The sequence below is a fragment of the Microbacterium sp. KR10-403 genome (assembly GCF_040196215.1).
Taxonomy (GTDB): Bacteria; Actinomycetota; Actinomycetes; order Actinomycetales; family Microbacteriaceae; genus Microbacterium.
Map to the genome: position 1 here is coordinate 55,329 of NZ_JBEGDC010000005.1, position 54,803 is coordinate 110,131.

Sequence of the window (54,803 nt, forward strand, 5' to 3'; positions counted from 1 at the left end):
TCGTGATGCACGGAGAGCATGAGCCGCGTGGCGACCTCGCGCGGGTAGCCGAAGTACTGCTCGAGAACGCGCACAACGTAGCTCATGAGGTTGACCGGGTCGTTCCAGACCACGGTCTGCCAGGGGCGGTCGGGGTCGACGGTCTGATTCAGGTCGACGTCTTCGCGGGTGTCGGGGGCCGCCAGCAGACTCATGCCCATCCCAACTCGTGCAGACGGTCATCGTCGATGCCGTAGAAGTGGGCGATCTCGTGCACCAGAGTCGTGTGCACCTCATCGCGCAGCTCGGTCTCGTCGGCGCAGACGTCGAGGTGCGGCTCACGGTAGACGATGATCCGGTCGGGCAGCTCACCGACGCCGTAGCGGTCGCGCTCGGTCAGGGCCCAGCCGTCGTAAAGGCCGAGCAGATCGAGGCTGCCGTCTTCGGGGCGATCCTCGACGACGAACACGACGTTGTCGAGACCGTCGATCATGTCGTCGGGCAGCCGGTCGAGCTCGTCGACGACGAGGGCCTCGAACGCCGTGGCATCCATCTCCAGCATCCGCCGATCCCGCTCCTGTCATCGTTCTGGGCTCTCTCCATCATCGCAGGAAGGAAAGGGTGCCGCGGGCCGCATCGACCGGCCGGTGACAGCGGAGAAAAGGTGAGGTCCACACCCGATTCCGGGTCCGGACCTCGCTGCGTGGGGTCCCTGCGTGGACTGTTCACAAACCTTACCCCCGGTGCAGACGATTACCCGATTCGCGACGTTCCGGGGCCAGCCGTGGAGGCGATTGCAACTCCTCAAACCTTTCTGAGCGCCGCAGAGATCGACGGTCTCGTCGACGATTATCTGGCTGGAGGGACGGTCGCCGAGCTCGCCGCCAGGTACAAGGTGCACCGCTCGACCGTGTCGAAACACCTCACCGGCAACGGCGTCGCGCGGCGCTCGGCTGGGCTCCACAGATGGGAGGCTGCCGAGGCCGTTCGACTGTTTCGGCAGGGCGAATCGCTTCGAGGGATCTCCCGCTCGATCGGAGCCAGCCGCGACTCGGTGCGGAAGACGTTGGAGCGTTACCGGGAGCTCCCGCAGCTCGCCTGCCGCCAGTCCAGCACGATTGAGCAGTCCTTGCCGTGGCAACGTGTAGGCGTTAGTTGAACTGGAATGTCCGATAGGAACTGCGCACGTTGAAGCGCTTGCCCTCCTTGCGCTTGTGGAGGAGGCCCGCGACCGCGTCGACATCGTTTGGGCGCATCCCGAAGGATCGGCGCTTGGACCGCACCTGCTCCCTGATCACATCCCGCCAGCGATCAGGGCGGTTCATCGTGTCAGCCCGAAGCTTGTCTTCCTCATTCCATTGCCGTGTGCAGTGTGCCTGACGGGGTCTTCGTCCACCCAGCCGGTAGCGTCCTATGCGGAGAGGCGCCCCGCGACAGACCCTCTGCATCGTGTGCGGCAAGCGCTCCGAGCGCGACGAGATGGCCGGTGATCACGTCGTACGATGGAGCAAGGGCAGCAAGACAGTGCTCGAGAACTGCCAAATGCTTTGCGCGTTCGGCAACGGAAGCAAGAGCGATCGGGAGCCGCAGGGCGCCTGAGCCAGGAAGAGTGAGCAATGACGCCCGCCAGTGAGCAGACCGCTTCAACTGAAGTCAGGTCCGACTACAAGATCACGATCCGTGACTGCAACAGCATCACTGAAGCATCCATCGTGCTGCGCCCCAACGCGCTCAACATCAAGTATGGTCCCAACGGCATTGGCAAGAGCACAATCGCGAGGGCCCTTCGCTACCGCGCGGAAGGGGAGGCGAAGCTCGAGCAGCTCACACCCTTCATACACAGGGCAGACAAGAACGGGCCGCGTCCGTCCATCACGGGTGCAGACGAAATCATCCATGTCATGACGTTCGATGACCAGTACGTGTCCGGCTTCGTTTTCAAGCGGGACGAAGTGCTTGAGAACAGCTTCGAGGTCTTCATCAACACCGAAGACTTCCAGGACGGCATCGCCCAGATCGAGTCCCTGTTCGAGGCACTCAAGCAGACGTTCGATGAGGAAGTGGAGTTCAACGAAGCGCTGACAGGCTTTAAGGACCTGAAGGACGCCTTCAACGTCACCAAGAACGGTGCTATGGCCAAGACGAGCAAGGGCTATAAGGCCCTCGCCGTTGGCGGCAAGCTCGACAACGTGCCGGAGCACTTTCACGGCTACAAGAGCTTCATTCAGAGCGGTAACCCAGCGGGGTGGATCACCTGGCAAGCCAAAGGCAAGGAGTACCTAGAGCTCTCGGACAACTGCCCCTTCTGCTCAGTAGAGAGCGTGGACAAAGAAACTGCCACAAAGGTCTCGCAAGAGTATGAGACCACAGCGGTGCGCAACATGACCCAGCTCCGTGACGTGATCGAGCGCCTAGGCGACTACTTCGAGAAGACCGAACTGCAGAATTTGAAAGCAGCCACAGGTTCCCTCTCGGGCGTCAGCCCGGAGCAGGAGAACTTCCTGGTCAACTTGCGTGGACAAATCGAGACGCTCCTCAACAAGCTTTCAGACATTAAGACCCTGTCGTTCCATGCTCTTCGGGAAGAGGAGAACCTTGCGGCATTCCTCAGCGATCTGAAGATCCATGTGCAGTTCCTGCCCGCGTTACGCTCCGAGAAGACAACTTCAGTGGCCACTCTCATCAACGAGAAGCTGGACGAGGTGGCGGCCAAGATCGGTGAGGTTCAAGGGCGCATCAACATGCAGAAGGCCCGGGTGGCCAAGCTCATCAAGAAGAACCAGGAGGAGGTCAACGCGTTCCTTCGCTCAGCCGGCTATCGCTACACGGTGCGTATCGTTCCCACCGATGACACGTATCGCATGCTCCTCGATCACGTAGACGCACCCGGCCAGCACATCCAGGATGCGGGAAGCCACCTGAGCTACGGCGAGAAGAACGCCTTCGCTATGGTGCTCTTCATGCATGATGTGCAGCACCAGAAGCCTGACCTCGTGGTGCTTGACGACCCGGTGTCGAGCTTCGACAAGACCAAGAAGTTTGCCATCATCAACGAGCTGTTCCGAGGCAAGAACACGCTTCGGGACACGACGACCTTGCTGCTCACCCACGACATTGAACCGGCCATCGACATGGTCCGCGTCGGAACTAAGGGATTGTTCACGGCGGCTGAGCCCGTGGTGCACTTCCTCAACAGTCGCGGAGGCACTGTGACCGAAAAGCCCATCGAGCCCAACGACCTTCTGACCTTCACCAAAGTCTGCGAAGAGAACATCGCCTCGGCGTCTTCTTCGATCATCAAGTGCATCTACTTGCGGCGCTTGTACGAAGTGCACGGTACCGTCGATGAATGCTATGAACTCTTGTCTAATCTCTTCCACGGCCGTGACGTTCCTATCTTCAAGCCCTCCGATGTGCCCATGTCACCAGCCGAAGTCGCCAAGGCCACCACAGAGATTCAGAAACACATCCCTGACTTCGACTACACCGCTCTAGTGGCCGAGATGAAGACAGAAGGTTTTCTCAAAGCGCGCTTCGAAGAAACCGCTGTGGGCTACGAGAAGGTGCAGCTGTTCCGCATTATGACGGATCTCGATCCAGACCTTCCCCAGGGCGATGCGGTGTTCACAAAGTTTGTCAACACGACGTATCACATTGAAAACGAGTACGTGCTCCAGCTCAACCCGCGTGAGTTCGACGCGGTGCCGGAGTTCATCATCAACCGATGCGCGGAACTTCTTGCCAACGCGGCGTAGCTCCTCTTGGCACCGACTGATACGGGACACCATGGACGACCTCGAACGGAAAGGGGAGCTCTCGGGCTGTCGATCTCTTCCGAAGTAATCTCCGGGTCGCTCGTCGAGCTTGGGTGCGGAAAGATTCCAGTGATCCTTCGCTCGGCATACGACCCCGCGGTCGCCGCGAGCCTCGAACGCCACGGCGAACTGGCCCAATCGTTCGCGACCGCGGGACCTGCCGCGGTCGTCGAGTCATGGTCACGCCTGCGGACCGACTCGGCGCATCACGCAGTGTTGTGGATCAGCGAGTGGCCGCGCGCGATGGTCTACCCGGGGTTCCTCGCTCCGGTGCTGCTGTCGTCCGGTGTTCAGCGGTCGTTCTCGTTGCTGTGCACACCGATGCGTTACGATCAGGCCGCGCGAGACATCCGCAAGAAGAAGACCGAATACATCTCAGACGCCGCGCAACGGCAGCGGATCGGGCAGATCGAGGACGCCTCCCAGACCGCCGAGTTCCACGACGTGCTCCAGCAGGAAGCCGACCTCACTGCGGGCCATGGGGTCCTCCGCTACACCGGCCTCGTAAGCGTCTCCGCACTGACTACCGAAGAGCTCGACGTAACCGTCGCCGCGATCGAGCAAGCTGCAATCCAGGCGTCGTGTGGGACCCGGCTCATCGTCGGGCAGCAGGCACAAGCATTCACGGCGGCGGCGTTGCCTCTTTGTCGAAAGGTCTAAGCGTTAGCCGACGTGGAACTCCTGCTCCTTCTGTTCGCCGTTCTCGAACCACCGAATCAGGATGATGTCGGGGTCACCGCCACCCATGTGATGGAAGACCACCAGCTTTCGCTTCTGTCCGGCGTGGATCGTGGTCGGCTTCTCGTGGCCGGTGAGCATCATGCTCGAGCGCTCGCCAACCGCCGAGAAAGTGACCTCCTCTGCATCCGTATCACCTACATTGACGATCTCAATCCAGTGCCGAGTCGTGTACTTGGCACGCCCCTTGGAGTCATACTCCTTGAGTTCTCGCTCCGAGAACGGTTGCGCGCTGAAGCGGACACCACGGTCAGAGGAGGCGAGTGTTGGTGCTCCGAGCTCCATCTTCGCGATGTCGAACTCAATAGCCTTCCACACTTCATGTTCGAGCTGGCCTGCGTTCGCGAACTCTCCGAGGAGCCCGCGTTGGCTGACTTCCTGCCGGAACTGGCGGAGACCGTCAAGCTGCGCGGTATCGACGTCATTCGGCAACGGAGCCGTTGAGAAGTAGAGGTGCACGTGCTTGCCGGAGGCGACGGAGCGTTCGATCTCTTCGACCGTTCCTGAGACCGCTGCGGGTGTGGGAGAGCCGAGTCGGCTGCCGAAAAGTGCGATGACGATATCTGCGTGGTCGACGCCTTGTTCATTGATCTGCGCCTGCGGGTGTCCGCCGAGCAGTGGCACGGACGATGTCTCCCAGCGCCATGGCAGCAGCATGACTTGCTTGCCGACTGCGTTTGCGTCGTTCCATCCGTGGAGCGCTTTCTCGACGGCATCGCGGGCATCGGGGATATCAGAGGGTGACGCGATCGCGACGCGAAGAACTGTGGCAGCAAAACTCATGGTCCAAGGCTATTCGGCACCCCTGACATTCACGGTGGTGGGTGCTGCTCACCCTCGCAGTAGACCCCGCAGATGATCTGACACAGGGAGAGCCCCATGCGCACGTTCCACGATCCCGGCGCTGACGCCGGTGAAGCATCCGAAGCGCTCCGTGGACTCGCGCACGCGACCCGCGCCTTCGAGCATCCCGGTGACCTGTATGGCGTGCTCGGCGAGTTGCTCTACGGTGTGCGGTCGATGCGTCAGGTGCTAGACCAGCTCGCCCGCGCGCACGCTGACCACCGCCCACTCGCGTTCGATGACGATGGAGACCACGACATCGGATCCAATGCGGCCCTTACCGCCGCCGACGAGTTGCACCAAGCCGCCACTTTGATGGACCAGGTCGAGGAGCGTCTCGCCGCAGCTCACGCGGCATCCGGCCGTGTGGCGTGGCGCGACGAGCCCGCAGAGCATGTGGTCCCGGTGCAGCGATGGATCAGCGCGTGCTTCCTTCAAGAAGAAGAGGCTGACGAAGTACTCAGCCTGATCGACGAGGACGGTGTCGACTCCGCGCTGAACTTCCTCAAGAACTGGGACTACGGCGACGAGACCACCAACGCCGCGCTCGAGAATGGCTACGTCTACAACCTGCCGCCAACCGGACCGCTGGAGCAGGAAGTGCGCAACGGCAACTACGACATGACCTACAGCAATTCATTCGGCTACGTCGGGCTCTACCGCCTCCACGAGATCACCCACGACGCCGTCGATAACGGCGAAGTTATACAGCGCTCTGCGTCGTCGTGACTCTCGGCGCATGACGACGAGTACCCCGCCGCGCGGGCGAACTTCGACGATTGCTTGGCGTTTCTGGCGAACGTGGCGTTGATCTATCGGCGGTGTGACAACCAGAACCGCCGCCTGTGCAACCAGACATTCTTCCGCAAGATCTTCATCGACGAAGACAGGACGGTGCGGGTCGACTACCAAGCGCCGTATGACGCACTGTGCAATGTCCGCGCGCAGGGCAACGCTCTGAACTGGGCTGCCGAGGCGACAAAAAACGGCGAGGCCCAAACCTCAACAAGAGTGGTTTCTCTTGTCGAAGGTTTGAACCTCGCGACTATGGGGTGGCTGACGGGGCTTGAACCCGCGACCCCCGCGACCACAACGCGGTGCTCTACCAGCTGAGCTACAGCCACCATGTTCCCGCTCTCGCGGGCAACCAGAAGATTCTCTCACACCTGGGGCGCAAACGACGAAACGGCGGCGGCGGCGGCCGCCTTCGCATCGTCGCTGCTCGGTCCCGGCTGCGTGACGAACACGGCGTCGCGGTAGTAGGCGAGCTCGCGGATCGACTCGCGGATGTCGGCGAGGGCCCGGTGGCCGCCGTCTTTCGCCGGCGCGTGGAAGTACGCGCGCGGGTACCAGCGGCGCGAGAGCTCCTTGATGCTCGACACATCGACGTTGCGGTAGTGCAGCCAGTTGTCGACCTTCGGCATGTACTTCGCCAGGAACATGCGGTCGGTGCCGATCGTGTTGCCCGCCAGCGGTGCCTTGCCCGCCAACGGAACGAAACGCTTGATGTAGGCGAGGGTCTGTTCTTCGGCCTCTTCGAGACTCACGCCCTGCGGGATCTCGTCGATCAGGCCCGAGGTCGTGTGCATCTTCGTGACGAAATCGCCCATGTGCTCGAGCGCGGCCGGTGTGGGCCGGATCACGATCTGAAGTCCCGGATCGAGCACATTCAACTCGAAATCCGTCACCACGACGGCGATCTCGACGAGCTCGTCGACACTGAGGTCGAGGCCTGTCATCTCGCAGTCGATCCATACGAGCCGGTCGTTCTCGGATGCTCCCGCCATGCGATCATCCTACTGACCGGTGCGGACACCGCGTCCGCGAAAGCCCCTCCGGGAGGATTCGAACCCCCGACCTGGCGGGTAGAAACCGCTCGCTCTGTCCCCTGAGCTACGGAGGGATGGGTGCTCACAGGATACCGAACCCTGCTCGCTTCCGGGAACAGGCCTGGTGCGGCGCAGAGCCGTGGCGTACGGTCGGCAGTGCGGGATGGAGGTCATGCGATGAATGAGCAGACGGCGGGGAGCGAGACACGCCACGCGGTGTGGGTGGCCTACGGAACGGGCGGCGTGGTCGGCAGCATCCGCGAGGGTGATGACGGGTGGACGGTCACCATGGCGGGGGCCGATGCGTCCGCGGGTACCTATCCCTCGATGGAGGTCGCCAAGGCGGCGCTGCACTCGGCGATGACACCGGGCAGCGACTGGCCGAGGTTCGAGCAGCACTGACACCGGTCAGCGCGCGTAGCGCAGGCAGTCGACGGCGTCGTCGAGGGACCAGAACGCGCCCAGTTCGCGGAACATGCGCGTCGCCGGGTGATAGCGCAGCGCGCGATAGCGGATGCCGCGCGCTTCGGTGAAGGTGTCGACATGGCCGACGATCAGGCCGGCCGCGTCGACGAGACGCCAGCGGTTCTCGCCGATGGCGATCAGGTGCAGCCCGAGTCCGGCACGAAGTCGCGGCGGCTGGGCTGCCGGCGTTGTCGTGAGCATGGTGACCTCCCTCCCTCGAAGATAGATACGACCTCCGACATCGACGCGGGCTGACAGGCCTGCCCCGCTGTGCGTGCTCGGTTCCTCCCCAGGTGGCCGAGAAGCGGGCGAATCGCCTGGTCATCCACAGATGTGCGAACGCGGGCGTCGTCCGCTGCTCGATCGCGCCACAGTGGGATCAGCTCCGGTGCCCTCGGGCACGGGGCACCGGAGCAGCCGGGCGGCTGCCCGGCAGTGTCGGAAAGGACAGTGAGATGAACGACACGATCACGATCATGGGGAACCTGGCCGCCGACCCCGAGAGGCGGATGATCGGCGACGGCATGACGGTCACGAGCTTCCGCGTGGCCAGCACGCAGCGTCGCTTCGATCGGAAGGAGGGCAAGTGGGTCGACCGGGAGACGAACTGGTACGACGTGTCGGTGTTCCGCGACCTCGGCGACCACGCCTACGAGTCCCTGCGCAAGGGCGAGCGGGTCATCGTCAACGGGCGGCTGAAGATCCGTCCCTGGCAGACCGAGAAGAGCAAGGGCACGAGCGTGGAGATCGAGGCCGACGCTGTCGGTCATGACCTGTTGTGGGGCACGACGAAGTACACGCGGATCCGTCGCGGCGACGAGTGGAACGTGCCGGGGACGGATGCCGCGACCGCCGGCGACGCGGATCGCGCAGGCGAAGGGGAGGCCGACGCGGGCAGCGTGCAGCACTGGGTGACCGCACCGCTCGGGCAGGAGTCGGTCGCCCCGGCCGACACCGAGGAACATGCAGAGGGGCGCGTGCTCGAGGAGGCGCCGTTCTGACCAGGCGGTGGGTGCGTGCGTGAGTTCTGCGCACGTGCCCACCCCATAGACTCAGGGCGTGCGCACACGTCTCCGGGGTCCTGGTCGCGTGCGCGCCGCGCTCTCCCTCTCCGCGGTGCTGCTCGTCGTCGGCGCGGTCACCGCGTGCACCGGCAGTCCGGCGCCGACCCCGTCGCCGACGGTGTCCACGGCACATCCGGTCGCGACGCCGACGGCCACCCCGACGGCCACCGCCGAGCCGGCGGTGCTGGTGCCCGACGGATCAGCGCACGACAACCTGCCGCTGTTCCGGAAGGTCGTCGAAAGGGTGTGGAAGAGCGACCAGAAGGTCCACGGTCGCGCTTACGTCGACGCGCTCGTCGACGCAGGGTTCTCCAAGAAGGCGATGCAGGTCACCGAAGACCTCTCCACGGTCGGCAATGCGTCGGAGAGCATCCAGTTCTCCGTCCTCTGGCACGACGAGCAGTGCCTCATCGGCCAGGTCGGTCCGGAGACCGGCAAGCCCGTCGTCGCGGTCATGCCCGAGTTGGGCGACGGAAAGTGCCTTCTGGGCAAGACCCGCTCGATCGACTGGTGAGCGCATCGGCCCTGCCCGGACACCCAGGTGCGAACCGGTAGGCTGGGAGGCTGACGTGACCACCCAGGGAGTGCGCTTTTCGAATGGCTGAATATATCTATCAGATGGTCCGTGCCCGCAAGGCGGTCGGCGAGAAGGTCATCCTCGATGACGTCACCATGGCCTTCCTGCCCGGTGCGAAGATCGGCATGGTCGGTCCGAACGGCGCGGGCAAGTCGACGATCCTGAAGATCATGGCCGGGCTCGACCACCCCTCCAACGGTGAGGCGCTGCTGTCGCCGGGCTACACGGTGGGCATCCTCATGCAGGAGCCCGAGCTCGACGAGACGAAGACGGTGCTGGAGAACGTGCAGGAGGGCGTGGCGATCAAGGCCAAGCTCGACCGCTTCAACGAGATCTCCGGCCTCATGAGCGACCCCGACGCCGACTTCGACGCCTTGCTGGCCGAGATGGGCACGCTGCAGGAGGAGATCGACGCCGCCGACGCGTGGGACCTCGACTCGCAGCTGGAGCAGGCGATGGACGCCCTGCGCACCCCGCCGGGCGACGCGCTGGTCTCCAACCTGTCGGGCGGCGAGCGCCGTCGCGTGGCACTGGCGCAGCTTCTGCTGCAGAAGCCCGACCTGCTGCTGCTCGACGAGCCCACCAACCACCTCGACGCCGAGAGCGTGCAGTGGCTGGAGCAGCACCTGCAGAAGTACGCCGGCGCGGTCATCGTGATCACGCACGACCGCTACTTCCTCGACAACGTCGTGGAGTGGATCGCCGAGGTCGACCGCGGCCGGCTGATCGGCTACGAGGGCAACTACTCGACCTACCTGGAGAAGAAGGCGGAGCGCCTCGAGGTCCAGGGCAAGAAGGACGCGAAGCTCGCCAAGCGCCTCGCCGACGAGCTCGACTGGGTCCGCTCGAACACCAAGGGGCGCCAGGCCAAGTCGAAGGCGCGTCTGGCCCGCTACGAGGAGATGGCAGCCGAGGCCGAGCGCACCCGCAAGCTCGACTTCGAAGAGATCCAGATCCCGCCGGGGCCGCGCCTGGGCAGCGTCGTCATCGACGCCAGGAAGCTGCAGAAGGGCTTCGACGGGCGTTCGCTGATCGACGGTCTCAGCTTCACGCTGCCGCCGAACGGCATCGTCGGCGTGATCGGTCCGAACGGCGTCGGCAAGACGACCCTCTTCAAGACCATCGTGGGGCTCGAAGAGCTCGACGGCGGACAGCTGAAGGTCGGCGAGACCGTGAAGATCAGCTATGTCGACCAGTCACGCGCCGGCATCGACGCCGAGAAGACACTCTGGGAGGTCGTCTCCGACGGTCTCGACATCATCACCGTGGGCAAGACCGAGATCCCCTCGCGCGCGTACGTGTCGAAGTTCGGATTCAAGGGACCCGACCAGCAGAAGAAGGCGGGCGTGCTCTCCGGCGGTGAGCGCAACAGGCTCAACCTGGCCCTCACCCTCAAGCAGGGCGGCAACCTGCTGCTGCTCGACGAGCCCACCAACGACCTCGACGTCGAGACGCTGCAGTCGCTGGAGAATGCGCTCCTCGAGTTCCCCGGGTGTGCGGTGGTCATCACCCACGACCGGTGGTTCCTCGACCGCATCGCCACGCACATCCTGGCGTACGAGGGCACCGACGAGAAGCCCGACCAGTGGTACTGGTTCGAGGGCAACTTCGAGGCGTACGAGAAGAACAAGATCGAGCGGCTCGGACCCGACGCGGCCACACCGCACCGCTCCACGTACCGGAAGCTCACGCGTGACTGAGACGGCTCATCGCCGACTGCACATGCCCGTCCCGCTGCGGTGGGGCGATCTCGACGCGTACAACCACGTCAACAACACGTCGATGCTGAAGATCCTCGAAGAGGCGCGCGTGCGCGCCTTCTGGCGGCCGGGGGCGGGGGAGGAAGCCCCGTCCACGGCCGTGCTCGACTCGGCCGTGCCGAGCGACGTGCTCACTCTCATCGCCCGGCAGGAGATCGAGTACCTCGCGCCGGTCCCGTACCAGCGGCATCCCCTCGACGTCCAGATGTGGTTCGGAAAGGTCGCCGGCAGCAGCATCGAGGTCTGCTACGAGGTGTGCGCGCCGCGTGAGACCACGCCGGCCGGCGAGCCGCAGCAGATCTATGCCCGGGCCACCACCATCGTGGTGAAGGTGGATGCCGCGACCGGACGTCCGCTGCGGTTGACGCCCGAAGAGCGCGCCGCCTGGGAACCCTACGCGGGCCCGTCGATCAACTACGCGCACCGTCGCTGACGCGGCGCACGGTCAGTGCGGGACGCGCACCATGACCTCCTGCGCGACGGAGGCGAGCAGCACCCCGTCGCGCGAGTAGATGCGCCCCTGCGTCAGCCCGCGCCCGCCTCGGGCGCTCGGGGACTCCTGCACGTACAGCATCCACTCGTCCGCACGGCCGTCGCGGTGCCACCACATCGCATGGTCGAGACTGGCGAGCTTGAGCCCGGGCGTCGCCCAGGTCACGTCGTGCGCCCGCAGGACCGTCTCCTGGATGGACATGTCGGTCATGTAGACCAGCGCGGCCCGGTGCAGCGCCGGATCGTCGGGAAGCGCACGTGGAGTGCGCATCCACACGGCATGGCGCAGCAGCGGCTCTCCGTCGGCCGCACCATATGCCTCCACCGGAATGTGCCGGTGCTCGACGGGCCGGTCCCACGTGTCGCTGCGATCGAGGGAGACGACCGCCTCCGACGTGGACGTGGCGGACGGCAGGTCTTCGGGGCCGGGGACGCCGGCGGGCATGGGCGCCTGGTGGTCCAGTCCGGGCGACTCCACTTCGAACGACGCGATCATCGAGAAGATCGGAACGCCGTTCTGGAACGCCTGGGTGCGCCGGGTCGAGAACGACCTGCCGTCATGGATGCGGTCGACCGAGAACGTGATGGGCTTGGTCGCATCGCCCGGCCGCAGGAAGTAGCCGTGCAGCGAGTGCGCCGAGCGTTCGGTGCCGACCGTGCGCTGCGCGGCGACGATCGACTGCGCGACGACCTGACCGCCGTAGACACGACCGTGCGGCATCGGCTGCGACGCGCCGACGAAGATGTCCTCGGTGGTGCGGGCGTCGGAGGCGGCCAGGTCGAGGACCGCGACGAGAGCCGCAACGGGATCGGAAGGAGCGGCCGCGGCGTCTGTCACGTGCACTAGCTTAGAACGCGATGGTCGAGCGTCTGATCTTTCCCGATGCCTACGCCGCCGCCGATCTGCTGACCTTCTCGGGTCGTGCGTCGCGCGCCGGCGACGGTGCCGTGCACCTGCAGGCGGCGCTGGGCACGCTGATCGTGACGGCGGTGCCGCTCGTGCGGCAAGGACTGCTCGACCCCACACCGACCATCATGGGCATGCGGACGCTGCCGGTGGATCCCGAGCTCGAATGCGACATCGTGGTCGAGGGCGTCACCCTGCAGACCGAGCCCGGCCGCCCGTCCGCCGTGCTGCTGCCCGAGACGGCCGTCGAGCCGCCGCTGTGGGCGCGCGCGGAGGTGCCGCGCACCGGATGGGACGACGGGGGAGGGCTGGATGCCGCGACCCTCGCCGCCCGCGGGCAGTGGGGCATGTCGGCCGTCGCCCACGCGTTGCCGATCGACCCGGGCGAGCAGATGGTGCACACGGTGCGCGGCCAGATCTGGAGTGAGCCCGACGAAGACCTCGGCGGGTTTCCGCGCGGGGTCGCGTTCGTCGCGCTGTCGCTGGGCTTCCTCGGCGCGGACGCCGAGCGTGCCCGCGTGCGGCACAACGGCCGCTGGACGAGGGTGAGCCTGCGCCGCGGGCACGTGCTCTGGCGTGGCCCCGCGCACCTGGGCATGACCGGTGTGCGTGCCACGGGGGCTGCCGCCGCGCGCTGACTCAGATGGCCGCGGCCGCCGCGCGCCCCGCGACGCGCCCCGAGAAGAGGCATCCGCCCACGAAGGTGCCCTCCAGCGCCCGGTACCCGTGGACGCCGCCGCCGCCGAATCCCGACGCCTCGCCTGCCGCGTACAGGCCGGGCACGGGCGCGCCGTCGGCACCGAGTGCTCGGGCCGACAGATCGGTCTCGATACCGCCCAGCGACTTGCGGGTGAGCACGTGCAGCTTGACGGCGATGAGCGGGCCCGCGGCGGGGTCCAGCACCTTGTGCGGTGCGGCGGTGCGGATGAGCTTGTCGCCGCGGTATGCGCGCGCGGAGCGGAGCATGGCGATCTGGGCGTCCTTGGTGAACTCGTTGTCCATCTCACGGTCGCGCGCCTCGACCTCCTCCCGGACGCGCTCGGCGTCGAGCACGTCACCGCCGGGCAGCTCGCGCATGCCGGCGATGAGGTCGTCGAGGGTGTCGCGGACGATGAAGTCGTCGCCGTGGTCCATGAACGCCTGCACGGGGCCGGCCGCTCCCTTGCCCAGCCGCGACTTCACGAGCAGGCCGAGGTCCTTCTCGGTCAGGTCGGGGTTCTGCTCGCTGCCGGAGAGCGTGAACTCCTTCTCGATGATCTTCTGCGACAGGATGAACCACGAGTGGTCGTACCCGGTCGCGCGCAGGTGGGCGAGCGTGCCGAGCGTGTCGAAGCCGGGGAACAGGGGTACCGGCAGTCGGCGCCCGGTCGCGTCGAGCCAGATCGATGACGGGCCGGGGAGGATCCGGATGCCGTGCCCCGGCCACACCGGGTCCCAGTTCTGGATGCCCTCGACGTAGTGCCACATGCGGTCGGTGTTGATCAGGCGCCCGCCGGCGGTGGCGGTGACGTCCTGCATCGACCCGTCGACGTAGGCGGGCACGCCCGTGACCATCGACGCCGGCGGCGTGCCGAGGCTCGCCGGCCAGTTGCGCCGCACGAGCTCGTGGTTGCCGCCGATGCCGCCGGACGAGACGAGGGTGGCCGTCGCCTGCACCTCGAACGAGCCGACGACCTCGCGTGTACTCGCGATGCCGCGCGCCGCCCCGGAAGGCGCGAGCACATCGCCGGCGGCGCCGGTGACGGTGCCGTTCGACGTGGTCAGGGCCGTCACCCGGTGGCGCGGCAGGATCGTGATCCGCCCCTCGGCCTCGTGCTTCTCGACCGCGGCCTGGAACGGGGCGACGATGCCGGGGCCGGTGCCCCAGGTGATGTGGAAGCGGGGGACGGAGTTGCCGGGGCCGGTCGCGGTGTAGCCGCCGCGCTCGGCCCAGCCCACGACCGGGAAGAAGCCCACGCCCTTCTCACGCAGCCAGGCGCGCTTCTCCTGGTGCGCGAACTGCAGATACGCCTCCGCCCACTGGCGCGGCCAGGCGTCCTCCTCGCGGTCGAAACCGGCGGTGGCGAACCAGTCCTGGCGGGCCAGTTCGAGGGAGTCGTGGATGCCGAACCGGCGCTGCTCCGGCGAGTCGATGAATAACAGCCCCCCGAACGACCACCAAGCCTGGCCGCCCAGGTTCGTGCGCGGCTCCTGGTCGACGATGATCACCCTCTTGCCGGCGGCGGCGGCTTCGCCGGCGGCCACGAGCCCGGCGAGCCCCCATCCGATGACGAGCAGATCGGCGCTGTGCGCGGGGGATGAGGTCATGACGGCTCCTTCGTCGTCGAGGTGGGCGTCGTCGAGGCCGGCGTGGGCTCGAACGTGTTCACGAGCGAGTGGGCGGCGCGCTGCAGGTAGTCCCACAGCGTGGCGTCGTGCAGCGGCGGCAGCTGGAGCTCGTCCATGGCGTCGCGCATATGTCCGAGCCAGCGGTCGCGCGCGTCGGGGTTGACGTGGAAGGCCTGATGGCGCATCCGCAGCCGGGGGTGGCCGCGCTCCTGGCTGTAGGTGTTGGGCCCGCCCCAGTACTGGGCGAGGAACATCGTCAGCCGCCTCTCGGCGCCGTCCATGTCGTCGGCGGGGTACATGGGCGTGAGGACCGGGTCGGTCGCCACGCCCTGGTAGAACAGGTGCACAAGGCGCTCGAACACCTCGTGCCCGCCGACCTCGTCGTAGAAGCTCATCGGTGCGGCATCGGTCATGGTGTGGCCTTTCCCGGGGTCTCGGGGCCGCCGGTGCCCTTCTCGCGCTTCTTCTTCTTGGGCTTCCACGTGAGGTCGCCCGCAACAGGATTCGGCTTCGTGCGGGGCGGGTTCGCACCGCGCACGCGCTGCGCGCCCTCGGCGCCCTCGAGCACGACCGATGCGAGATCGGCGAGGCCGGCGTCTGCCAGGCTGTCGCGCAGCCGCAGCCGCAGCTCGCTGGCCACGTCGTCCTTCGCATGAGCACGGGTCTTCATGACGATGCGCAGCACGAGGGTCTCGCCGCCGACCGACTGCAGACCCCACAGCTCCGGGTACCCGGTGATGCGCGTGCGCCACTTCGTGTCCTTCGCGAGGGCGGTCGCAGCATCCAGCATCTTCTTCTCGATGTCGTCGACGTCGGCGTCGGCGGGCACGGTGACGTCCACGATCACGCGCGACCACCCCTTCGACATGTTGCCGATGCGTGTCACCTCGCCGTTGCGCACGTACCAGAGGGTGCCGTTCACGTCGCGCACGTGCGTGACGCGCACGCTCACGTACTCGACGATGCCGGTGGCCAGCCCCAGGTCGACGACGTCGCCGATGCCGATCTGGTCTTCGGCGACGATGAAGATGCCGTTGAGCACGTCTTTGACGATGTTCTGCGCGCCGAAACCGAGGCCGGCGCCGAGCGCGGCCGTCAGCAGCGCGAACGAGCCCAGGATGTCGGGGAACAGGGCGTTGATCACGAGGATGATGGCGACGATCCCGACGAGGACGTTCACCATGTTCGTCAGGATCGTGCCGAGCGTGCGCGTGCGCTGCACGAGCCTCGCCGACGCGAGCGGCGACCGCTCGAGCGCCTGCGTGTCGTCCACGTGCGCCTTGTTCTTCGCACCGTTGACGATGCGGTTGACGATACGGCGGATGAAGATGCGCAGCAGCCAGGCGACGATGATGGCGCCCACGACGATGCACACGGCGCCCAGCAGGCGGAGACCCGCGGTGACCAGGAACGCGAGGACGTTCTGGATCCACGCGGGCAGCTCGCTCTTGTCGGCGGCGGAGAGAAGGTTCTGCAGGATCACGGACATCGTCACGATCCTAACGAGGGCGGCCTCTGTCGCGCCTGTGTGCGATCAGTGCACCAGCCCGGAACGGTGCGCGAGGATCACCAGATGCACGCGATCCCGTGCGTCGAGCTTGGTCAGAAGACGGCCGACGTGGGTCTTCACGGTGGACTCGCTGAGGAACAGCTCCGCGGCGATCTCGGTGTTGTTCAGGCCGCGCCCCACGGCAAGGAGCACGTCCCGCTCGCGGGACGTGACGTTCGTCGGCTCTGCGGCTGCCGGCGGCGCGGCGCGCGTGGCGTGGGCTTCGATCAGCAGCCGCGTCGCCCGTGGAGAGAGGATCGCGTCGCCGCGGTGCACCGAGCGCACGGCGTCGATCAGCTGCGTGCTGGTGGCGTCCTTCAACAGGAAGCCGCTGGCGCCGGCCTCGAGGGCGCCGAAGGCGTACTCGTCGAGATCGAAGGTCGTGACCACGAGCACGCGGGCCATGGGCACCTCGGCGACGATGCGCGCGGTCGCGGCGATGCCGTCGAGCCGCGGCATCCGGATGTCCATGATCACGACGTCGGGGAGGAGACGCTGGGCGAGGTCGGCTCCCTCCTGTCCGTCGGCCGCCTCGCCGACGATCTCGACGTCGTCGGCCGCTTCGAGGCTCAGCCGGAATCCCAGGCGGATGAGCTCCTGGTCGTCCACAAGCAGCACACGGATGCGGTCGGTCATGCCTCGTCCTCCTGATGCGTCGGTGCGAGCGGCAGCTCGGCGCGCAGCATCCATCGTCCCGGTCCGTCGGGCCCGGACGCGAGCGTTCCTCCGGCGTGCCTCGCGCGCTCCTGGAGGCCGCGGATGCCGAAGCCGCCCTGCTTCGCGGTGCCGGCCACCCCGTCGTTCGCGATCGTGATCCGCACCCTCTCGGCCGTGTTGTCGATGCGGACGCGGATGCTGCGGGCGGCAGGCGCGTGGCGCATGGCGTTCGTGAGCCCCTCCTGCACGATGCGTCCGAGAGCGTATGCCGTCGTCGGGGGAAGATCTGCGGGCCCCGTCGTGGTCAGGGTGACGGGCACACCGGCCTCCTGCGCGGACGCCACGACCGCGGCGGGTGCCGTGGCCTGCAGAGGCGCCAGAGGCGCGTCGGGATCGTCGGAGCGCAGAACCCCGAGCATGGCCCGCATGTCGGTCAGAGCACCCCGCGCGGTCTCGGCGGCAGCGGTCATGGCGGCCCGGGCACGATCCGGATCGGGCGTGGCGCCCGCACCCTCGGCGAGTGCGACGATCACGGTCAGCGAGTGCGAGACGATGTCGTGCATCTCACGCGCGATGCGCTCGCGCTCGGCGGCGGCGGCCAGTTCGGCCTGCTGGTCCCGCTCGATCGCCAGTTGTCGCGAGCGGTCGAGCACCGCGTCCAGATAGCGCTTGCGGTTGCCGACGTTGACGCCGACGAGCGCGCCGAGCAGCACCGACAGACCGGTGGTGAAGAAGGCGTTGAGCGTGTCGCCGACGGCGGAGTCGGCGTGCGCGACCCCCGCGACGACGCCCGCCACCAGCGTCACCAGGAGCGTGCCGGCGATGCCGGCGGTCGCACAGCGGCGCGTGGAGCCGTAGACGGCAAGGGAGTAGGTGCTCACGATGAGCAGTGCCGAGGCGCCGCCGTGCGGCGCGAACGGCACGGTGAGCTGCAGAGCGATCGCCAGGGAGAACGCCAGCAGAGGCACCCTGCGCCGGAACACGAGAGCCGTGCTGCCGGCCACCACCAGAACGAGGATGGCGGCGGACAGACCCCATACCGCGTAGGCGGCCCCGACACTCGCACCGACGAACGACAGCACCAGGCACAGCAGCGCGATCAGGATGTCGGAGAGAAGGGGATGCCGCGCCCAGAACCGCCGGATCACGCCCGGTGGGCGCGGCAGGGCGAGGTCCGCGTCCTCGGGGACACGAACCTCGCCTGCGGGGGAGTCAGCCACGCGGCATCCCGTCTCTCCTACGCGTCACGCGAGCGCAGCACCGCCCATGACCCCAGCAGGCCCGCCGCCACCCAGCCGGCCAATGCGATCAGTGCGACGGGGATGCTCAGCGCACCCTCACTGCCCGGCGGAACCGTCAGCGACTGCGCCGCGGACATCGGCAGGTACAGCGCCGCGTGGGAGATCCAGCTCCAGGCGCCCTCGGAAGGGAACATCATCCCGACGATCGGCAGCACGAACAGCAGGCCTACCGTGGCGGCGATCGCGCCGGGGCCGCTGCGCAGCAGGAGCCCCCAGGACAGGCCGATCACGGCGAACACCGCCATGGAGAGCGCGCCGTACAGCACCGGCTGCAGCACGATGCCCGGGTCGGCGACGTCGATCGGCGACGTGCCGATGATCGCGGCCGCCGGCAGCGTCGAGACGAAGAACACGAGCAGGCTGACGACGAACAGCAGCGCGGCGACGATGAGGGCCTTCGACAGCAGCACGACGCCGCGCCGCGGCTCGGCGGTCAGGGTGGAACGGATCATGCCGGTCGAATACTCGCCGGTGACCGCAATGGCGCCGAGCGCGCCGGCGAGCAGCATCGTGAACTGGATCGGCGCGATGACCGCCGACGCGACGAGCTGCGACAGCTGCGCGGCGCTCTGGCTCGCGGTGTCGTTGAAGGCGCTCACCGAGGCGGCGACGATCGTGGCGAGCCCCACCGACAGCACGGCGACCACGATGATCGACCACCAGGTGGAACGGAGCGTCAGCAGCTTGATGGTCTCGCTGCGCAGCACGCGTCCGAAGGTCAGGCGCACGTCGGCGGTGCGTGCCTGCGTCGGTGCATCGACGGTGAGGGCGGTCATGCTATCTCCTTCGAGACGTACTCGACGGCGTCGCCGGTCAGCGCCAGGTAGGCGTCTTCGAGCGAGCCGGTCGCGGGGGTGAGCTCGTGCAGCGGAATGGCCTTCTCCGCGGCGATGTCGCCGATGCGGGATGCCGCGAGCCCGACGACCTGCACGAGGCCGGGCTCGAGCGCGCTGACCTCGACGTCGGGCCCGGCGATCAGCGAGACGAGCTCTGCCGCACGCGGGCTGCGCACCCGGACGGTGGTGGTGGTCCACGAGCGGACGAGCTCGTCGAGCGGCGCATCGGCCAGGACCTTGCCGCGCCCGAGGACGATGACGTGGTCGGCGGTCTGCGCCATCTCGCTCATCAGATGGCTCGAGAGCAGCACGGTACGGCCCTCGCCGGCGGCGTACCGCACGAACTGGCGCACCCAGCGGACGCCCTCGGGATCCAGACCGTTCACCGGCTCGTCGAGGATCAGCGTCTGCGGGTCGCCCAGCAGCGCCGCGGCGATGCCCAGGCGCTGTCCCATGCCGAGGGAGAACTTGCCGGCCCGCTTGCGGGCGACCGATCCGATGCCGGTGAGTTCGATCACCTCGTCGACGCGGCGGGAGGGGATGCCGTGGGTCGCGGCCATCGCGCGCAGGTGGTTGCGCGCGGTGCGCCCGGTGTGCACAGCCTTGGCGTCGAGGAGCACGCCGACCTCGCGCAGCGGGGCGCGCATGCTCGCGTAGCGCGCGCCGTTGACGGTGACGCTGCCGGCGGTGGGCCGGTCGAGTCCGACGATCATGCGCATCGTCGTGGACTTGCCGGCGCCGTTCGGGCCGAGGAATCCGGTGACCTTGCCCGGCTGCACCGTGAACGACACGTCGTCGACGGCGGTCTTGTCTCCGAACCTCTTCGTGAGACCTTCTGCTGTGATCATGCTTCGACGCTATCGATCGGAGCGGACGAAGCGCATCGTCCCCCGGTACCGATTCGGACCGATACCGGGGGACGACCCGGTGTGATCAGTCCTGCGCGTCGCGCGCCTGGACGGACAGTGCGCGCTCGACGCCGGCGAGGTTCTCGGCGACGATGCGGCGCAGTGCGGCGGGTGCCTCGGCGTTCTCGGCCAGCCACGCGCGGGTCGCATCACGCAGAGCGACGTCCGCCAGCGGCGCCGGGTACAGTCCCGTGATGAGGTAGCTCGCGATCTGGTAGGTGCGGGACTCCCACACCGGCAGCAGCATGTCGAAGTACTGGCTGACGAACGGCTCGAGCAGTGCGGCGCCCGCCGGGTGCACGAAGCCGATCGCGGCCGAGCGCACGACGGTGTTCGGCAGGTCGTCGTTCTTGACCAGGCTGTCCCACGCGGCCTGCTTGTCGGCCGGGGTCGGCAGAGCGGCGCGCGCCTGCGCGGCCAGCTCCGACCCCTTCGCCGTGTTGTCGGCGGCCAGGGCGGCGTCGATGTCGGCACCGGTGACGGCGCCGCCGGCGGCGAGCGAGATCAGCAGCTGCCATGACAGGTCGGTGTCGATCTCGAGCCCGTCGAGGACGCTCTGCCCGTCGCGGAGGCTGCGCACCTGCTGCCACTGGGCGTCGTTCGCGGCTGCCGCAGCGAACGCGGTGACCAGCTGCAGCTGGCTGTCGCTGCCGGACTCCGCCGCCTGGGCGAGCTGCCAGAGCGCGTCGGCGACCCGCTCGCGGGTCTGGTCGCGGTGGGCAGGGGCGACGTAGGAGTTCGCGGTCAGGAGCAGCTGGTTCAGCGTGGTGCGGATCGTGGTGGATTCGGTCTCGGCGCCGATGTTGCCCAGCACCAGGTCGACGTAGTCGCTGGGGGAGGCCTCGGCGTCGCGGGTCTGGTCCCACGCGGCGCCCCAGACGAGCGAGCGCGCCAGCGGGTCGCTGATCTTGTCGAGGTGGGCGATCACGGTGGCCAGCGACCGGTCATCGAGGCGGATCTTCGCGTAGGCGAGGTCGTCGTCGTTGAGCAGCACGAGGTCGGGTCGCTTGCGGCCCTTCAGCTCGGGCACATCGGTGCGGTCGCCGTCGACGTCGAGCTCGATGTGGTGCACGCGCACGAGCGTGTCGCCCTGGAGGTCGTAGAAGCCGATGCCGAGGCGGTGCGGGCGGATCGTCGGGTAGTCGGCCGGGGCTGTCTGCACGACGGCGAACCGCGTGATGATGCCGTCGACGTCGTCCTCGATGAGCGGCGACAGGGTGTTGACGCCCGCGGTCTCGAGCCACTTCTTCGACCACGCCGACAGATCGCGGCCGCTGGTGACCTCGAGCTCGGCCAGCAGATCGGCCAGCTCCGTGTTGCCCCAGCTGTGCTTGGCGAAGTACGCCGAGACGCCCGAGAAGAACGCGTCGATGCCGACCCAGGCGGTCAGCTGCTTGAGGACCGATCCGCCCTTCGCATACGTGATGCCGTCGAAGTTGACCTGCACGTCCTCGAGGTCGTTGATGGTGGCGACGACCGGGTGGGTGGAGGGCAGCTGGTCCTGACGATACGCCCAGCTCTTCTCCATGGCGTTGAAGGTCGTCCACGCCTCGGTCCACTCGGTGGCCTCGGCGGTGGCGATCGTCGACGCCCACTCGGCGAACGACTCGTTCAGCCACAGGTCGTTCCACCACTTCATGGTGACGAGGTCGCCGAACCACATGTGGGCGAGTTCGTGCAGGATCGTGACGACGCGGCGCTCCTTGACGGCGTCGGTGACCTTGCTGCGGAAGACGTACGTCTCGGTGAACGTCACCGCTCCGGCGTTCTCCATGGCGCCCGCGTTGAACTCGGGCACGAACAGCTGGTCGTACTTGGCGAACGGGTAGGGGACGTCGAACTTGTCCTCGTAGTACGCGAAGCCTTCACGCGTCTTCTCGAAGATGTAGTCGGCGTCCATGTCCTGCCAGAGGCTCTTGCGCGCGTACACGCCGAGCGGGATGACACGGCCGGAGGCGCTCGTGAGCTCGGAGAAGGTCGCCTCGTAGGGTCCGGCGATCAGCGCCGTGATGTACGAGGAGATGCGCGGCGTGCGCTCGAACGACCAGGTCGCGGCGCCGTCGGCGGCGGCGACCGGCTCGGGCGTCGGCGAATTGGAGACGACCTTCCACTGCGCGGGGGCGGTCACCGTGAAGCGGAAGCCGGCCTTCAGGTCGGGCTGCTCGAACACCGCGAACATGCGCCGCGAGTCGGGCACCTCGAACTGCGAGTAGAGGTACACCTCATCGTCGACCGGGTCGACGAAGCGGTGCAGGCCCTCGCCGGTGTTGGTGTAGAGGCAGTCGGCGTCGACCACGAGCTCGTTCTGAGCGGCGAGGCCCTCCAGCGCGATCCGCGAGTCCGCGAACACCGCGGCGGGGTCCAGGGAGCGCCCATTGAGCGTGATCGCGTGCACGTCGCGCGCGATCAGGTCGATGAACGTCGAGGCGCCCTCGGCGGCGGAGAAGCGCACCGTGCTGGTCGACCGGAACACCTCCGGGCCCGTGGTCAGATCGAGCACGACGTCGTACTCCTGCGTCTCGACGACGGCGCGGCGCTCCTGCGCCTCGATGCGGGTGAGGTTCTCTCCAGGCACTGCAATGCTCCCGTGTTGTGGGCGATGGATCGCGACGTCGCGGCTGGCGAGGTCGGCAACCAGCCCAGCCTACGTCAGTGCGGCTATCGGAACGAAGAGATCCCGGCTGCGGCATCCTCTCTAGGATTGGTCCCATGCGCATCCACATCGCCACCGACCATGCCGGCCTGGAGTTCTCGACCCGTCTGCAGCATCATCTGGGCGACCAGGGCCACGAGGTCGTCGACCACGGCCCGCTCGAGTACGACGCACTCGACGACTACCCGGCGTTCTGCATCCGCGCCGCTCAGGCCGTGGTGCGCGATCAGGAGGCGGGCATCGAGACCCTCGGCGTGGTGTTCGGAGGTTCGGGCAACGGCGAGCAGATCGCGGCGAACAAGGTTGTCGGCATCCGCGCCGCGCTGGTCTGGAACATGGCGACGGCAGAGCTCGCCCGCGAGCACAACGACGCGAACATCATCGCGATCGGTGCGCGCCAGCACACCTTCGACGAGGCCGCCTCATTCATCGACCGCTTCATCGCGACCCCGTTCTCGGGCGAGGAGCGGCACGCGCGTCGCATCGCGCAGATCCGCGCATTCGAAGACGACGGCACGCTCGTGCCCGACCCGCGCGCCGGTCGCTGATGCCCGAAGGTCATTCCGTTCATCGCATCGCCCGCCAGTTCGCGCGCAACTTCGTCGGGCGCGAGGTTGCGGCATCCAGCCCTCAGGGCCGCTTCGCGGAGGGGGCGGCGCTGCTGAGCGGACGCGAGGCGCTCGCCGCGAAGGCGGTCGGCAAGCAGATGTTCGTCGAGTTCGACGGCGACCTGTGGCTGCATGTGCACCTGGGCCTGTACGGCGCGTGGGACTTCGCCGGCGAGATCCTCGTCGACCCCACCATCGCGTCGGCGAACGGGCGCATGGGGCAGACGAACCAGCGCGGCACCGTGCTCGACGATCGGGTGATGGATGCCGCGGGCGAGAACTCGCTGACATCGATCGGCGCCCCGCGCCGCACGCGTGTGCACGTGCGCATGTCGGAGCAGACGCGCGGGCTCGCAGACGAGGGCACGCAGTGGCCGCCGCCGGTCGTCGGCCAGGTGCGGCTGCGCCTGCTCACCGAACTGACCTGCGCCGATCTGCGCGGGCCGACGAAGTGCGAGGTGCAGACCGCCGACGAGATGCTGGCGACGATCGCGAAGCTCGGCCCCGACCCGCTCGTGGGCGACCCGGACGAGGGCGAGGAGCGGTTCTCACAGGCCGTGCGACGCACACGCACGGCGATCGGGCTTCTGCTCATGGACCAGTCGGTGGTCAGCGGCATCGGCAACGTGTATCGCGCCGAACTGCTGTTCCGCGCGCGGCTGAACCCGCACACACCGGGCAAGGACGTGCCCGGAGAGATCGTGCGCGGGCTGTGGCGCGACTGGGTGCGCCTGCTGCAGATCGGCGTCGAGACCGGTCAGATGATGACGATGGACTCGCTGAGTCCCGACGACTACCGCAAGGCGATGGCCAGCCGTGACGACCGGCACTGGGTCTATCACCGCGCCGGTCTGCCCTGCCGGGTGTGCGGCACGTCGATCGTGGTCGAAGAGGCTGCGGGGCGCAAGCTCTACTGGTGCCCGAGCTGCCAGGCGTGACGCGAGAAGCCCCCGGCGATGCCGGGGGCTTCTGCTCTGTGACGCGCGATCACTCGGCGAGGTGGGCGACGAGGAACCAGCGGTCCTTGTCGAGGCCCTCCTTGATGGCGATCGCGATGTCCTGACTGGTGAGGTCGATCTCGTCCAGACCGTCGATCGCGGCCTGCACGTCGGCGCCGACCTTGTCGATGTCGGCGATGATGCCGCGGACGGTGTCCTGCCACTGCGAGAACCCGGCGTCGACGCCGGTGGCGGCGACGTGCTCGGCGATCGTGCTCACGCGGGCGTCGATCGGCAGGCCGAGGGCGACGACCCGCTCTGCGGCGTCATCGGCCCAGCCCTGCGCGTGTTCCACGACGGTGTCGAGGAACGTGTGGATCGCGATGAAGTTCGATCCGCGGACGTTCCAGTGCGCCTGCTTGCCGTTGACGGCGAGTGCCTGCAGGCCGTGGACGACCGGGGTCAGGAACTGGGCGGATCCCGCGGCGACGGTGGGGTCTACGGCGGCGATGGGTGTGGTCTTCGTGGTGGGCATGGTGGCCTCCGATTCGGTGTGGCTGCCTCAGTGGGTATAACGCTACCCACCCGGCGACATTCCGCAAGCAAGCGCAGGCTGGGCTTACCTGGGGTTTGTGGGCCGGGTCGTAGAGTCGGAGCATGACCATTGCCGCCGATGCCAGCATCCTGTCCGTCAACGGAAAGAGCCCGCAGATCGATGAGAGCGCACTCGTCGTGAGCGGGGCGCGCGTCGTGGGCGACGTCACCCTGCGTGCGGGAGCGAGCGTCTGGTACAACGCCGTGCTGCGCGGCGACGGCGACGCGATCACGATCGGCGCCGGCAGCAACCTGCAGGACAGCGTGTCGGTCCACGTCGACAGGGGGTCGCCGGTGGTGATCGGCGAAGACGTGTCGGTGGGCCACAACGCGGTCGTGCACGGCTGCACGATCGGAGACGGCTCGCTGATCGGGATGGGCGCCGTGGTGCTCAACGGGGCGACGATCGGCGCCGGATGCCTGATCGCCGGGGGAGCGGTCGTGCTCGAGAACGCCGAGATCCCTGCCGGGTCGCTCGTCGCCGGCGTCCCGGCGAAGGTGCGTCGTGCCCTGAGCGACGAAGAGAAGGCCGGGCTCGTCCGCAACGCGCGGGTCTATCGCGACGAGCACCTGCCCGCGCACCGCGCCGCTCTCACGGCATGACGGAACAGAAGACCGCAACGCTTCCCGACGGGCGTGCTCTCGACACGAGCGCGCTGACGGCGCGTGTGCGGCGACGTGAGGTCACGGCGTTCTCGCGTCGCTTCACGGCGCAGCACCCCGATCTGAAGGGGCCCGCATTCGAGACCGTGCGCCGGGTGATGGTGCGCATCGGCGCGGTGGCGGTGCTGATCGGAGCCCTGGCGCTGGGATTCGGGATGCTGGGAGAGATCGCCTCCTCCGACGACGACAAGGCTGAGCAGCTGATGGGGATGGGCCTGATGATGGGGCTGTTCGTCATCGCCGGCGGGATCTTCCTGTGGGTCTCGGTGCGCAACGGCAGACGACGCAGCACCCCGAAGCGGCACTACCGGCTGGCCGGGTTCGCGGCGGACAACCGGCTCGCCTACCTGCCCGGTCCGGCCTTCGGCGGATACCTCGAGCCCTGGGCGAGCCGCGGGCGGCTCATCGTCTCACGTGTCATGCGCGCCCCCTCTGCGGACGGCGCGGTCGAGTTCGGCAACTACGAGCTGTCATACGCCACCACCTCGAACGGCCAGTCTCAGTTCGGCGGGTACTGCGCGCTGCGGCTCGATCGCACGCTGCCCAACATCGTGCTGCGGGCGCGCCGGCACCGCAATCCGCTGACGGAGGCAGGTCTTCCTGCGCGGGCGCAGCACCTCTCCCTCGAGGGTGACTTCGACCGGCACTTCACGCTGTACTGCCCGAAAGGGTACGAGCGTGACGCGCTGTATCTGTTCACCCCCGACATCATGGCGCGCCTGATCGACCGCGCCGGCGCGTTCGACGTCGAGATCGTCGACGACTGGGTCTTCATCAGCCAGGCGAAGGACGTCGTGACGCTCGATCCGTCGCGCTGGCAGCAGGTGCTCGCCGCGACGGGCGCGGTGCGCGGCAAGATCGCGCAGTGGGAACGGTGGAAGGATGACCGGCTGCCGGCCGACGAGGCCGCGGCCGCGGCATCCACTCCCGAGATCCGTGTCCTGGAGGAGGTCGCCGCGCCCGGGCGCCGGCTGCGTGCCGGCTCGGGCATGATGTGGGCGCTGCTGGGCGTCGCCGTCGTCATCATCGGAGTGATGCAGCTGTTCCGACTGTTCTGAACGTGGAGGGGATGACGGGAATCGTCCCCACCGCCACTCCACACTCCGGCTGCGCCGGCGCGCGGAGCCTCCGGCGGCGGGGGCCCACCCGCTGCGGGTCCGATCCGACGCCATACACACGAATGCCCAGCCGCACGACCTTCGGCCGCACGTCTGGGCATTGGAGGGGATGACGGGAATCGAACCCGCGTAATCAGTTTGGAAGACTGAGGCTCTACCATTGAGCTACATCCCCGGGGCTCTCGAAAGAGCACCTCGGCAAGTGTACTGGATGCGGCAGGCGCCGCTCGCACGAGGTCCACATCCAGGTCGGCTAGACTTTTGCAGGCCGTTTCGGCGCCGCGCGCCCCGGGGCGTAGCTCAGTTTGGTAGAGCGCCCGCTTTGGGAGCGGGAGGCCGCAGGTTCAAATCCTGTCGCCCCGACGTCACGGCCCACAGACCCCCAGTACTGCGCCGCGTGCACCAAGACGCGGAAACCAGAGGAGAACGAACAGGCATGGTCACGAGCACCGTCGAGAAGCTCAGCCCGACCCGTGTGAAGCTGCACATTAGCGTCACGCCCGACGAGCTCAAGCCGAGCATCACCCACGCGTACGAGCACATCGCTCAGGACGTGCAGGTCCCCGGCTTCCGCAAGGGCAAGGTGCCCGCACCGATCATCGACCAGCGTGTCGGTCGCGGTGCCGTCATCGAGCACGCCGTCAATGAGGGGCTCGACGCGTTCTACCGCGAGGCCGTCACCGCACACGAGGTGCGCATCGTCGGCCGCCCGAGCGCCGAGATCATCGAGTGGCCGAACGAGAAGGACTTCTCCGGCGACCTCAAGGTCGAGATCGAGGTCGATGTCCGTCCCGAGGTCGAGCTGCCCGACTACGAGGGCACCACGATCACCGTCGACGCCGCCGAGACCGACGACGCCGCGATCGACGAAGAGCTCGACCGCCTGCGCGGCCGCTTCGGCACGCTGGTGACCGTCGACCGCCCCGCCAAGACCGGCGACTTCGTCGAGCTCGACCTGGTCGCCACGATCGACGGCGCCGAGGTCGACCGTGCCGACAGCGTCTCGTACGAGGTCGGCTCGGGCGAGCTGCTCGAGGGCATCGACGAGGCCGTCGAGTCGCTGACCGCCGGTGAGGACACCACGTTCCGCTCGACCCTCATCGGCGGCGACCGTGCCGGCGAAGAGGCCGAGGTCGCCGTGAGCATCAAGAGCGTCAAGGAGCGCGAGCTGCCCGAGGCCGACGACGACTTCGCACAGATCGCGAGCGAGTTCGACACGATCGCCGAGCTGCGCGAGTCGCTCGCCGAGCGCGTGCAGCAGCAGGCCGCCTTCGGGCAGGGCTCGGCGGCGCGCGACAAGCTGGTCGAAGAGCTGCTCGCCAAGGTCGAGATCCCGGTTCCCGAGCAGCTGGTCGCCGACCAGGTGCACGAGCACCTCGAGCAGGAGGGCCGTCTCGAAGACGACGAGCACCGCGCCGAGGTTACCGAGGCCAGCGAGAAGCAGTTCCGCACCCAGGTGCTCCTCGACAAGATCGTCGAGCAGCACGACGTGCAGGTCTCGCAGGACGAGCTCACGCAGTACATCGTGCAGTCCGCCGCGCAGTACGGTATCGCGCCGCAGGAGTTCGTCGAGATCCTGCAGCAGAACGGCCAGCTGCCGGTGCTCGTCGGCGAGGTCGCGCGCAACAAGGCGCTCGCGGTCGCCCTGGGCAAGGTCAACGTCGTCGACAGCAACGGCAAGGCGGTCGACCTGACCGGCTTCGTCGCCGCCGAGGACGAAGAAGCGGATGCCGCGGCCGACGAGTCGGCCGACGCTCCGGCCGATGAGAAGCCCGCCAAGAAGGCTCCGGCCAAGAAGCCCGCGGCGAAGAAGGCCCCCGCCAAGAAGGCCGACGAGGCCGAGGCGGAGGAGAAGCCCGCCAAGAAGGCTCCGGCCAAGAAGCCGGCCGCCAAGAAGGCCGCGCCCAAGAAGGACGCCGAGTAGGACACGCTCCGAAGGGCGGGTGACCACGGTCGCCCGCCCTTCGTCGTCCCCGGAGGAGGAACCCGTGACCGAAGTGACCGACGAGTGGCAGCGGCGGGTCGATGCCGTGTGGACGGATGCCGCGCTCGACGACGCCGCACGGATCGCGGCCATCGATGAGCTCGCCGCCGAGCTGGGGCCGCGGCATCCCGTCGCCCTCTTCGAACGTGCCGGTGCGCGTGACAGCGCCGGACTCGAGGCCGAGGCGGAGCCGCTGTACCTGGCGGCGCTGGAAGCCGGACTCGATCCGCACCGCCGCACGCAGGCCGTCATCCAGCTGGCCAGCACCATCCGCAACCTCGGCCGCACCGACGAGGCGCTCGCGCTTCTGCGCGACGAATACGCCGCGACCCGCGGCGGTGAGTTCGCCGACGAGGCCGCGGCCTTCTACGCGCTCGCGCTCGTGTCGTCCGGTGGCGCCGTGCAGGCGGCATCCATCGCCCTCACCGCCCTCGCACCCCACCTGACCCGATACACGCGCTCGGTCGCCGGATACGCGGCCGAACTCGTCGACGGGCACGCCTGAACTCTGCCCAGGGCGAACAGCGGCAGGTCGCGCGACTCGCCCCGGTAGATTCGAAAGCACGCAACCGAATCAGGAGCTGGAATGGCTGAACCCCTTGTCGCGCAGAGCGTCTTCGACAGGCTGCTGAAGGACCGCATCATCTGGCTGGGATCAGAGGTGCGCGACGACAACGCCAATGAGATCTGCGCGAAGATCCTTCTTCTCGCCGCAGAAGACCCCGAGAAGGACATCTACCTCTACATCAACTCGCCCGGCGGCTCGATCACGGCCGGCATGGCGATCTACGACACGATGCAGTTCGTGCCCAATGACATCGTCACCGTCGGCATCGGCATGGCGGCCTCGATGGGCCAGCTGCTGCTGACCAGCGGCACGAAGGGCAAGCGGTACATCACCCCGAACGCCCGCGTGCTGCTGCACCAGCCGCACGGTGGCTTCGGCGGCACCGCGAGCGACATCCAGACGCAGGCGCAGCTGATCCTCGACATGAAGAAGCGCCTCGCCGAGATCACCGCGTCGCAGACCGGCAAGACCGTCGAGCAGATCAACGCCGACGGCGACCGCGACCGCTGGTTCACGGCCGACGAGGCGCTCGAGTACGGCTTCGTCGACCACATCCGCGAGCACGCCGAAGACGTGCACGGCGGCGGCGGCACGAACCAGTCGGGAACGAAGGAGAGCAACTGATGAACACCCCGTCCTTCGGTCTTCCGACCTCCCCTCAGGCACTCGCACCGACCGGGCTGCAGATGCCCGGCAGCCGGTACGTGCTCCCGCAGTTCGAAGAGCGCACCGCCTACGGCTACAAGCGTCAGGACCCGTACAACAAGCTGTTCGAAGACCGCGTGATCTTCCTCGGCGTGCAGGTCGACGACGCGTCGGCTGACGACGTCATGGCGCAGCTGCTCGTGCTCGAGAGCCAGGACCCCGACCGCGACATCGTCATGTACATCAACTCGCCCGGCGGCTCGTTCACGGCCATGACGGCGATCTACGACACGATGCAGTACGTGTCGCCGCAGATCCAGACCGTCGTGCTCGGTCAGGCGGCTTCGGCCGCCGCGGTGCTGCTCGCCGCCGGCGCCCCCGGCAAGCGTCTCGCGCTGCCGAACGCCCGCATCCTCATCCACCAGCCCGCCGTGGGCGAGGCGGGTCAGGGGCAGGCGTCCGACATCGAGATCCAGGCGAACGAGATCATGCGCATGCGCACGTGGCTGGAGGAGACGCTCTCCAAGCACTCCAAGCGCACGCTCGAGCAGGTGCACAAGGACATCGACCGCGACAAGATCCTCTCGGCGACCGACGCCGTCGAGTACGGCCTCGTCGACCAGGTGCTGACCACCCGCAAGCGCGGTGGCCAGAGCGCTCTGACGGCATAGCCCCGATTCGGCCGAAGGCCCCGTCGCTCTCTGCAGCGGCGGGGCCTTCGCCGTCAGCGCAACGATCTGTCGGCGCACCGCGCGTCGCAATGCCCCCGGATGTCTGCGGGTGCGATTAGGCTCGAATGGTGCGGGAGACCGACACCCGCCGCGGACGAGGAGGTGCCCATGGCACGCATCGGCGAGAGCGCTGACCTGTTCAAGTGCTCTTTCTGTGGAAAGAGCCAGAAGCAGGTCCAGCAGCTGATCGCGGGGCCCGGCGTCTACATCTGCGACGAGTGCGTAGAGCTGTGCAACGAGATCATCGAAGAGCGCATGGCCGAGTCGGCCGACGGCACGGTCTCCGAGTTCGACCTTCCCAAGCCGCGCGAGATCTTCTCCTTCCTCGAGGAGTACGTGGTGGGGCAGGATGACGCGAAGCGCGCCCTCGCCGTGGCCGTGTACAACCACTACAAGCGGGTCCGCGCGCACACCACGATCCAGTCGGCCGAGGAGCGCGCCGAAGAGGTCGAGATCGCCAAGAGCAACATCCTGCTGCTCGGACCGACCGGCTGCGGCAAGACCTATCTCGCGCAGACGCTCGCCAAGCGCCTCAACGTTCCGTTCGCCGTCGCCGACGCGACCGCGCTGACCGAGGCGGGGTACGTCGGCGAAGACGTCGAGAACATCCTGCTCAAGCTGCTGCAGGCCGCCGACTTCGACACGAAGCGGGCCGAGACCGGCATCATCTACATCGACGAGGTCGACAAGATCGCCCGCAAGGCGGAGAACCCCTCGATCACCCGCGATGTGTCGGGCGAGGGCGTGCAGCAGGCGCTGCTGAAGATCCTCGAGGGCACGGTCGCCTCGGTGCCGCCCCAGGGCGGGCGCAAGCACCCGCATCAGGAGTTCATCCAGATCGACACGACGAACGTGCTGTTCATCGTGGCCGGCGCCTTCGCCGGGCTCGAAGACATCATCTCGGCCCGTGTCGGCAAGCACGGCGTCGGGTTCGGGGCATCCCTGCACCGCAAGGACGAAGACCTGAACCTCTTCAGCGAGGTGCAGCCCGAAGACCTGCACAAGTTCGGCCTCATCCCCGAGTTCATCGGTCGTCTGCCCGTCGTGGCCTCGGTGCAGCCCCTTGACCGCGAGGCGCTCATGGAGATCCTCACGACCCCCAAAAACGCCCTGGTCAAGCAGTATCAGCGCATGTTCCAGCTCGACGAGGTCGAGCTCGAGTTCGAGCTCGACGCACTCGAAGCGATCGCCGACCTGGCAGTGGCCCGCAAGACCGGTGCGCGCGGCCTCCGGGCGATCCTCGAAGACGTGCTCGGCCCGATCATGTTCGAGATCCCGTCGACCGAAGACGTCGACAAGGTCATCGTCACGCGCGACGCGGTCGAAGAGGGCGCGGCCCCCACGCTGGTGCTGCGCGAGAAGCGCAAGAAGAGCGCCTGACCCGGCGACGTCCGGCGCGGGCGAGGTCACTCTGCCCGGGGCCAGGGGGAGTGGCTCGCGCAGAGCTGCAACCAACTCACGTGGTGCGCGGCGCCCGCTCAGCTGTGACGCATCCCGCGCGCCCACGGGTTTCAGCAGTCGGTTTTGACGTATTCGAAGCGGTCATGATTGCGGATATCGACTGCCGAAGCGGCGAGGCTAATTTCAGCAGTCGGTTGTGACGTGCCTTGTTCGCGTGCGGCTGCAGATAGTGACTGCTAGACGGGTGACGCGTCAGCCGCGCACGGCCTCGGTGATCAGCATCCGGTCGTCTGTGCGCACCCATGTCGCCACACGGTCGATGCGCAGGCCGACCGGCGCGTAGCGCGCCTGCAAGCGCTCGGGTGTTGCAAACGACGCGTGGTCACGCGGGTACGGCACGCCGGCGGGATGCTGGGCGGATGAGTGCTCGGCATGATTCTTGCCGCGATGCCCGCCGCTGACGAAGTTCGCCGCGACGACACGGCCGCCGGGCCGCAGCACGCGCGCCCATTCGGCGATCGCGTGATCGGGCTCGGCGAACAGATGAAGAGCCGTCACACAGGTGACGAGATCGACCGAGGCGTCGTCGAGCGGCAGGGCCGCGGCATCCGCCTCGATCCAATCGATGTGCGGCTCGGCGTTGCGTGCGACGGCGAGCATGCCGGGGGAGATGTCGACGCCCGTGATATGTAGACCGGGGCGTCGGGCGAGCAGGGCTCGGGCGACGAGACCGGTTCCGGTCGCGGCATCCACCACCGTCCCGTCATCGGGCACGCGCGCGAACCGCGCGACCGACGCCGCGAGCGCGCGGTGCATGGCGTTCTCGTCATAGTCGCCCGCGCGAGCATCGAACGCCTCGCGGATCCGGGCCACCTGGCCGTCGGTCGGCATCAGCCGTCGAGTCCCCGGCGCTTCAGCAGCGGGGCGATGTCGGCATCGCGGCCACGGAAGTCACGATAGGCCTCAAGGGGATCCTTCGATCCGCCCACGCCGAGCAACAGCGAGCGGAAGCGGTCGCCGTTCGCCCGGGTCAGCCCGCCGTTCTCCTTGAACCACTCGACGGTGTCGGCGTCGAGCACCTCGCTCCAGATGTAGGAGTAGTAGCCGGCGCTGTACCCGCCCGAGAAGACGTGCTGGAAGTACGTCGACGAGTAGCGCGTGGGCACAGCGGGGTTGTCGAGCCCGATGTCGGCGAGGGCGGATGCCTCGAACCCGGCGACGTCGAGATCGGCCGCCGCCTCGTCCTGCGACAGCGAGTGCCAGGCCTGGTCGAGCCAGGCGGCGGCGAGGTACTCGCTGGTCTCGAAGCCCTGGTTGAACGCCTCCGACGCGTGTAGCTTCTCGACGATGTCGGTCGGCAGGCTCTCGCCGGTCTCGAGGTGTTTGGCGTAGTTGTCGAGCACCTCGGGCCACAGCATCCACATCTCATTGACCTGACTCGGGAACTCGACAAAGTCGCGGAAGACCTCGGTGCCCGCGAAGTGCGGGAACGTCACGGTCGCGAACAGTCCGTGCAGCGCGTGCCCGAACTCGTGGAACAGCGTGTTGACCTCGTCGAAGCTCAGCAGCGTCGGCCCCGACGCGGGCTTGGAGACGTTCAGGTTGTTGACGACGACGGCCTTGGTGCCGCGGAGCACCGACTGGTCGACGATCGAGTTCATCCACGCGCCGCCGCGCTTGGTGTCGCGCGTGTACAGGTCGAGGATGTACAGGCCCTGCGGCGAGCCGTCGTCGTTGTGCACCTCGAACACACGCGCGTCGGGGTGGTGGGCGCGCAGATCGTCGCGCTCGGTGAACGTGATGCCATACAGCTTCGTCGCCGCGAAGAAGACGCCGTCGCGCAGCACGCGCTCGGCCTCGAACCAGGGGCGCAGCGCTGCGGTATCGATCGCATACTCGGCCTGGCGCACCTTCTCGGTGTAGAACGCCCAGTCGGCGGCGCTCACGCCGGTCCCGGCGCTCGCTTCCAACGCGGCCTGCTCGCGCGAGGCGTTGCGCGCAGCGGGAACGGCGAGCCGGCGCAGCAGGTCGTGGACGGCCTCGGGTGTGCCTGCGGTCTCGTCGGCGGTGATGTATGCCGCATGCGAGGCGTACCCGAGCAGCGCGGAGCGCTCGGCCCGCAGCCGCACGATCTGCAGCAGAGTGGCGCGGTTGTCGTTCTCGTTGCCGCGCGAGGCGCGGGAGCGGGACGCCGTCATGACGCGCTCGCGTGCATCGCGGTCGTTCAGCGACGCGAGGTACGGGTGCCCGGTGGGCAGCACGAGGGTGACCAGGAACTTCCCCTCGAGACCACGATCGGCGGCGGCCTGCGCGGCCGCCGACAGCTCGCCCTCACTGAGGCCGTCGAGCTCGGATGCGTCGTCGAAGACCACCGCGAGCTCGTTGGTGTCGCTCAGGAGGTTCTTGTCGAACGCGGTCGTCAGCGTCGACAGCTGTGTGTTCAGCTCGGTGAGACGCGTCTTCGCCTCGTCGTCGAGAGCGGCGCCCGCGTGGGTCATCTCGCGGTGCCAGCGCTGGATGAGATAGCGCTGTTCGGCGTCGAGATCGAGCGTGTCGAGCCGGTCGTGCAGCATCGAGATGCGCGCGTAGAGCGCGCCGTCGAGCTGGATGGCGTCTCCGTGCGCGGCCATGAGGGGTGCGAGCTTCTCCTCGATCTCCTGGATCTCGTCGGTCGCATCGGACGACGCCACCGTGTAGAAGGCGCGCGCCACATCGCCGAGCAGGCGCCCGCTGGACTCGAGGGGCACCATCGTGTTCTCGAACGTGGGCATCGAACGCACGCGCGTGATGGCCGAGATCTCCTGCAGGTGTTCCTCGAAGGCGAGCTCGAACGCCGGCAGATAATGCCCCGGTTGGATGTGCGCGTAGTCGGGCAATTGGTACGGGAGAGGGCTGGGCATCAGAAGAGGGTTGGCCGAGGCATCCGTCATGCCTCCACCCTAGTCGTGGAACGCAAAGAATCAATTGCAAAGAAATACTTGCAAAGAAGATGATGCAAAGGTATCTTTGTGGTCATGAGCGAGAACGAGACCCCGACCGGCAGCGATGTGCAGCGCATCGTCGACGGAAGCGCGCTGCGAGCCCTCGCACATCCGCTGCGGATCCAGATCTACGACATCCTGTCGCAGTACGGCGCCCAGACGGCGAGCAGTCTCGCGCACATGACGGGGGAGTCGACCGGGTCGACCAGCTATCACCTGCGGGCACTCGCCAAGCACGGACTGATCCAAGAGGCGGAGGGGCGGGGCAGCGCACGCGAGCGCTGGTGGGAGCGGCCTCGTGGTTCGGTGTCCTTCGGCAGCGCGGAGGGGCTGAAGACACCCTCAGGCCGCGCCGCCACCCAGGTCGTCATGACCGAGTTCTTCAACCGCCGGCATCAGCAGCTCATGGACCACATCGCCGACGGCATCGCCCACCCCGGTGAGGTCACCGAGAATGCGACCATCACGACCGCGACGGTTCACCTGACCGACGAGCAGATGGGCGAACTGACCCGTCGCATGACACGGGTCATCGACGAATACGTCACAAAGTATCGAGACCAGAAGGGGGAGGGCGTACGCCCCGTGACCATCCGGGCCGACGTCTTCCCGCTCCCCGAGGAGGGACACTGACATGACCGCCATGACCACCCGCATCATCCCCGCCCGTCCCTACCTGGCGCCGCCGACCGCGATGGAGAAGCTGCTGCTCTCGAGTGCACGCCTGCTCGAGGCATCCGCCCACCGCCGCATGGCACGGCGCCAGCAGGTCGCCGAGCGCGTCGCCGAGGGTTTCGATCCCGTCGAGCGCCGGCGTGGCTACGCCGTCGACGCGTACCGGAGCTCCTCGCTGCGCTGACGGTCGGCCCGGCCCGTCCGACGATGCCCTCCGGCTCCGACGGGCCGGGCTGTTCCTCGCTTCCCTCCCCGCGCTACAGTACGGAGAACACACTGGGGATGGGGGAGCCGATGTCTGCACCGGCGGGGTGGTACAACGATGGCGCAGGGGCCATTCGCTACTGGAACGGCAGCGCATGGACGTCGCACACGGCCGCGCAGCACGCGATGCCGCCGACGCCGTCCCCGCGGCCCCAGCCGATGCCGGTGGCGCAGCCGTATGCGCCCTATCCGCCGGCGCAGAGCGTCGTCCCACAGCGACCCATGCCGGTGATGACGCCGTACGGCGCTGTGCCGGTCGCTCCGCGGCAGAGCAACGGCGTGGGGATCGCCGGATTCATCGTCGGTCTCGTGTCGGTGTTCCTGCCTCTGTTCTTCGGCGTGGCCGTCGCGCTGGTGGGCCTGATCCTGTCGATCGTGGGGCTCACGCGCCCCTACGCGGGCAAAGGCCTCGCGATCGCCGGTCTGGTGCTGTCGATCATCGGACTCGTGCTGATCTTCTGACCGGCACGAGTCCGCGGTCCGCGCTGCTCAGCCGAACTCGTCCTCGTCATCGTGGCGCACCACGACGGCGCCCGCGTGGTCGAGCGTCACGATCACACCCGTGTCGAGCTCAGCCACCGGACGGCCCTCGAGCCAGGTGAGCGTCCAGCGCGCGACACCCTCCTCGTTCGGCGGCAGGTCGGCCTCCACGGCCCGCAGCTGGGCGACGAACTCGGGGGAGAGCCGGGCCGGGGGCTCGCCGCCCGCGGCCCAGCGGGTGCCCAACTGCATGTCAGGCCTCCTGCGGGACGAGCTCGATGTCCGACACGGCGAGCTCGTCCGCTTCGGCATAGGAGACATCGGCGATGCGCCCGACCGCCTTCAGGTCGCCCTCCGCAAGGCGGATCGCCGCGATCACGTCGGCGGGGCCGGCGATCGTCACGTGCGCGACCGGTGTCTTCTGCGAGGCCTTCGCCTCGGTCTTGGCGCGGCGGATGCCCACCAGCGCCGCGCTCACGGCCGTCAGTACATTCGGGTCGCCGGCGAGCTCGAGCGGCTCCGGCCACCCGGCCGTGTGGATCGAGCCCTCCTCGAACCATGACCACGCCTCCTCGGTCGCGAACGCCAGCACGGGCGCCAGCAGCCGCAGCAGCGTCGAGAGCGCCAGCCGCAGGGCGAGCGCCGCGGATGCCTGGCCCACGTCGCCGCGGTCGTAGGCGCGCTCCTTGACCAACTCGAGATAGTCGTCGCAGAACGTCCAGAAGAACGACTCCGTGATCTCGAGCGCGCGTGCGTGGTCGTACGACTCGAACGCCTTGGTCGCGTCGCGCACCACGCCGTCGAGGGTCGCCAGCATCGCGGCATCCAACGCATGCGTCACCTCGGCGCCCTCGGGCACCGGGAACGACAGCACGAACTTCGCGGCGTTGAGCACCTTGATCGCCAGGCGGCGGCCGATCTTCACCTGCGTGGGGTTCTGCGGGTCGAAGGCCGCGTCGGCTCCGAGACGGCTGGACGCCGACCAGTACCGCACGGCGTCGGTGCCGTGCTTGTCGAGGATGTCGGCGGGGGTGACCACGTTGCCCTTGGACTTCGACATCTTCTTGCGGTCGGGGTCGACGATGAAGCCGCTGATCGCGGCATCCGACCACGGCGCACGTCCGTCTTCCAGAACACTGCGCACCATCGTCGAGAACAGCCAGGTGCGGATGATGTCCTGCCCCTGCGGGCGCACGTCGAACGGTGCCACCAGGTTCCACAGCTCATCGTCACGCTGCCAGCCGCCGGCCAGCTGCGGAGTCAGCGACGAGGTCGCCCAGGTGTCGAAGATGTCCTTCTCCGCGTCGAAGCCGCCCGGCACGCCGCGCTGCTCTTCGCTGTAGCCCGTGGGCACATCGGTCGTTGGGTCGATCGGCAGCGATGCGAGATCCGGGGTGAGCACGCGGTCATAGTCGCGGTCGCCGTTCTCGTCGAGGGCGTACCAGAGCGGGATCGGCACACCGAAGAACCGCTGACGCGACACCAACCAGTCGCCGGTGAGGCCGTTCGTCCAGTTCTCGTACCGCACCCGCATGAAGTCGGGATGCCAGTCCATGCCGCGTCCGAGGCTGATGAGCTTGTCGCGCAGGTCCTCATCGCGAGCGCCGTTGCGCAGGTACCACTGGCGCGTCGAGACGATCTCGAGCGGCCGGTCGCCCTTCTCGAAGAACTTCACAGGGTGGCTGAACGGCTTCGACACGCTCCCGAGGTCGCCCGACTCCTCGAGCAGCTCGACGATGCGCTTCTTGGCACTGAACACGGTCTTGCCGGCGATCTCCGCGTAGGCGGCCTTCGCCGCATCCGTGGTGATGGCGTCCGGAGCGTCCGCGAGGATGCGGCCGTCCTTGCCGAGGATCGTGCGGTTCGGCAGCTGCAGCTCGCGCCACCAGATGATGTCGGTGACGTCGCCGAAGGTGCAGATCATGGCGATGCCCGAGCCCTTGTCCTGCTGGGCGAGCGGGTGCGCGAGGATCGGCACCTCGACGTCGAACAGCGGCGTGCGCACGGTCGTGCCGAACAGCGGCTTGTAGCGCTCGTCGTCGGGGTTGGCGACGAGCGCCACGCAGGCGGCGAGCAGCTCGGGGCGGGTGGTCTGGATGTGCACGTCACCCGAGCCGTCGGTCTTGTGGAAGGCGACCTCGTGGTAGCTGGCCTGCTGCTCGCGGTCCTCGAGCTCGGCCTGCGCGATCGCGGAGCGGAAGTCGATGTCCCACAGCGTCGGCGCGAGCGCCTGGTACGCCTCGCCGCGCTCGAGGTTGCGCAGGAACGCGAGCTGGCTGGTGCGGATCGTCTCGTCCGAGATCGTGCGATACGTCTGCGTCCAGTCCACCGACAGGCCCAGCTGACGGAACAGGCTCTCGAACTGCTTCTCGTCCTCTTCGGTGAGCGTCTCGCACAGCTCGATGAAGTTGCGGCGGCTGATCGGCACCTGGTCGGCGGGCTTCAGGCTCTTCGCGTCGCCGTGGAACGGCGGCTCGAAGTCGGCGTCGTACGGCAGCGATGGGTCGCAGCGCACGCCGTAGTAGTTCTGCACGCGACGCTCGGTGGGCAGGCCGTTGTCGTCCCAGCCCATCGGATAGAACACGCTCTTGCCGCGCATGCGCTCGAAGCGCGCCTTCACATCGGTGTGCGTGAAGCTGAACACGTGGCCGATGTGCAGGCTGCCCGACGCCGTGGGCGGGGGAGTGTCGATCGAGTACACGCCCGCGCGGCCCCTGGCCTTGGCGGCGTCGCGGTCGAACAGGTACGTTCCCTGTTCGCGCCATGCGGCATCCCACTTGGATTCGAGACCCTCGAGGGCGGGCTTGTCGGGAATGGATGCGTCGGCCATAGGGGTCTCCTTGAGCGATGTATGCGGCACTGTGTGAGCGTGCCTGAGTGTGGGATGTCCGGCCATTCTACCTGAATGCCGCGCGACCACCCGCGGTGGGTATGTTGCATCTCACGCGGCGGAGCGTGCCGGTGTCGTCCTCGGCTTCGAGTACGCCGGAGATCTCGACGTGCTGCAGCGCCGGCTGGAGGCATCCCGTCTCTCTGCCGAGATCGTGGACGAGGCCTACAACCGCACCCTGATCGTCGACACGCCCGACGGCACGAAGCTCTGGATCAACGGCGCGATGACCGACTTGCACGGGTATCAGCGCGTGGGCGCATAGGGCACCATCCTCGCCTCGGGCGAGGGGAGTGGACGAGGCGAGGGCCCGATCCCGCAGACTGGTCCTCGCTCCGGCAGAACTCCTCGCCTCGGGCGAGGGGCAAGCCCCCACGCCGGTTCCTCCACAGGCGACGAACTCTCCACAGATGTGCCATGGCCGCTCATCCCGGCGATGGGATGCGCCATCCTCGACGCATGGAGAGTCGAATCGACGCCGTTGTCAAAGCTGTTCGCCGTGGCGGAGGTGTCGTGCGCGGCCAGACACTCGTCCGAGCAGGGGTCGGCAAGCACGACATCACGGCTGCGGTGCGCTCCGGTGCTCTCGTCCGCGAGCGGCGAGTGTGGGTTGCGACGCCCGACGCCGACAGAGACCTCCGAATGGCCGCGCGGGCGGGGGTCGTGTTGTCGTGTGTGACCGCCGCGAAGCGGCTGGGGTTGTGGGTGCTGGATGCCGCGACCACCCACGTCGCCTGCGGACCGCATGCGGGAATGGTCACGGTGTCTGGTGGCGTCTTGCACCGGTTCGCACCGCTCGTGCCCCGTGACCCCGACGACTTGACGGATCCGCTCGTCAACGTCTTACAGGCGGTTGCGCTGTGCCAGCCCTATGAGGCCGCGCTCGCCGTGTGGGACAGCGCGATGAACAAGCAGCTCATCGACAAGAAGAAGCTGGAGCGCCTTTCACTCCGCGGGCAGGCTCGGGCCCTCCTCGACGCGGTGGTCCCGTTCCATGACTCCGGGCTCGAGACCTTTGTCTTCCCGCGGCTGAGGTGGCTCAAGCTGCCCATCCACCCGCAGGTCTGGCTCTACGGGCACCGCGTCGATTTCCTCATCGGGGAGCGTCTCGTGCTCCAGATCGACGGCGGACACCACGTCGGTGCGCAGCGCGCGGCGGACATCGCCCACGACACCGAGCTCATGTTGCGCGGATACTTCGTCATCCGCGTGGGCTATGACGACGTGGTCAACCACTGGGAAGACGTGCAGGAGCGCATCCTGGCTGCGATCGCGCAGGGCCTGCACCTTGCCGCGTGAGCGACCCTCGCCTCGGGCGAGGGGAGTGGACGAGGCGAGGGTCCGATCCCGCAGAACGGCCCTCGCTCCGGCAGATCCCCTCGCCTCGGGCGAGGGCAGCATCTCGGCCCGCGGCGGCACCTCAGCCCCGCGGCGGGCCCGCGCGTCAGCCCGCGGCCCGCGCCAGCCGGCTCGCGGCCCACGCCGTGACGAGGGTGACCGCCGACATGGCGCCGAGGATGATGCCGGGATGCCACCAGGCATAGCCCGTCGCCTGGCCCAGGGCCACCGTGATCAGCGGCACGAATCCGCTCACCGTCGCCGCGATCGCGTACGACACCGACAGCGCCGAGTAGCGGAAGTGATCGGGGAACAGATCGTTCATGAGCCCGCCGAGCGCAGCCCACGACATGGTGGGCAGGATGCCGCCGATGATCATCGTGCCCACCAGGATGGGGAAGGTCGCGAACTGCAGCATCCAGTACATCGGGAACGTGATCACGAGGGTCCCCAGCGCGCCCCAGAGCACCACCTGCGCCGAGCCGATGCGGCTCGCCCACGCGCCGAACAGCGGGATGGTGACGAACTGCACGAGTGCGCCGATCGTCGTCGCGATGAGCAGATCCTGGAACGCGAAGCCGAGGTGGTCGACGCCGTAGTTGATCGTGTACGTGTTCATCAGCGAATACGAGCCGATGCCGAGCAGCGCCGCCCCGATCGCGATCACGATGGCGCCCGGCCGCTTCGCCCACATGGTGGCGAAGGGAACGCGGTCGCGACGCTCCTGGGCGACCACGCGCTGGAACACCGGCGTCTCGTCGATCGACCACCGCAGGTACAGCGACACCGCGAGCAGCGGCAGAGCGAGCAGGAACGGGATGCGCCAGCCCCAGGCCGCCAGCTGCGCGGCCGGCATGACCGCAGCCATCACAAGGAACAGTACGGCCGACAGCGTCGATCCGACCGGGGAACCGAGCTGGGGGATCGCCGCGTAGAACGCACGGCGCACGCGCCCCGAGTGCTCGGTCGCGAGCAGGATCGACCCGCCCCACTCGCCGCCCAGGGAGAGGCCCTGCACGACGCGCAGCAGCACCAGCAGCACGGCGCCGAGCCACCCGGCGACCGCGTAGGTGGGGAGCACGCCGATCAGCCCGGTCGCAACCCCCATGATCCCGACCGTCCACAGCAGGGTCGCGCGGCGTCCCAGCCGGTCGCCCATGTGCCCGAACAGCACCGCGCCGATCGGGCGCACCACGAACGCCACCGCGATCGTCGCGAACGAGGCGAGCGTGCCGCCGAAGTGACCGAGCGGGTCGAAGAAGAGCGGGCCGATGAAGTAGGCGGAGAAATAGGCGAAGACGTAGAAGTCCAGCGACTCGAGCGAGGTGCCCACCATCGATGCCCAGGCGACGCGACGCGTGGGGGTGGCGGTGGACTCGGGAACGGCGGGCGCGGTGGTCACGGTGAACCATCCTGCCACCGCCGCGGGGTAGTTGGACCCGTTCCAGAAAGCAGGGGCGGCGGGATGCGGCATCCCGACCCTCCCACGCGTAGAATGGATCGATCAGCACCGATCCGGCCATCACCGGGGAGCTCTCGGAAGAACGGCGCGCCAGCGCCTGGTAGAACCGAGCGGGGCAGGCCCGTGACAGCCGCAGTGAGAGGGGAGCGCGCACCGCGGGTGCGGGCTCACGCGGGGTGGTACCGCGGTCCGTGGCCGGTGGCACGGGTCGTCCCGGCGGAGAAGATCCGACCCTGCGAGACGCCATGACCTACCCCCGCGAATCCGCTTTCGGCCCGGCGGCCGACCTCGTCCCGAGCCCGCGCTTTCCCGAGATCGAGCGTGACACGCTCGCGTTCTGGGAACGGGATGACACGTTCCGTGCCTCGATCGCGCAGCGCGAGGGATCCGAGGAGTGGGTGTTCTACGACGGCCCGCCGTTCGCCAACGGCCTGCCGCACTACGGTCACCTGCTCACCGGCTACGCGAAGGACCTCTTCCCGCGCTTCCAGACCATGCGCGGCAAGAAGGTCGACCGCGTGTTCGGGTGGGACACCCACGGCCTGCCCGCCGAGCTCGAGGCGATGAAGCAGCTCGGCATCACCGAGAAGGACGAGATCGAGCAGATGGGCATCGCGACCTTCAACGCGAAGGCCCGCGAGTCGGTGCTCGAGTACACGCGCGAGTGGCAGGACTACGTGACCCGCCAGGCGCGCTGGGTCGACTTCGAGCGCGGGTACAAGACCCTCGACATCTCGTACATGGAGTCGGTGCTCTGGGCGTTCAAGACGCTGCACGGCAAGGGCCTCGCCTACGAGGGCTACCGGGTGCTGCCGTACTGCTGGCGCGATGAGACGCCGCTGTCGAACCACGAGCTGCGCATGGACGACGACGTCTACAAGATGCGCCAGGATCCGTCGGTGACCGTGACCTTCCCGCTCACCGGCGAGAAGGCGCAGCAGCTCGGTGTCGTGGGCGTGCGCGCCCTGGCCTGGACGACCACGCCGTGGACGCTGCCCACCAACCTCGCGCTGGTCGTCGGCCCCGACATCCGCTATGTGGTCGTGCACGCCGGCCCCGAGGGTGCCCGTGATGGGGGAGACCACGCGTACCTTCTCGCCGCGGACCTGCTCGGCGGCTACGCGAAGGACCTCGGATACGAGAGCGCGGATGCCGCGGCCGCCGCCGTCACGAAGACCCTGACCGGCAGCGAGCTCGGCGGCGTCGAGTACGAGCGCCTCTTCGACTATTACGCCGACACCGAGACCTACGGCACGGGCGGTGCCTGGCGCATCCTCGTCGACGACTACGTCACCACCACCGATGGCACCGGCATCGTTCACCAGGCCCCGGCCTACGGTGAGGACGACCAGCGGGTCTGTGAGGCCAACGGCATCCCCGTCGTCCTCAGCCTCGACGACGGCGGGCACTTCCTGCCGCAGGTGACGGATGTCGCAGGCGCCCTGTGGATGGACGCGAACCGCCCGCTCATCCGCCTGCTGCAGGCGAACGGACGGCTGCTGCGCGAGCAGAGCTACGAGCACTCGTACCCGCACTGCTGGCGGTGCCGCAACCCCCTCATCTACCGTGCGGTGTCGAGCTGGTTCGTGCGCGTCACGGACTTCAAAGACCGGATGCTGGCGAACAACGAGCAGATCACGTGGGTGCCCGAGGGCGTCAAGCACGGTCAGTTCGGCAAGTGGCTCGAGGGCGCGCGCGACTGGTCGGTCAGCCGCAACCGCTACTGGGGCTCGCCGATCCCGGTCTGGAAGAGCGACGACCCCGCGCACCCGCGCATCGACGTCTACGGCTCGCTCGAAGAGCTCGAGCGCGACTTCGGCGCGCTGCCCCGCAACCCCGAGGGCGCGGTCGATCTGCACCGTCCGTACATCGACGAGCTGACCCGGCCGAACCCCGACGACCCGACCGGCCAGAGCACCATGCGCCGCATCGAGGACGTGTTCGACGTCTGGTTCGACTCGGGCTCGATGCCGTACGCGCAGGTGCACTACCCGTTCGAGAACCAGGAGTGGTTCGACACCCACTCGCCGGCCGACTTCATCGTCGAGTACATCGGGCAGACGCGCGGCTGGTTCTACCTCATGCACGTGCTCTCGACCGCGCTGTTCGACCGCCCGGCGTTCACGGGCGTCAGCTGCCACGGCATCGTGCTCGGCTCCGACGGGCAGAAGATGTCGAAGTCGCTGCGCAACTACCCCGACGTCAGCGAGGTCTTCGACCGCGACGGCTCCGACGCCATGCGCTGGTTCCTCATGTCGAGCTCGGTGCTGCGCGGCGGCAACCTCATCGTCACCGAGGAGGGCATCCGCGCCGGGGTCCGCGAGTTCCTCCTGCCGCTGTGGAACGCGTGGTATTTCTTCGCGACCTATGCGAACGCGTCCGACGGCTACGAGGCGACCTGGCGCACCGACTCGACCGATGTGCTCGACCGGTACATCCTGTCGCTGACCGGCCGGCTCGCCGCCGACGTGGCCGCTGACCTCGAGGGCCTCGACTCGACGACCGCGACCGAGCGTCTGCGCGACTTCGCCGAGATCCTCACGAACTGGTACATCCGGCGTTCCCGCGACCGCTTCTGGACGGGGGTGGATGCCGCAGACCCGCGCTCGACGGAGGCGTTCGACACCCTCTACACGGTGCTCGAGACGCTGACGCGCGTGGCGGCGCCGCTCATCCCACTGGTGGCCGAACGTATCTGGCAGGGGCTGACCGGCGGGCGCAGTGTGCACCTCGAGGACTGGCCGGACGCGGCATCCTTCCCCGACGACGTGACCATCCGCCACGCGATGGACACCGTGCGCGAGGTCTCGTCGGTCGCCAATGCGCTGCGCAAGAAAGAGCGCAAGCGCGTGCGCCTGCCGCTCGCGCACCTGACGGTGGTGGTGCCGGATGCCGCGGCCCTGGCGCCGTACGAGGGCATCGTGCGCGACGAGCTCAACGTCAAGAGCGTCGAGCTGGTCGAGCTCGGCGAGACGACCGCCGCCGACTACGGCATCACGCACCGGCTGTCGGTGAACGCGCGTGCCGCGGGCCCCCGCCTGGGCAAGCAGGTGCAGCAGGCGATCCGCGCGGCGAAGGACGGCGACTGGTCCGAGCAGGACGGTGTCGTCACCGCCGGGGGCATCGCACTCGAGCCCGCGGAGTACGAGCTCGTGCTCGAGACCAGCGGCCGGCCCGAGGGCGAAGCGCTCGCGGTGCTGCCGCAGGGCGGCTTCGTGCTGCTCGACACCGTGACCACGCCCGAGCTCGAGGCCGAGGGCCTCGCACGGGACGTGATCCGCGCCGTGCAGGACACCCGCAAGGCCGCCGGGTTCGACGTGAGCGACCGCATCCGCCTGCAGTTGGCGTTCGCCGATGCGACCGACCGCGCCGCCGTCGCCTCGGCGTTCGACGTCGCCGACGTGGCGGGCGAGACGCTCGCCCTCGAGCACGCGGTGACGGCCGTCGACGGCGCTCCCGAGGTCGACGGTGCACATCTGGCCGAGTTCGCCGGGGGCACCTATGCGAATGCCGGAGACTTCTGGGTCGCCGTGGAGAGGGTGGAGGTGCAGGCATGAGCGATCGGGACCGCGCCGACGCCGTCTATGCCGCGTTGCTGCAGCGGCAGGGCGAGCAGTGGGTGCAGCCACGGGTGGAACGCACGCGCCGCGTGCTCGAGCTGCTCGACGACCCCCAGCGCACGTACCGTGTCGTGCACATCACCGGCACGAACGGCAAGACCTCGACGGCCCGCATGATCGAGAGCCTGATCCGCGCGCATGGACTGCGCACGGGCCTGTTCACGAGCCCGCACCTGGAGCGGTTCACCGAGCGCATCCTCGTCGACGGCGAGCCCGCCGACGACGGCGCGGTGGCCGACGCGTGGGACGAGATCTCCCCGTTCGTCCAGATCGTCGACGCCGAACTGACCGCGGCCGGCGATGCGCCGCTCACGTTCTTCGAGCTGCTGACGGTGCTGGGTTTCGTCGTGGCCGCCGACGCGCCCGTCGACGTGCTCGTGCTTGAGGTGGGCATGGGCGGGTCGTGGGACTCGACGAACACCGCCGACGGCGACGTGGCGGTGTTCGCCCCGATCGCGATGGACCACGCCGATCGCCTCGGCAACACGATCGAGGAGATCGCCACCGTCAAGGCCGGCATCATCAAGGACGGCGCCGCGGTCGTCTCGGCCCGGCAGACGCCCGAGGCCGAGCGCGTGCTGCGAGAGGCCGCCGCCGCGCACGACGCGACGATCGCCTTCGAGGGACAGGACTTCGCCCTGGTCGAGCAGCGACTGGCCGTCGGCGGTCAGCAGATCACCGTGCGGGGCCTCGGGGGCACCTACAGCGAGGAGTACCTGCCGCTGTACGGGGCGCACCAGGGCTTCAACGCGGCACTCGCGCTGGCGGCCGTCGAGTCGCTCATCGGCGATCGCACCGCACCGATCCCCGACGGCATCGTCACCGAGGGTCTCGGCGAGGCCACCTCGCCCGGGCGGCTGCAGCTGGTGGGCACGGCGCCGACGGTGCTGGTGGATGCCGCGCACAACCCGCACGGCGCGCACGCACTGGTGACGGCGCTGCGTGAGTCGTTCGACTTCGACGAGTGGGGCGTCGTGTTCGGCGTGCTCGGCGACAAGGACGCGCCGGGCATCGTGAACGAGCTCGCGACGGTCGCCGCACGCGTGTTCGCGACGGCGCCCGAGTCCGAGCGCGCCCGCGACGCGGACGACGTGGCCGACCTGGTGGAGGCCGCGGGTCTGCCGGTCACGGTGCACCCCGACCTGACGGACGCGGTGGACGCCGCCCGGGAGTGGGCCGCGGCATCCGACCGCCGTGCCGTCGTGATCGCGGGGTCGATCGTGCTCGCCGGCGAGGCCATCGCGCTGTCCGCGGCGGAGGACTGGAAGGCGGGGTGGGAGTCGTGACGGATGCACCGGAGGAGAAGGCACAGGATGCCGCGCCGCGCCGCCGCCGGGGAGCCGAGGAGTCGCTCGGCCAGATCGTGCTGGTGTTCGAGTCGGTCATCGTGTTCCTCGCGGGCCTGGTGGCGTTCGGCCTGAGGGCGCTGCCGGACGGTGTCCCGCAGTGGTGGGGGATCGTCGGCGGCGCGGTGCTGGCCGTGCTGATGCTCGCCACCTGCGGGGTGCTGCGCCACCGCTGGGGCATCATCCTCGGCTGGGCGCTGCAGGTCGTGCTGGCGCTGTCGGCGTTCCTCGTGCTCGCGAACCTGATCGTGGCCGTCGTTTTCGGCGCGATGTGGGGGTATGCGACCATCAAGGGTGCGTCTCTGGACCGTCGCAACGCCCAGCTGATGCGAGAAGCCGAATCCACGAACGGAGAATGACATGGCCACCGAAGAGACTCTCGTCCTGGTCAAGCCCGACGGTGTCGCCCGCGGGTTGACCGGCTCCATCCTTGCGCGCATCGAGGCGAAGGGGTACTCGCTGGTCGACCTGCGTCTCGTCGAGCCCGATCGCGAGCGCCTTGAGCGCCACTATGCCGAGCACGCGGGCAAGGTGTTCTACGAGCCGCTCGTCGACTTCATGATGTCGGGCCCGTCGGTCGCCATCCGCGTGGCGGGGGAGCGCGTCATCGAGGGGTTCCGGTCGCTGGCCGGCACCACCGACCCGACGACCGCCGCACCCGGCACGATCCGCGGCGACTACGGCCGCGACTGGGGCCTGCCCGTGCAGCAGAACCTCGTGCACGGGTCGGACAGTCCCGAGTCGGCCGCCCGCGAGCTGTCGATCTGGTTCGGCTGACTCAGGCCCAGCCGAGCGCGATCTGGATCGTGTGCCACACGTTCGGGATCGCGTTCAGGCGCACCTGGGCGAGCAGGATCACGATGCCGTAGGCGACGATCGTCATCAGCGGCACGTACGACATCAGCTTGTCGGCGACCGCGCGCCCCTTGGCCGGCAGCGGCCACACTCCCGACCGGAGCAGATGGATCGTCACGGCGAAGAACGACGGGATCGTCACCGACCAGGTGACCATGCACCACGGGCATAGCGTGTGCAGGACGAAGATGCTCTCGAAGATGAGCCAGCACACGAATGAGATCGCGAAGACGTGGCCGAGCCAGAACAGCCACCAGAACCACTTCGCGAACCGCGCGTGGGCAAGGATCGCGACGCCGACGACGATGGGCGCGACCCAGCACGCGACTCCCAGGATCGGGTTGGAGAACCCGAACACATTGCCCTGAGCGGACTCGATGTTCTTGCCGCACTGGACGAGCACGCTGAAGTCGCAGGACGCCTTCGCATCAGGGTTCTGCAGCAGGAAGATCTTCTCCAGCGTCAGCTGGAACGCCGCCCACCAGCCGATCACCCCCGCGATGATGAGCCAGATGGCAAGACCTGTCGGTCGGGTGTGCGACTGGGGCTGTGACATGGGTGGAATTATGACATCCCCGCCTCTGCGGTTGTCCGGGAGCGGCCGTGATTATGGCGGCGCGGGGCGTCCGCTTCGCGCATTTCGCCTCGGTGATGCGATAATGGAAGTCGGATGCATCCGCGGCCGCGCCGGGGATCGCATCGACGAAGACTTCGGGCGACGAACGCCCTAGTGCAGCCAGGGCCACAGGCCGGTTGCAGACCGAGTGAGTTCGCGGCCCCCGTCCCGCACCGGAAGGGCGGAGCGGCGCCGCACGAGATTTCGCCGGGTGACGCGCGGTGTCACCCGCAGGGAGTACGCCGGTGACGGTCGATGAGAACAACCAGAGTCCTGATGATCAGTCGAAGTGGGATGCTGCGGCGCAGCCGCCGCTGATCCCCGAGATGCCCGCGGCCGAGGCCGCGCAGGCCTGGGCGGAGCCCGCCGCGGCCGAGCCGGAGGTGGCGGAGCCCGAGGTCGAGGAATCGCCCACCGAGGCCGAGGCTCCCGCTGAGGCTAAGGCTGAGGAGCCCGCCGAGCCCGAGGCAGAGCCGGAGAAGCCGGCCGAGCCGGAGGCGCCGACGGCGGTGAGTCTGGGGCTGCTGCCCGAGGAGTTCGTGTCGGCCGTGTCGACCGATCTGCACTTCTACGCGCCCGAGATCACGGTGCTGCCGGCTCTCCCGGCGCCGGTGCAGGAAGTCGGCTCGTCCCGCCGCCGCAACCGTCGTCGCGGCGAAGGCCGTGACGACGAGCAGTCGGGCCGCGAGCGCCCCGTCGAGGTCATCACCGAGCCGCAGCGCATCAAGGGTTCGACGCGGCTGGAGGCCAAGAAGCAGCGTCGTCGGGACGGTCGCGAGGCCGGCCGTCGGCGCCCCGTCGTCACCGAGGCCGAGTTCCTCGCGCGGCGCGAGTCGGTCGACCGCGAGATGATCGTGCGCTCGAAGAACGGGCGCATCCAGATCGGTGTGCTCGAAGACAAGATCCTCGCCGAGCACTACGTCGCCCGCAGCCAGGACGCCTCGCTGATCGGCAACGTGTACCTCGGCCGTGTGCAGAACGTGCTGCCCAGCATGGAGGCCGCCTTCGTCGACATCGGCCGGGGCCGCAACGCCGTGCTGTACTCCGGCGAGGTCGACTGGGACGCCGTCGAGACCGGCAATCAGCCGCGCCGCATCGAGCTCGCGCTCAAGTCGGGCGACAGGGTGCTCGTGCAGGTCACGAAGGATCCCGTGGGTCACAAGGGTGCGCGCCTGACCAGCCAGATCTCGCTCCCCGGACGCTATCTCGTCTACGTGCCCGGCGGCGCCATGAACGGCATCTCGCGCAAGCTGCCCGACACGGAGCGTGCGCGGCTCAAGCGCATCCTCAAGGAGGTGCTGCCGGAGTCGTCGGGCGTCATCGTGCGCACCGCGGCCGAGGGCGCCACCGAAGAGCAGCTCACGCGCGACGTGCAGCGCCTCACCTCGCAGTGGGAGCACATCAACCGCCTCGTCGAGGCCCAGCAGGCCCCCACCCTGCTGCACTCCGAGCCCGACCTGCTCGTCAAGATCGTCCGCGACGTCTTCAACGAGGACTTCTCGAAGATGCTCATCCAGGGCGAAGACGCGCAGCGGACCATCGAGAACTACCTGCAGGCGGTCGCCCCCGATCTGCTCGAGCGCGTCGAGCGCTACGAGGGCGACGGCGACCCGTTCGACGACTTCCGCATCACCGAGCAGATCGAGAAGGCGCTCGACCGCAAGGTGTGGCTGCCCTCGGGCGGCTCGCTCGTCATCGACCGCACCGAGGCGATGACCGTCATCGACGTGAACACCGGCAAGTTCGTCGGCACCGGCGGCAACCTCGAAGAGACCGTCACCAAGAACAACCTCGAGGCGGCGGAGGAGATCGTCCGGCAGCTGCGCCTGCGCGACATCGGCGGCATCATCGTCGTCGACTTCATCGACATGGTGCTCGAGTCCAACCGCGACCTCGTGCTGCGCCGCCTGGTCGAGTGCCTGAGCCGCGACCGCACGAAGCACCAGGTCGCCGAGGTCACCTCGCTCGGTCTTGTGCAGATGACCCGCAAGAAGATCGGACTCGGCCTCGTCGAGACGTTCAGCGAACCGTGCGAGGTCTGCGCGGGCCGCGGGATCATCGTGCACCACGACCCCGTGGTCAAGCACCGCGGGCCCAGCGGCAACGGCGGATCGTCGCGTCGCCAGCGCCCCGCGCAGGTTCCGACCACCACGCCGGCGGGCGGCACCCACGTGATCACCGAGGGTGCGAAGTCCGCACTCGCGAAGATCGCGGCATCCACTCTGCACGTTGTCGACGGCGAGGAGCTTCCGGCGGAGGCGCCGGTCGCGCCGCCGGTCGAGCCGGAGCGCAAGAAGCGCAAGAAGCGCAAGGACAAGGAGCAGCGCTCGCACGAGCCCAAGACCGAGCGCGATCTGCTGCTCGACTCGGTGCTCAACGCGCTGCCCGAGCCCAAGGCGCCAGGCCAGGGCCGGTCGCGCCGCCGTGTGACGACTGCTGCGCTCACGGGGACCCCGGTGTCGACGACGCCGGTGGAGCACTCCGAGGGCGACTGACGCTCAGCGATCCTTCGCGCGCACGCGCAGTCCCGAGGCGATGAGCCGACGGACAAGCTCGTGCCCGCTGACGTGCTCGGCGCCGGCGGCGACCAACCGGTCGTGCGCCCGCGCCGGCACGTCGTAGTGATCGAGGTCGAAGGCGCGCGCGTTGATCCCGTTGACCCGCGCGAAGGCGTGCAGCTCTTCGATCGAGGTGTCGCTGACCAGGTGCGCCCACAGCGTGCCGTGCGCCGGCCAGCGTGCATCGTCGATCAGGATCGCCACGTTCCTGATCCTAGGCGCGACACGCATCCGGCTCGCTTTGCCGGATTCGGCGGCATCCGGTAAAGTAGATCCCTGGTGCGTCACGTCGCGAGGCAGGCGTCGACCGGCTCCGCCGCCAGCGTGAGCCGTCCTGGCACCAAACATCATCTTTCCCGAGAGCGACACGCACGTGGCGAGTCTCGCAAAAGACAACCGGAGCCGTGCGCTCCCAGAAGAAAACAGGTGTGAAGTGGTTTACGCAGTTGTGCGCGCCGGTGGCCGGCAGGAGAAGGTCGAGGTCGGCTCGATCGTCGTCCTCGACCGTCAGCAGGCGAAGGTCGGCGACACCATCGAGCTGCCCGCGGTGCTCCTGGTCGACGGCGAGGCCGTCACCAGCGATGCGGCCAAGCTCGCGAAGGTCGCGGTGACCGCCGAGGTGCTCGGCGAGGAGCGCGGCCCCAAGATCGTGATCCAGAAGTTCAAGAACAAGACCGGCTACAAGAAGCGCCAGGGGCACCGCCAGGACCTCACGCGCGTCAAGGTCACCGGCATCAAGTAGGCCAGGGAGAGACGCAGAGATGGCACACAAGAAGGGCGCAAGCTCCACCCGTAACGGTCGCGACTCCAACGCCCAGCGACTGGGCGTGAAGCGCTTCGGCGGCCAGTCCGTCAACGCCGGCGAGATCATCGTCCGCCAGCGCGGCACCCACTTCCACCCCGGCGTGAACGTCGGCCGCGGCGGCGACGACACGCTGTTCGCGCTGTCGGCCGGGGCCGTCGAGTTCGGCACCAAGGGCGGCCGCAAGGTCGTCAACATCGTCGCAGCCGCGGAGTGATCCGGGTTCGCACGCGATAGCTTTACGAGGGGCGGGCTTCGGCTCGCCCCTCGACGCATTTCCACACCACCTCCAGGAGCACCATGGTCACCTTCGTCGACCGCGTCACCCTCCACCTGCGCGCGGGCAAGGGCGGCAACGGCTGCGTCTCGGTGCGCCGTGAGAAATTCAAGCCCCTCGCCGGTCCCGATGGCGGCAACGGGGGCAACGGCGGCGACGTCGTGCTCGTCGCCGATCCTCAGGTGACGACGCTGCTGTCGTACCACCACTCTCCGCACCGCGCCGGCGGCAACGGCGGATTCGGCATGGGCGACAACCGCTCCGGTGTGCAGGGTGATTCCGTCGAGCTTCCGGTGCCCGTCGGCACCGTCGTGAAGGACGACGACGGCGCCGTGCTCGCCGACATGATCGAGCCGGGGATGCGCTTCGTCGCCGCCCCGGGCGGGCAGGGCGGTCTCGGCAACGCCGCGCTGGCGACCACGAAGCGCAAGGCGCCCGGGTTCGCACTGCTGGGCACGCCGGGCTGGGAGGGCGACGTCGTCCTTGAGCTGAAGACCGTCGCCGACGTGGCGCTGGTGGGCTTCCCGTCGGCGGGCAAGTCGAGCCTGATCGCGGCGGTGTCCGCCGCACGCCCGAAGATCGCCGACTACCCGTTCACGACCCTGCACCCGAACCTGGGAGTGGTGGATGCCGGCGACGTGCGCTTCACCGTCGCCGACGTGCCGGGGCTCATCGAGGGTGCGAGCGAGGGCAAGGGGCTCGGTCTCGAGTTCCTGCGCCACGTGGAGCGCTGCACGGCGCTGGTGCACGTCCTCGACTGCGCGACGCTCGAGCCCGGGCGCGACCCGATGAGCGACCTCGAGGTCATCCGCGCCGAGCTTGCCGCCTATCCGGTGCCCGAGGGGCAGATTCCGCTCCTCGAGCGCCCGCAGCTGGTCGCGCTGAACAAGGTCGACGTGCCCGACGCCAAGGAGCTCGCCGACCTGGTGCGCCCCGACCTGGAGGCGCAGGGGTATCGGGTCTTCGAGATCTCCGCCGTCAGCCACGACGGTCTGCGGCAGCTCACCTTCGCCCTGGCCGACATCATCGCCGAGCACCGCGCGGAGCTCGCCGCGCAGCCGCCGGCACCGCGCGTGGTGATCCGCCCCCGCGGGTCGGAGCGCGAGTTCGCTGTGCGCGTCGAGGGCGGCACCTATGGGCCGCTGTACCGGATCCGCGGCGCCAAGCCCGAGCGCTGGGTGGCGCAGACCGACTTCCAGAACGACGAGGCGATCGGCTTCCTCGCCGACCGGCTCGACAAGCTCGGCGTCGACAACGAGCTGTACAAGGCCGGTGCCGTGCCCGGCGCGACCGTCGTCATCGGGCCCGGCGACGGCGTCGTGTTCGACTGGCAGCCCGCGCTCACCTCGGCGGCCGAGGTCATGGTCGCCCCGCGCGGCAGCGACCCTCGCATCGACCCGAACCAGCGGCGCACCACTGCCGAGCGCCGCGAGTGGTATCACGAGCGGATGGATGCCAAAGCCGCCGCCCGTGCCGAGCTCGAGGCCGAGCGCATCGCGCGTCGCGACGACGCGGAGGAGGACGGGCAGTGACCCCGCAGCGCGCCGATCTGCCCGCCGCACGTCGTGTGGTCGTGAAGGTCGGCTCGTCGTCGGTGAGCGGCGACGCCGCGGCGAACATCCCGCCGCTGGTGGCCGCGCTCGCCGCCGCCCACGGTCGCGGCACCGAGGTGATCCTCGTCTCATCGGGGGCGATCGCGACCGGCATGCCGTATCTGCAGCTCGATTCGCGCCCCACCGATCTCGCAACACAGCAGGCAGCCGCGGCCGTCGGGCAGAACGTGCTGATCTACCGCTACCAGGCGGCGATGCGCGAGTACGGCATCGTGGCCGGCCAGGTGCTGCTGACCGCCGGCGACCTCGAGAACCGCACTCCGCGCTCCAATGCGAAGCGCGCCATGGAGCGCCTGCTCGGACTGCGCATCCTGCCCATCGTCAACGAGAACGACACCGTCGCCACCCACGAGATCCGGTTCGGCGACAACGACCGACTGGCGGCGCTCGTCGCCCGGCTCATCCGGGCCGACGCCCTCGTGCTGCTCAGCGACATCGAGGCGCTGTACACCGCACCGCCCGAGCAGCCGGGGGCCCGGCCGATCGACCACGTCGCCTTCGGCCAGGATCTCGCCGGCTTCGAGTTCGGCTCGGTCGTGGTCAACAGTGTCGGCACCGGGGGAGCGGCCACCAAGGTCTCGGCGGCCCGGCTCGCCGCGGCATCCGGAATCGGCACTCTCGTGACCCGTGCCGACCTGGTCGGTGCGGCCCTCGAAGGGCAGACGATCGGCACCTGGTTCGCGCCGAACCCGTCGCCGCCCGACTCGACGCTCACGGGTGCGCTGGCGGTGGCGTCACAATCCGTCGCGGCCGGATCGGGTGCTGCGACCGCTGGTTAGACTGGCGCCGTGACCACCATCGTCGACACCGCCCGCGACCGCATGCAGTCGGCCAAGGACGCGTCACGCACGGTGGGGCTGCTCTCCGACGCCGCCAAGCGTGACGCGTTGCTGGCCGTCGCCGACGCCGTCGCGTCATCCGCCGACCGTGTCATCGCGGCGAACGGCGAAGACCTCGCTCGCGGGCAGACGAACGGGCTGTCGACCGCCCTGCAGGACCGCCTGCGTCTCGACGAGACCCGCGTCGTGGCTCTCGCCGATGCGGTGCGCGACATCGCGGCGCTGCCCGACCCGGT

The 54,803-nt window shown here is 68.4% G+C and carries 56 protein-coding genes, 4 tRNA genes and 1 pseudogene (2 of these 61 cut by a window edge); 36 read left to right on the forward strand and 25 right to left on the reverse strand.

The window, feature by feature from the left end; all coding sequences use genetic code 11:
• A protein-coding gene (gene clpS, locus ABMQ42_RS11955) for an ATP-dependent Clp protease adapter ClpS (protein ID WP_349723227.1) crosses the window boundary here: on the reverse strand, nt 1-200 show its 5' portion. The gene continues 106 nt to the left of window position 1, outside the view; 200 of the gene's 306 nt are visible here — the first part of the coding sequence; its start codon is at nt 198-200; its stop codon lies beyond the left edge, outside the window.
• The gene (locus ABMQ42_RS11960; RefSeq protein ID WP_349723228.1) at nt 191-541 is read right to left on the reverse strand and encodes a metallopeptidase family protein; all 351 of its coding nucleotides are present in this window, start codon (nt 539-541) and stop codon (nt 191-193) included. Before ABMQ42_RS11960 ends, clpS begins: the two co-directional genes overlap by 10 nt.
• Nucleotides 542-763: 222 nt before the next feature.
• Here ABMQ42_RS11960 and ABMQ42_RS11965 point away from each other — a divergent pair, with 222 nt between their 5' ends.
• From ABMQ42_RS11965 to ABMQ42_RS11975, 4 genes and pseudogenes are all read left to right on the forward strand, one after another.
• Nucleotides 764-1,138 (forward strand): helix-turn-helix domain-containing protein, encoded by a 375-nt coding sequence (locus tag ABMQ42_RS11965; RefSeq protein ID WP_349723229.1) that lies wholly within the window; start codon nt 764-766, stop codon nt 1,136-1,138.
• Between the two features lie 254 nt (nt 1,139-1,392).
• Nucleotides 1,393-1,578, forward strand: a complete 186-nt coding sequence (locus ABMQ42_RS18180) for an HNH endonuclease signature motif containing protein (RefSeq protein ID WP_502884691.1) — start codon at nt 1,393-1,395, stop codon at nt 1,576-1,578.
• Nucleotides 1,579-1,595: 17 nt separating this feature from the next.
• Entirely contained in the window at nt 1,596-3,734 is a 2,139-nt protein-coding gene (locus tag ABMQ42_RS11970; RefSeq protein WP_349723230.1) for an AAA family ATPase, read from the forward strand.
• A gap of 117 nt (nt 3,735-3,851) precedes the next feature.
• Nucleotides 3,852-4,454: pseudogene (locus ABMQ42_RS11975) on the forward strand (SCO6880 family protein); the annotation flags it as partial.
• Between the two features lie 3 nt (nt 4,455-4,457).
• On the opposite strand, the gene ABMQ42_RS11980 reads toward ABMQ42_RS11975, so the two are convergent.
• Nucleotides 4,458-5,315 carry a DUF4062 domain-containing protein gene (locus tag ABMQ42_RS11980; RefSeq protein WP_349723231.1) on the reverse strand — a complete coding sequence of 286 codons (858 nt, stop codon included), beginning with the start codon at nt 5,313-5,315 and terminating at the stop codon, nt 4,458-4,460.
• A gap of 96 nt (nt 5,316-5,411) precedes the next feature.
• Between ABMQ42_RS11980 and ABMQ42_RS11985 the strand changes: the two genes are divergently transcribed.
• The gene (locus tag ABMQ42_RS11985) at nt 5,412-6,104 is read left to right on the forward strand and encodes a hypothetical protein (protein ID WP_349723232.1); all 693 of its coding nucleotides are present in this window, start codon (nt 5,412-5,414) and stop codon (nt 6,102-6,104) included.
• 319 nt (nt 6,105-6,423) lie between these two features.
• Here the strand turns inward: ABMQ42_RS11985 and ABMQ42_RS11990 are convergent.
• The 3 genes from ABMQ42_RS11990 to ABMQ42_RS12000 form a co-directional block, all read right to left on the reverse strand.
• Nucleotides 6,424-6,499: transfer RNA gene (locus tag ABMQ42_RS11990), tRNA-His, on the reverse strand.
• A 36-nt stretch (nt 6,500-6,535) separates the two neighbouring features.
• Complete coding sequence (gene orn / locus ABMQ42_RS11995) at nt 6,536-7,162, reverse strand: oligoribonuclease (protein ID WP_349723233.1); 627 nt, start codon at nt 7,160-7,162, stop codon at nt 6,536-6,538.
• A gap of 43 nt (nt 7,163-7,205) precedes the next feature.
• A tRNA-Arg gene (locus tag ABMQ42_RS12000) sits at nt 7,206-7,278 on the reverse strand.
• 103 nt (nt 7,279-7,381) lie between these two features.
• Here ABMQ42_RS12000 and ABMQ42_RS12005 point away from each other — a divergent pair.
• On the forward strand, nt 7,382-7,606 hold the full coding sequence (locus ABMQ42_RS12005; RefSeq protein WP_349723234.1) for a methyltransferase: 225 nt from the start codon (nt 7,382-7,384) through the stop codon (nt 7,604-7,606).
• Between the two features lie 6 nt (nt 7,607-7,612).
• On the opposite strand, the gene ABMQ42_RS12010 is transcribed toward ABMQ42_RS12005, so the two are convergent.
• On the reverse strand, nt 7,613-7,870 hold the full coding sequence (locus tag ABMQ42_RS12010) for a hypothetical protein (protein ID WP_349723235.1): 258 nt from the start codon (nt 7,868-7,870) through the stop codon (nt 7,613-7,615).
• 254 nt (nt 7,871-8,124) lie between these two features.
• Between ABMQ42_RS12010 and ssb the strand changes: the two genes are divergently transcribed.
• The 4 genes from ssb to ABMQ42_RS12030 all read left to right on the forward strand — a co-directional run bounded on the left by ssb (nt 8,125) and on the right by ABMQ42_RS12030 (nt 11,503).
• Nucleotides 8,125-8,670 (forward strand): single-stranded DNA-binding protein, encoded by a 546-nt coding sequence (gene ssb, locus ABMQ42_RS12015; protein WP_349723236.1) that lies wholly within the window; start codon nt 8,125-8,127, stop codon nt 8,668-8,670.
• A gap of 58 nt (nt 8,671-8,728) precedes the next feature.
• The gene (locus ABMQ42_RS12020) at nt 8,729-9,247 is read left to right on the forward strand and encodes a DUF6993 domain-containing protein (protein WP_349723237.1); all 519 of its coding nucleotides are present in this window, start codon (nt 8,729-8,731) and stop codon (nt 9,245-9,247) included.
• An 83-nt stretch (nt 9,248-9,330) separates the two neighbouring features.
• On the forward strand, nt 9,331-11,010 hold the full coding sequence (ettA, locus tag ABMQ42_RS12025; RefSeq protein WP_349723238.1) for an energy-dependent translational throttle protein EttA: 1,680 nt from the start codon (nt 9,331-9,333) through the stop codon (nt 11,008-11,010).
• A 22-nt stretch (nt 11,011-11,032) separates the two neighbouring features.
• Complete coding sequence (locus ABMQ42_RS12030; RefSeq protein ID WP_349723644.1) at nt 11,033-11,503, forward strand: acyl-CoA thioesterase; 471 nt, start codon at nt 11,033-11,035, stop codon at nt 11,501-11,503.
• A gap of 12 nt (nt 11,504-11,515) precedes the next feature.
• Here the strand turns inward: ABMQ42_RS12030 and ABMQ42_RS12035 are convergent, their stop codons facing one another.
• Nucleotides 11,516-12,400: an acyl-CoA thioesterase gene (locus ABMQ42_RS12035; RefSeq protein WP_349723239.1), complete on the reverse strand. Its 885-nt coding sequence runs from the start codon at nt 12,398-12,400 to the stop codon at nt 11,516-11,518.
• Nucleotides 12,401-12,420: 20 nt separating this feature from the next.
• On the opposite strand from ABMQ42_RS12035, the gene ABMQ42_RS12040 reads away from it, so the two are divergent.
• Nucleotides 12,421-13,107 (forward strand): DUF8185 domain-containing protein, encoded by a 687-nt coding sequence (locus ABMQ42_RS12040; protein WP_349723240.1) that lies wholly within the window; start codon nt 12,421-12,423, stop codon nt 13,105-13,107.
• Nucleotide 13,108: 1 nt separating this feature from the next.
• On the opposite strand, the gene ABMQ42_RS12045 is transcribed toward ABMQ42_RS12040, so the two are convergent.
• From ABMQ42_RS12045 to pepN, 8 genes are all read right to left on the reverse strand, one after another.
• Nucleotides 13,109-14,776 carry an FAD-binding dehydrogenase gene (locus ABMQ42_RS12045; protein WP_349723241.1) on the reverse strand — a complete coding sequence of 556 codons (1,668 nt, stop codon included), beginning with the start codon at nt 14,774-14,776 and terminating at the stop codon, nt 13,109-13,111.
• Nucleotides 14,773-15,210, reverse strand: a complete 438-nt coding sequence (locus tag ABMQ42_RS12050) for a globin (RefSeq protein ID WP_349723242.1) — start codon at nt 15,208-15,210, stop codon at nt 14,773-14,775. Before ABMQ42_RS12050 ends, ABMQ42_RS12045 begins: the two co-directional genes overlap by 4 nt.
• The gene (locus ABMQ42_RS12055) at nt 15,207-16,286 is read right to left on the reverse strand and encodes a mechanosensitive ion channel family protein (protein ID WP_349723243.1); all 1,080 of its coding nucleotides are present in this window, start codon (nt 16,284-16,286) and stop codon (nt 15,207-15,209) included. The genes ABMQ42_RS12050 and ABMQ42_RS12055 overlap by 4 nt, the downstream gene beginning before the upstream one ends.
• 45 nt (nt 16,287-16,331) lie before the next feature.
• On the reverse strand, nt 16,332-16,982 hold the full coding sequence (locus ABMQ42_RS12060) for a response regulator transcription factor (protein ID WP_349723244.1): 651 nt from the start codon (nt 16,980-16,982) through the stop codon (nt 16,332-16,334).
• A complete protein-coding gene (locus ABMQ42_RS12065; protein ID WP_349723245.1) occupies nt 16,979-18,223 on the reverse strand; it encodes a sensor histidine kinase in 1,245 nt (414 codons plus the stop codon). Before ABMQ42_RS12065 ends, ABMQ42_RS12060 begins: the two co-directional genes overlap by 4 nt.
• 17 nt (nt 18,224-18,240) lie before the next feature.
• Entirely contained in the window at nt 18,241-19,080 is an 840-nt protein-coding gene (locus ABMQ42_RS12070) for an ABC-2 transporter permease family protein (RefSeq protein WP_349723246.1), read from the reverse strand.
• A complete protein-coding gene (locus tag ABMQ42_RS12075) occupies nt 19,077-19,988 on the reverse strand; it encodes an ABC transporter ATP-binding protein (RefSeq protein WP_349723247.1) in 912 nt (303 codons plus the stop codon). The genes ABMQ42_RS12070 and ABMQ42_RS12075 overlap by 4 nt, the downstream gene beginning before the upstream one ends.
• A gap of 85 nt (nt 19,989-20,073) precedes the next feature.
• Nucleotides 20,074-22,623: an aminopeptidase N gene (gene pepN / locus ABMQ42_RS12080; RefSeq protein ID WP_349723248.1), complete on the reverse strand. Its 2,550-nt coding sequence runs from the start codon at nt 22,621-22,623 to the stop codon at nt 20,074-20,076.
• Nucleotides 22,624-22,757: 134 nt separating this feature from the next.
• Between pepN and ABMQ42_RS12085 the strand changes: the two genes are divergently transcribed.
• Entirely contained in the window at nt 22,758-23,249 is a 492-nt protein-coding gene (locus ABMQ42_RS12085) for a ribose-5-phosphate isomerase (protein WP_349723249.1), read from the forward strand.
• Nucleotides 23,249-24,247 (forward strand): Fpg/Nei family DNA glycosylase, encoded by a 999-nt coding sequence (locus ABMQ42_RS12090; protein ID WP_349723250.1) that lies wholly within the window; start codon nt 23,249-23,251, stop codon nt 24,245-24,247. The genes ABMQ42_RS12085 and ABMQ42_RS12090 overlap by 1 nt, the downstream gene beginning before the upstream one ends.
• 49 nt (nt 24,248-24,296) lie before the next feature.
• On the opposite strand, the gene ABMQ42_RS12095 is transcribed toward ABMQ42_RS12090, so the two are convergent.
• Nucleotides 24,297-24,782, reverse strand: a complete 486-nt coding sequence (locus tag ABMQ42_RS12095; RefSeq protein ID WP_349723251.1) for a Dps family protein — start codon at nt 24,780-24,782, stop codon at nt 24,297-24,299.
• 122 nt (nt 24,783-24,904) lie between these two features.
• Between ABMQ42_RS12095 and ABMQ42_RS12100 the strand changes: the two genes are divergently transcribed.
• Together ABMQ42_RS12100 and ABMQ42_RS12105 are read left to right on the forward strand one after the other, a co-directional pair.
• Nucleotides 24,905-25,444, forward strand: a complete 540-nt coding sequence (locus ABMQ42_RS12100) for a gamma carbonic anhydrase family protein (RefSeq protein ID WP_349723252.1) — start codon at nt 24,905-24,907, stop codon at nt 25,442-25,444.
• Complete coding sequence (locus tag ABMQ42_RS12105; protein ID WP_349723253.1) at nt 25,441-26,562, forward strand: hypothetical protein; 1,122 nt, start codon at nt 25,441-25,443, stop codon at nt 26,560-26,562. The genes ABMQ42_RS12100 and ABMQ42_RS12105 overlap by 4 nt, the downstream gene beginning before the upstream one ends.
• Nucleotides 26,563-26,723: 161 nt before the next feature.
• Here ABMQ42_RS12105 and ABMQ42_RS12110 read toward each other — a convergent pair.
• Nucleotides 26,724-26,797, reverse strand: a tRNA-Gly gene (locus ABMQ42_RS12110).
• Nucleotides 26,798-26,911: 114 nt separating this feature from the next.
• Here ABMQ42_RS12110 and ABMQ42_RS12115 point away from each other — a divergent pair.
• The 6 genes from ABMQ42_RS12115 (at nt 26,912) to clpX (ending at nt 31,930) form a co-directional block, all read left to right on the forward strand.
• Nucleotides 26,912-26,985: transfer RNA gene (locus tag ABMQ42_RS12115), tRNA-Pro, on the forward strand.
• A gap of 73 nt (nt 26,986-27,058) precedes the next feature.
• Nucleotides 27,059-28,546 (forward strand): trigger factor, encoded by a 1,488-nt coding sequence (tig, locus tag ABMQ42_RS12120; RefSeq protein ID WP_349723254.1) that lies wholly within the window; start codon nt 27,059-27,061, stop codon nt 28,544-28,546.
• Nucleotides 28,547-28,610: 64 nt separating this feature from the next.
• Nucleotides 28,611-29,111, forward strand: coding sequence for a tetratricopeptide repeat protein (locus tag ABMQ42_RS12125; protein ID WP_349723255.1), 501 nt, complete (start codon nt 28,611-28,613; stop codon nt 29,109-29,111).
• A gap of 81 nt (nt 29,112-29,192) precedes the next feature.
• Nucleotides 29,193-29,798 (forward strand): ATP-dependent Clp protease proteolytic subunit, encoded by a 606-nt coding sequence (locus ABMQ42_RS12130; protein ID WP_349723256.1) that lies wholly within the window; start codon nt 29,193-29,195, stop codon nt 29,796-29,798.
• Nucleotides 29,798-30,490, forward strand: a complete 693-nt coding sequence (locus tag ABMQ42_RS12135) for an ATP-dependent Clp protease proteolytic subunit (RefSeq protein WP_502884694.1) — start codon at nt 29,798-29,800, stop codon at nt 30,488-30,490. The genes ABMQ42_RS12130 and ABMQ42_RS12135 overlap by 1 nt, the downstream gene beginning before the upstream one ends.
• 168 nt (nt 30,491-30,658) lie before the next feature.
• Nucleotides 30,659-31,930 carry an ATP-dependent Clp protease ATP-binding subunit ClpX gene (clpX, locus tag ABMQ42_RS12140; RefSeq protein WP_349723257.1) on the forward strand — a complete coding sequence of 424 codons (1,272 nt, stop codon included), beginning with the start codon at nt 30,659-30,661 and terminating at the stop codon, nt 31,928-31,930.
• A gap of 273 nt (nt 31,931-32,203) precedes the next feature.
• Here the strand turns inward: clpX and ABMQ42_RS12145 are convergent, their stop codons facing one another.
• Nucleotides 32,204-32,842, reverse strand: a complete 639-nt coding sequence (locus ABMQ42_RS12145; RefSeq protein ID WP_349723258.1) for a class I SAM-dependent methyltransferase — start codon at nt 32,840-32,842, stop codon at nt 32,204-32,206.
• Nucleotides 32,842-34,881 carry a M3 family metallopeptidase gene (locus ABMQ42_RS12150; protein WP_349723259.1) on the reverse strand — a complete coding sequence of 680 codons (2,040 nt, stop codon included), beginning with the start codon at nt 34,879-34,881 and terminating at the stop codon, nt 32,842-32,844. Before ABMQ42_RS12150 ends, ABMQ42_RS12145 begins: the two co-directional genes overlap by 1 nt.
• A gap of 84 nt (nt 34,882-34,965) precedes the next feature.
• On the opposite strand from ABMQ42_RS12150, the gene ABMQ42_RS12155 reads away from it, so the two are divergent.
• The 3 genes from ABMQ42_RS12155 (at nt 34,966) to ABMQ42_RS12165 (ending at nt 36,333) form a co-directional block, all read left to right on the forward strand.
• Nucleotides 34,966-35,565, forward strand: coding sequence for a helix-turn-helix domain-containing protein (locus tag ABMQ42_RS12155; RefSeq protein ID WP_349723260.1), 600 nt, complete (start codon nt 34,966-34,968; stop codon nt 35,563-35,565).
• A gap of 1 nt (nt 35,566) precedes the next feature.
• Nucleotides 35,567-35,791 (forward strand): hypothetical protein, encoded by a 225-nt coding sequence (locus ABMQ42_RS12160; protein ID WP_349723261.1) that lies wholly within the window; start codon nt 35,567-35,569, stop codon nt 35,789-35,791.
• A gap of 110 nt (nt 35,792-35,901) precedes the next feature.
• Complete coding sequence (locus ABMQ42_RS12165; RefSeq protein WP_349723262.1) at nt 35,902-36,333, forward strand: DUF2510 domain-containing protein; 432 nt, start codon at nt 35,902-35,904, stop codon at nt 36,331-36,333.
• Between the two features lie 27 nt (nt 36,334-36,360).
• Here the strand turns inward: ABMQ42_RS12165 and ABMQ42_RS12170 are convergent, their stop codons facing one another.
• Nucleotides 36,361-36,603 (reverse strand): hypothetical protein, encoded by a 243-nt coding sequence (locus tag ABMQ42_RS12170; protein ID WP_349723263.1) that lies wholly within the window; start codon nt 36,601-36,603, stop codon nt 36,361-36,363.
• Between the two features lies 1 nt (nt 36,604).
• Nucleotides 36,605-39,181 (reverse strand): valine--tRNA ligase, encoded by a 2,577-nt coding sequence (gene valS, locus ABMQ42_RS12175; RefSeq protein ID WP_349723264.1) that lies wholly within the window; start codon nt 39,179-39,181, stop codon nt 36,605-36,607.
• Nucleotides 39,182-39,350: 169 nt separating this feature from the next.
• Between valS and ABMQ42_RS12180 the strand changes: the two genes are divergently transcribed.
• Together ABMQ42_RS12180 and ABMQ42_RS12185 are read left to right on the forward strand one after the other, a co-directional pair.
• On the forward strand, nt 39,351-39,506 hold the full coding sequence (locus tag ABMQ42_RS12180; RefSeq protein WP_349723265.1) for a hypothetical protein: 156 nt from the start codon (nt 39,351-39,353) through the stop codon (nt 39,504-39,506).
• 248 nt (nt 39,507-39,754) lie between these two features.
• On the forward strand, nt 39,755-40,540 hold the full coding sequence (locus ABMQ42_RS12185; RefSeq protein WP_349723266.1) for an endonuclease domain-containing protein: 786 nt from the start codon (nt 39,755-39,757) through the stop codon (nt 40,538-40,540).
• Nucleotides 40,541-40,685: 145 nt separating this feature from the next.
• Here ABMQ42_RS12185 and ABMQ42_RS12190 read toward each other — a convergent pair whose 3' ends face one another.
• On the reverse strand, nt 40,686-41,981 hold the full coding sequence (locus ABMQ42_RS12190) for an MFS transporter (protein WP_349723267.1): 1,296 nt from the start codon (nt 41,979-41,981) through the stop codon (nt 40,686-40,688).
• A 305-nt stretch (nt 41,982-42,286) separates the two neighbouring features.
• On the opposite strand from ABMQ42_RS12190, the gene ileS reads away from it, so the two are divergent.
• The 4 genes from ileS to ndk are packed head-to-tail and all read left to right on the forward strand — an operon-like array spanning nt 42,287 to nt 47,784.
• On the forward strand, nt 42,287-45,598 hold the full coding sequence (gene ileS, locus ABMQ42_RS12195) for an isoleucine--tRNA ligase (protein WP_349723268.1): 3,312 nt from the start codon (nt 42,287-42,289) through the stop codon (nt 45,596-45,598).
• Nucleotides 45,595-46,947, forward strand: a complete 1,353-nt coding sequence (locus tag ABMQ42_RS12200) for a bifunctional folylpolyglutamate synthase/dihydrofolate synthase (protein WP_349723269.1) — start codon at nt 45,595-45,597, stop codon at nt 46,945-46,947. Before ileS ends, ABMQ42_RS12200 begins: the two co-directional genes overlap by 4 nt.
• Nucleotides 46,944-47,366: a DUF4233 domain-containing protein gene (locus ABMQ42_RS12205; RefSeq protein WP_349723270.1), complete on the forward strand. Its 423-nt coding sequence runs from the start codon at nt 46,944-46,946 to the stop codon at nt 47,364-47,366. The genes ABMQ42_RS12200 and ABMQ42_RS12205 overlap by 4 nt, the downstream gene beginning before the upstream one ends.
• 1 nt (nt 47,367) lies before the next feature.
• Nucleotides 47,368-47,784: a nucleoside-diphosphate kinase gene (gene ndk, locus ABMQ42_RS12210; protein WP_349723271.1), complete on the forward strand. Its 417-nt coding sequence runs from the start codon at nt 47,368-47,370 to the stop codon at nt 47,782-47,784.
• 1 nt (nt 47,785) lies between these two features.
• Here ndk and ABMQ42_RS12215 read toward each other — a convergent pair whose 3' ends face one another.
• Nucleotides 47,786-48,418, reverse strand: coding sequence for a vitamin K epoxide reductase family protein (locus ABMQ42_RS12215; RefSeq protein ID WP_349723272.1), 633 nt, complete (start codon nt 48,416-48,418; stop codon nt 47,786-47,788).
• A 386-nt stretch (nt 48,419-48,804) separates the two neighbouring features.
• Between ABMQ42_RS12215 and ABMQ42_RS12220 the strand changes: the two genes are divergently transcribed.
• A complete protein-coding gene (locus ABMQ42_RS12220; protein WP_349723646.1) occupies nt 48,805-50,973 on the forward strand; it encodes an Rne/Rng family ribonuclease in 2,169 nt (722 codons plus the stop codon).
• A gap of 3 nt (nt 50,974-50,976) precedes the next feature.
• Here the strand turns inward: ABMQ42_RS12220 and ABMQ42_RS12225 are convergent, their stop codons facing one another.
• On the reverse strand, nt 50,977-51,240 hold the full coding sequence (locus tag ABMQ42_RS12225) for a DUF4031 domain-containing protein (protein WP_349723273.1): 264 nt from the start codon (nt 51,238-51,240) through the stop codon (nt 50,977-50,979).
• 229 nt (nt 51,241-51,469) lie between these two features.
• Here ABMQ42_RS12225 and rplU point away from each other — a divergent pair, with 229 nt between their 5' ends.
• From rplU to ABMQ42_RS12250, 5 genes are all read left to right on the forward strand, one after another.
• Nucleotides 51,470-51,778, forward strand: a complete 309-nt coding sequence (gene rplU, locus ABMQ42_RS12230; protein ID WP_275279682.1) for a 50S ribosomal protein L21 — start codon at nt 51,470-51,472, stop codon at nt 51,776-51,778.
• Nucleotides 51,779-51,797: 19 nt separating this feature from the next.
• Nucleotides 51,798-52,055, forward strand: a complete 258-nt coding sequence (gene rpmA / locus ABMQ42_RS12235) for a 50S ribosomal protein L27 (RefSeq protein ID WP_349723274.1) — start codon at nt 51,798-51,800, stop codon at nt 52,053-52,055.
• Nucleotides 52,056-52,138: 83 nt separating this feature from the next.
• Nucleotides 52,139-53,647 carry a GTPase ObgE gene (gene obgE, locus ABMQ42_RS12240; RefSeq protein ID WP_349723275.1) on the forward strand — a complete coding sequence of 503 codons (1,509 nt, stop codon included), beginning with the start codon at nt 52,139-52,141 and terminating at the stop codon, nt 53,645-53,647.
• Nucleotides 53,644-54,507 (forward strand): glutamate 5-kinase, encoded by an 864-nt coding sequence (gene proB, locus ABMQ42_RS12245; protein ID WP_349723276.1) that lies wholly within the window; start codon nt 53,644-53,646, stop codon nt 54,505-54,507. The genes obgE and proB overlap by 4 nt, the downstream gene beginning before the upstream one ends.
• Nucleotides 54,508-54,516: 9 nt before the next feature.
• A protein-coding gene (locus ABMQ42_RS12250) for a glutamate-5-semialdehyde dehydrogenase (RefSeq protein WP_349723277.1) crosses the window boundary here: on the forward strand, nt 54,517-54,803 show its beginning. 973 nt of this gene lie beyond the right edge of the window; the window shows 287 of its 1,260 coding nt (coding positions 1-287); its start codon is at nt 54,517-54,519; its stop codon lies off the right edge, out of view.

Coding starts and splice junctions, on each gene's coding strand:
- ABMQ42_RS11960 (WP_349723228.1), bottom strand. CDS start 541: ATGCTGGAGATGGATGCCACGGCGTTCGAGGCCCTCGTCGTCGACGAG.
- ABMQ42_RS18180 (WP_502884691.1), top strand. CDS start 1,393: ATGCGGAGAGGCGCCCCGCGACAGACCCTCTGCATCGTGTGCGGCAAG.
- ABMQ42_RS11970 (WP_349723230.1), top strand. CDS start 1,596: ATGACGCCCGCCAGTGAGCAGACCGCTTCAACTGAAGTCAGGTCCGAC.
- ABMQ42_RS11980 (WP_349723231.1), bottom strand. CDS start 5,315: ATGAGTTTTGCTGCCACAGTTCTTCGCGTCGCGATCGCGTCACCCTCT.
- ABMQ42_RS11985 (WP_349723232.1), top strand. CDS start 5,412: ATGCGCACGTTCCACGATCCCGGCGCTGACGCCGGTGAAGCATCCGAA.
- orn (WP_349723233.1), bottom strand. CDS start 7,162: ATGGCGGGAGCATCCGAGAACGACCGGCTCGTATGGATCGACTGCGAG.
- ABMQ42_RS12005 (WP_349723234.1), top strand. CDS start 7,382: ATGAATGAGCAGACGGCGGGGAGCGAGACACGCCACGCGGTGTGGGTG.
- ABMQ42_RS12010 (WP_349723235.1), bottom strand. CDS start 7,870: ATGCTCACGACAACGCCGGCAGCCCAGCCGCCGCGACTTCGTGCCGGA.
- ssb (WP_349723236.1), top strand. CDS start 8,125: ATGAACGACACGATCACGATCATGGGGAACCTGGCCGCCGACCCCGAG.
- ettA (WP_349723238.1), top strand. CDS start 9,331: ATGGCTGAATATATCTATCAGATGGTCCGTGCCCGCAAGGCGGTCGGC.
- ABMQ42_RS12030 (WP_349723644.1), top strand. CDS start 11,033: ATGCCCGTCCCGCTGCGGTGGGGCGATCTCGACGCGTACAACCACGTC.
- ABMQ42_RS12040 (WP_349723240.1), top strand. CDS start 12,421: ATGGTCGAGCGTCTGATCTTTCCCGATGCCTACGCCGCCGCCGATCTG.
- ABMQ42_RS12045 (WP_349723241.1), bottom strand. CDS start 14,776: ATGACCTCATCCCCCGCGCACAGCGCCGATCTGCTCGTCATCGGATGG.
- ABMQ42_RS12050 (WP_349723242.1), bottom strand. CDS start 15,210: ATGACCGATGCCGCACCGATGAGCTTCTACGACGAGGTCGGCGGGCAC.
- ABMQ42_RS12055 (WP_349723243.1), bottom strand. CDS start 16,286: ATGTCCGTGATCCTGCAGAACCTTCTCTCCGCCGCCGACAAGAGCGAG.
- ABMQ42_RS12060 (WP_349723244.1), bottom strand. CDS start 16,982: ATGACCGACCGCATCCGTGTGCTGCTTGTGGACGACCAGGAGCTCATC.
- ABMQ42_RS12070 (WP_349723246.1), bottom strand. CDS start 19,080: ATGACCGCCCTCACCGTCGATGCACCGACGCAGGCACGCACCGCCGAC.
- ABMQ42_RS12075 (WP_349723247.1), bottom strand. CDS start 19,988: ATGATCACAGCAGAAGGTCTCACGAAGAGGTTCGGAGACAAGACCGCC.
- ABMQ42_RS12085 (WP_349723249.1), top strand. CDS start 22,758: ATGCGCATCCACATCGCCACCGACCATGCCGGCCTGGAGTTCTCGACC.
- ABMQ42_RS12090 (WP_349723250.1), top strand. CDS start 23,249: ATGCCCGAAGGTCATTCCGTTCATCGCATCGCCCGCCAGTTCGCGCGC.
- ABMQ42_RS12095 (WP_349723251.1), bottom strand. CDS start 24,782: ATGCCCACCACGAAGACCACACCCATCGCCGCCGTAGACCCCACCGTC.
- ABMQ42_RS12100 (WP_349723252.1), top strand. CDS start 24,905: ATGACCATTGCCGCCGATGCCAGCATCCTGTCCGTCAACGGAAAGAGC.
- ABMQ42_RS12105 (WP_349723253.1), top strand. CDS start 25,441: ATGACGGAACAGAAGACCGCAACGCTTCCCGACGGGCGTGCTCTCGAC.
- tig (WP_349723254.1), top strand. CDS start 27,059: ATGGTCACGAGCACCGTCGAGAAGCTCAGCCCGACCCGTGTGAAGCTG.
- ABMQ42_RS12130 (WP_349723256.1), top strand. CDS start 29,193: ATGGCTGAACCCCTTGTCGCGCAGAGCGTCTTCGACAGGCTGCTGAAG.
- ABMQ42_RS12135 (WP_502884694.1), top strand. CDS start 29,798: ATGAACACCCCGTCCTTCGGTCTTCCGACCTCCCCTCAGGCACTCGCA.
- clpX (WP_349723257.1), top strand. CDS start 30,659: ATGGCACGCATCGGCGAGAGCGCTGACCTGTTCAAGTGCTCTTTCTGT.
- ABMQ42_RS12145 (WP_349723258.1), bottom strand. CDS start 32,842: ATGCCGACCGACGGCCAGGTGGCCCGGATCCGCGAGGCGTTCGATGCT.
- ABMQ42_RS12150 (WP_349723259.1), bottom strand. CDS start 34,881: ATGACGGATGCCTCGGCCAACCCTCTTCTGATGCCCAGCCCTCTCCCG.
- ABMQ42_RS12155 (WP_349723260.1), top strand. CDS start 34,966: ATGAGCGAGAACGAGACCCCGACCGGCAGCGATGTGCAGCGCATCGTC.
- ABMQ42_RS12160 (WP_349723261.1), top strand. CDS start 35,567: ATGACCGCCATGACCACCCGCATCATCCCCGCCCGTCCCTACCTGGCG.
- ABMQ42_RS12165 (WP_349723262.1), top strand. CDS start 35,902: ATGTCTGCACCGGCGGGGTGGTACAACGATGGCGCAGGGGCCATTCGC.
- ABMQ42_RS12170 (WP_349723263.1), bottom strand. CDS start 36,603: ATGCAGTTGGGCACCCGCTGGGCCGCGGGCGGCGAGCCCCCGGCCCGG.
- valS (WP_349723264.1), bottom strand. CDS start 39,181: ATGGCCGACGCATCCATTCCCGACAAGCCCGCCCTCGAGGGTCTCGAA.
- ileS (WP_349723268.1), top strand. CDS start 42,287: ATGACCTACCCCCGCGAATCCGCTTTCGGCCCGGCGGCCGACCTCGTC.
- ABMQ42_RS12200 (WP_349723269.1), top strand. CDS start 45,595: ATGAGCGATCGGGACCGCGCCGACGCCGTCTATGCCGCGTTGCTGCAG.
- ndk (WP_349723271.1), top strand. CDS start 47,368: ATGGCCACCGAAGAGACTCTCGTCCTGGTCAAGCCCGACGGTGTCGCC.
- ABMQ42_RS12215 (WP_349723272.1), bottom strand. CDS start 48,418: ATGTCACAGCCCCAGTCGCACACCCGACCGACAGGTCTTGCCATCTGG.
- ABMQ42_RS12220 (WP_349723646.1), top strand. CDS start 48,805: ATGCCCGCGGCCGAGGCCGCGCAGGCCTGGGCGGAGCCCGCCGCGGCC.
- rpmA (WP_349723274.1), top strand. CDS start 51,798: ATGGCACACAAGAAGGGCGCAAGCTCCACCCGTAACGGTCGCGACTCC.
- obgE (WP_349723275.1), top strand. CDS start 52,139: ATGGTCACCTTCGTCGACCGCGTCACCCTCCACCTGCGCGCGGGCAAG.